The organism is Roseomonas haemaphysalidis (genome assembly GCF_017355405.1).
In the GTDB taxonomy this organism is placed as follows: Bacteria; Pseudomonadota; Alphaproteobacteria; order Acetobacterales; family Acetobacteraceae; genus Pseudoroseomonas; species Pseudoroseomonas haemaphysalidis.
On record NZ_CP061177.1, the window covers coordinates 897368 to 952936 of the forward strand.

Here is a 55569-nt window from a genome sequence, read left to right on the forward strand (position 1 = left end):
GACTGCGCGCGGTCGATCTCCTCGGCCTTCCATCCGATCGTCCGCTTGCCGAGGCTGTAGACGATGGCGCGCGAGATCTTGCGCGAGATGGCCCATTCCGCCAGCTCCCGCGCCAGCCGCGGCTTCAGCTCGCCGCCCGGCGCGGCCTCGAACGCGTGCTCCAGCTCCATCGCCATGCTGACAAAGGCGGAATAGGTCAGGTTCACGAAGATCTGGTGCGCCTGCGGGTAGAAGCGCGCGGCGCGGCCCTGCAGGCCCTTCTCGTCGATCTGCGCGGGCTCGCGCAGCTGCACGATCTCGGGCGGCACCTCGAAGCGCGGCGGGCGCGGTGCCGGGGGCGTGGCGGGCTCGGCGGCCGGGCGCGGCGCGGCCACGGGCCGGGGGCCGCGCGGCTGCGCGGTGATGCCGAGCTGCACCAGCAGATCCTGCAGCTCGCCTTCCAGCTCGCTCATGTAGTCGGCCTGCGGCGGGCCGTAGGAGGCGATGATGTCGCGCAGCCAGGCGGGAATGGCGGCGCGCACCACGGCCGCGAAGTCGGACAGCATCACCTGCCGCTGCCCGCCATGCTGAAAGCGCAGGAACTGGCGGTACAGGTCGGGCCGCAGGGGGTAGTCGTCCGGCAGCTCCACCAGCACCGTGAAGTGCTTGGCGCCGAAGGGCATGCCGAAGCTCGGCGCGTCCATCACCCAGTCCTGGCCGCGCCGCGCGGCATAGACCTCGCCCCGGTGCACGATGGCCGCCTGGCCGGACAGCACGGTGCCGTCCGGCTCCGCGGCGGTGCCGGCATCCTCCCGCGCGTCGTAGGCGAAGTGGATGCGGATGCCCTCCATCGCCGCCACGCTGTCGCGCCGCGTCAGCGCGTCCAGGCGCGGCGCCAGGCCGGTGAAGAGGTGTTCCTCCGCACCCGCCACGCCGGGCAGCAGGCGCAGCGTCAGGCCGTCCGGCAAAGTGTGGAAGCGGTGGTGCAGGTAGTTCAGCACCCAGTGCGGCTCCACCACGGGGTCGCGGTCATAGGGGTCGCGCAGCGTGTCCTGTTCGGCGCGGTTGCCGCACAGCAGCACCTCCGTCCAGTCCGCCGACAGGTCGTAGCCGCCTTCGGCGCGGCACTGCTCGGTGACGTCGGCGACTTCCGACTCCACCGGCGTTCCGGCAACGCGGTAGGGGATGCGGCCGTAGATGCCGCCGCGCTGACCCATGGTCACCTCGCTCACCACGCCGTCGCGGCAGGAGCGGTAGCGCAGGCCATGCTTGTTGGACGGCAGCGAGGCGACCTTGGCGCCCATCCCGAAGTTGCGGTCCAGCGCGTTCTGCTTGTGCAGCGAGGAAGCGAGGTCGCAGATGCGGTGGAGCTCGGCGGCGGACATGCCGGGGCCGGTGTTCCAGATGCGCAGCTTGCGCGCGCCCTCCACCGGCAGCGCGCCGATCTCGACGCGCCGGTGGCCTTCCGGCGCGGCGGCGGCGGATTCCAGGGCGTTTGTGACAAGTTCGCGCAGCATCATGGTCTTTGGACAGCGCTCGATGGTGCTGTTGACCAGGAACGCCTCGTTGGCGACGCGGAGGGCGGTGATGGGAAGCGGGCTCAACACGATCGCACGGACCTCCTGCTGTCTGCATCGCCTAGCATGCGGCGCGGCCCGTGGGAAAGGGTGATGCCGGCTGCTCCCGCTTGCGCGTCCGCCCGATAAGGCTAGGCTGCCGGCAGACAGGCGCGAACGGACCACGAGCACCATGCAGACCCAGATGAAGATCCAGTTCAAGCCACGCCAGTCGCCGCGCGTGTTGATGACGCTGCTGGCACCGCCTGGCGGCATTCCAGGCGGCACCGGCGCGGTGACCGAGGCGCTGGCCGAGCAGGATTGGCTGATCCTGCGCGCGGTGAGCCAATCCTTTCAACGGGCGGGGTTGCTGGATCTGGCGCTGGAATGGGCGCAGGCCGCGGCCGACGCGGCGGCGCGCAACCTGCCGGCGCAGCTGCATCTCGGCACCCTGTACCTGGGGCGCGGCGACTGGGCGGCGGCGCGCGAGCTGGCGGCGCAGCTGGTCGAGGCGCTGCCCGCGGCGGCGATGCCGAAGCGGCTGATGAGCCAGGCGCTGCGCGAGCAGGGCGACATGGCCGGGGCGCTGGATTGGGCGCGGCGCGCGGTGCAGGACGCACCGGCCGATGCCGGCACGGTGACGCATCTGGGCACGCTGCAGCAGCAGGCGGGCGATCTGGAAGCCGCGCTGGCCACGGCGCGGCGCGGGCTGGAAGCGCTGCCCGATGCCCCAGGCCTGCTGCGGCTGATGGCGCGGATCCATGAGGCGCGGGGCGAAACCGACACCGCGCTGGAATGGGCGCGCCGCGTCGTGCAGGCGTCCCCGGGCGATGCCGGCGCGTTGGCGCAGCTGGCCGGCATGCAGCTGCAGGCGGGTGCCACGGCGGAGGTGGAAGACATGGTGCGCGCCGCGCTGGCGCAGCAGCCGCGCGCGGTGCCGCTGCTGCGGCTCATGATCCGCCTGGCGCAGAGCCGTGGCGCCTTGGACGAGGCGCTGGACTGGGCCCGCCAGGCACGCGCCGCGGCGCCCGATGCCAATGCCGCCAACCAGATCGCCAACCTGCTGATGCAGCAAGGCGAGTCCGGCAAGGCGATGGCCGAGGTGCAGGACGGGTTGGCCCGCACGCCCGGGTCGGCGCCGCTGATGCGCACGCGCAGCATGCTGCTGCAGCGGGCGGGCGACCTGGACGGGGCGTTGGACTGGGCGCGGTGCGCCGTCGCGGCGGCACCCTCGGACGGCGGCATGATCGCGCATCTCAGTGGCCTGCACCTGGAGCGCAAGGAGCCGGCGGAAGCCCGCCGGGTGGCGCTGGACGCGCTGGACGGCACCACCGGGCGCGGCGCGGTGCTGCTCGCCCTCAGCCGCGCCGCCACGGCGGCCGGCGCGTTGCAGGACGCGCACGACTGGGCGCTGAAGGCGGTGCAGGAGCGCCCGGGCGATGCCAATGCCCGCCGGGCCCTGGAGCGGTGCACGGCCGCATTGGGATGACCGTTTGCAACATAAAACGCAATGGATGCAACTTCTGATTAATTTATTTTCGCCGCCGTCTTGTCCGGACGGCGGCGGTGCTGCTATTATTGCATTGCACAAAAAATGCCTTCGCTTTCGGGCCAGGAAACTGCGGATTCCTAGTCAAGGATCGTCATCCGGTCATGCGCAATGTCTCTCTTGATGTAAAACGCAAGACCTACGACGCGCTGCAGGCCATTGGTGATCCCAAGCGGGTCAACGAATTCTATGCGGAACTGATCGGCCGCACCGTTTCGTCCCATGTGGCGGGCGGCGACATTGTTGTGGATGCCGGCGCCTTTCATGGCCGGCAAACCCTGGCGCTCGCCGCCGCCGTTGGCCCTGGTGGCCGGGTTTTCGCCTTCGAGCCGTTGCAGCCCGCCTTCGTGGTGCTGTCGACCCAGTTGCGGCGGCATGGCTTCGAGGATGCCGTGCAGGCGCACCAGCTGGCGGTGTCGGACCACGAGGGCGACATGCCCTTCCATCACATTCACCAGGCGCCCGGGCGATCCGGCAGGATCTGGGAAGGCAGCCCGACGGAGCGGGCTGGTGGTTTCACCGCCACCGAGCTGCGCGTGCCGGTGGCGCGGCTGGACACGGTGGTGGGCGGCAGCGGCCCGGTGCGGCTGATGCACCTGGACCTGGAAGGCGGCGAGCTGGCGGCGCTGCGCGGTGCCGTGGGCCTGCTGGCGCGCGACCGGCCGCTGCTGCTGTTCCGCAATTCGCGCGGCGTCGCCGCCTCGATGTTCGGCTATGATGCCGGCGCCTTCTGCGGATTTTTCGATGCCGCCGGCTACGAACTCTTCAACGTGCTGGGCTTTCGCTTTCAGCAGCGGGACTGGACCACCGGGCGGCAGCCCGGCTGGTATCTGGGCGTGCCGGCGGAGGACGAGGTGGCCAAGGGCACGCTGCACGGCATGATCGACGATGTCGCCGCGCAGCACGGCCTGGCCGCCATCTTCGCGTGAACGGCAGAAAGCAGCGAACAGCAGCATGAGCGCGATCCGGATGCCGACCGAGCACATCGCCACGCCTGTGCCACAGGCCGCCACCAGCACAGCGCTGCGCATCGAGGAAGCCTCGGTCAGCGCGCGCGGCGTGCTGCTGGTGCGCGCCGCCTGGCAGGGCCCCGCCGCGCCCGCGGCGCTGGAGCTCGCGCTGGACGGCCACCTCCTCGGCACCGTGCCGGCCGGCCAGGCCGGGCGCTACGAGGGCTGGTTCGTGCTGGAAGCCGCCGCCGCCGCGGGCGCGCGCCAGGTTTCGCTCCGCGGCGGCCCGGGCGAAGCCACGGCCGCCATCGCCGGGCGGCTGGGCCCGACGCAGGGCTGGTTCGCTGATCGCAGCTGGACCGCCTCGTCCGACCTCGCCGCCGCGCTGGCGCCGGGCGCCCCTGGCGTGTTGCTGGTCAGCGACGTGCTGCCGCGGGACGGCGTGGCGCGCTGGTTGCCGGTGGCGCAGCTGGCCGCCGCCCTGCGCCAATCGGGCCACCGGCCGCTGCTGCTGCATTTCGGCGCGCTGGAAGACTGCCAAAGCGACCTCGCCACCCTGCTGCAGCAGTTCGACGTGGTGCACCACCATGCCACCGGCGCGGCGCCGCAGGGCTGGGACCCTGCGTCCCCCGGTGCGCTGCCGCCGGTCGACCGGGGGTTGCCGCAGGCCGTCGCGGCCATCGCCGCCGCCGCGGGCTGCGGCATGGCGATGGCGGTTTCGCCCGCGGGGCTCAGCGTGCTGGGCAAGCTGCCGCCGGAGCTGCCGCGCGGCGCGCTGCTGTCGCGCGGCTTCGTGCTGGCGCCGCGCATGATCTTCTCGCCCGTGCCGCGGGAAAAGGCGGCGGCGACGTTGCGCGGCATCCTGGCCGGCACCACCCTGGTGCTGGAAGATGAAGGCCTGCGGCTGGAACTCGGCAAATGGTTGCCGGCGACCCGGGCGGCGGTGCTGCCGCCGCTGGTGGCGCTGCCGGCGCCACCCGCCACCACCGCCGGCGCGGCGCCGCTGGTGCTGGCCGTCGGCGCCACGGCGGCGCGCGCGGTGGCCGGCCGGCTGCCGCCGGGCACCGCCGTGGCCTTGCTCGACGACACGACGCCGCTGCCCGTGCTGGCCGATGCCGTGGCCCGGGCCACGCGCGTGGTGCTGTGGACGGATGCCGGCGTGGGCGGCGAGGTGGCGCGACACCTGGCCGGGCTGCGCGGCGTGCCGGTGGTGGGGCAGGCGCCTTCGCCCCTGCCGCAGGACGGTGGCGGGGAAGCCGCCGTCGCGGCGCTGGAAGCCCTGCTGACGGAAGGCGCGGAACTGCCGCCGGCGCCGCTGCCGGCCTGGACAGCCGCCGGCTTCGCCGCCGAGCTGGGGCTGCCGCCCGCGGACGCTGCGGCGCCGGCGGATGGCGGCGGCCTGCTGGCGCGGCTGCTGGCCATGCGCCTGCACGGCCAGCCGGACCCGCGCCGCGTCGGCCTGCTGGTGGAGCCGCAGCGGCCCGATGCGATGTTGCTGGCCGCTGCCTTCGCGCGGGTGGCGGGGCCGGGCCGGGTGTTTGCCCTGAATCCGCCGCCGGGTGCCGCGTTGCTGCCGCTCGGCACCGCGCTGCAGGCCGGCGTGGACAGCGTGCTGCTGGACCTGGGCGAGGACGCGGCCGCCGGCCGGGCGGCCATGCAGCGGGTGCTGGATTGCGGGCTGCTGCCGGTGCCCCTGGTGCCGCGCGCGGGCTGGACCGATGCGGCCGGGCTGGCGCGGCTGCGTGGCATGGCGGCCGGGAAGGTGGCCTATGTCGGGCCGGGCCCGGTGCCGCCGGGCGCCGCGCTGGTGCTGGCCACCGGCGGTGCCGCCCTGCCCGGGGCCGATGCCGTGGAGCTGCAGGGCCCCGCCGACCCGCGCCGCGGCCGGCTGGCAACCATCTTCGCCGCGAATGACGATGCGTTCTGGCGGCGCCCGCCGGCACCCGCGCTGGGCTACGACCGCGACCCCGCCGCGCCGGGGCTGGCGATCACGCAGTCCCTGGCGGTGCCGCACGAGGCGGTGCCGATGCTGGCGCTGGCCCTGCTGCTGGGCTGCAGCCGCGTCCTGCTGCCGGCGGCGTGGCGCCGCCTGCCGGCGCTGGCCGCCGCGCTGGCGGCATTGGGCCAGGCAGGCATCGCCGTGGATGCGGCGCCGGACGTGTTGTTGGAGATGCGGGCGTGAGCGAGGTTGTGTCTCCCCCTGGCGGTGCTGCCGCGCTGCGTGTGGCGATTTTTGTGACGAATGCGGCGGGGACGTACGGGGGAGGGCGCCTGGCGGCGTTTCTGCTGGCGCATTGCCTGGCGCGGGCGGGGGCGGCGGTGAGCTTCGTGACCAACGCCAAGCCGGTGTTCTTCGAGGAGCTGCGGGCCTTCGGCGCGCCGGGGCGGGTGGCGCTGCATCTGACGCGCGACTTCCATGCCGGCCTGCCGGAAGGTGGCTTCGACGCGGTGGTGATCATCCCCGGCCAGTCGCAGGAGCGGCAGTTCTACATGGGCGCGCGCGGCTTCGCGCGGCGCCGCGGCGCCCGGCTGGTGCTGTTCAACTTCGAAACGCCCAACTGGTTCAACAGCCATTCGCCCGCGGCCCGCAGCGAGGATTTGTGGCTGGAATGGCGCCGCTGCATCGAGGACGGCTGCCTGGTGCTGAGCAACTCGGCGCAGTCCATGCGCTTTGCCGAGCGCTACTACGTGTCGCACCCGGCCACCACGCGCTTTGGCTTCTGGCACCAGCCGGTGAACGTGCAGGCGCTGGCGGGCGTGGCGGCGCAATACCGCGAGGACCGGGTGGTGTGCTTTGTGCGGGCGCGCGACCCGCACAAGGGCGGGCAGGACCTGATCGACCTGCTGTCGGAGGACCTGCGGGGCTGGACGCTGTCGCTGATCGTGGGCAGCGCCAAGCTGGACGAGGAATACCGCGAGGCGATCGTGTCGCAGGCGCGGCGGTTCGGCATCGGGGTGGAGGTCAAGCCGCTCCTGACGGACACGGAAAAGTTCGTCGAGCTGAAGCGGGCGCGGATGCTGGTGTATCCGTCGCTGTTCGAGGGCTACGGCATTCCGCCGATCGAGGCCTTGTCGGCGGGGACGCCGTGCGTGTGCTACGACCTGCCGGTGTTTCGCGAGGTGTGCGGGGACGCGCTGATCGTGGCGGCGCCGGGGGACGTGGAAGGGCTGCGGGCGGGGGTGCGGCGGGTGATCGCCAGCCGCCCGGAGGACTGGGCTCACCTGCCCCAGGCCGTCGCCGCCGTCCGCTCCATCGAACACTGCGGACAGCAGGCCCTCAACACCATCCACGACTATGTGCAGAACGCGCCGGGCATCGAAGCCCCCGGCGCCGTGCCGGAGCCGCGCGCGCAGCGGCCCGTGCCGGAACTGCTGCAGATCGACGACGTTCGCCTGGATTCCGGCGGCTTTCTGGAACTGCGCGGCTGGACTGCGCTGCGCGACCGCGCCCGGCTGGTGGTGTCCGTCGGCGGGCAGCGGCTGGGCGAGGTGACGCGCGGCCTGCCGCGGCCGGAGGTGCGGCAGCAGCACCCCTGGGTGGGCGGCGGCGATTGCGGCTTCGCGGCCTGCCTGCCGTTCCGCACCGATGCCAGGGAGATTGCCGTCACCGTCACCGCGCTGGGGCCGGATGGCACGCAGTTCGACAGCGCCACCCGCAGCTTCGCGGTGCCGGCCATCCGCAAGCCCACCCCCAAGCCGGACCCGGCGCTGTACCAGCGCGGCGGCATCAAGTGGATGCGCGAGGCCGAAACCGGCTTCGTGCATGGCTGGATCGCGACCGCGGCGCCGGTGCTGTCCATGGCGGCCTATGCCGGCGGCCAGCCGCTGTGGCTGCAGCGCGGCCGCTCGCGCCCGGACGTGATGGCCAAGCTGGATGGGATGCCGCCGCAGGCACCGGGCTTCGGCCTGTACCTGGATGCCGCGGCAACGGCGCTGCTCGACGCCGCGCCGGAGCTCGCGCTGGTCACCACCACCGCCGACGGGGTGTTCCTGGAACGCCTCAAGCTGAAGCCCGAGGCGGTGCCCGCCGGCGTGCCCGAGCTGTCGCCCGCCGAGGCGCCGCCCGGCCTGCCGCTGCAGGCCCGCATCCGCAGCGTCACCTATGACGAGTACGGCGTGGTGGAGTTCGAGGGCTGGGTGCTCGCGCAGCCGCGCATCGACGTCATGAAGTTCTGGCTGGGCGACGTGTTCCTGGGCGAGGCGGTGCCCGACCGCCTGTACCTCAACATCTTTGAAAAGAACCGCGCCTACGCCGATGCCTTCTGCGGCGTGCAGTTCACCGGCCGCGCCCAGGACCAGCCGCGCGACGCGGCGCATTGGCGCGTGGAGCTCTGCTACGGCGACGACCCCGCCCTGGTGCTGGAAGGCACCGCCACCCCCACCGCGCGCGCCAGCGCCGTTCTAGGCACGGATGCGGCGCTGCTGCCGGCGGACTTTCTGGCATCCGCCACCCTGCCGCCGGTCGTGGCGGTGGTGGTGGAGGACGCTTCGCCGCTGCGCGCCCCTTGCGGCGCCGTGTTGCGCGCGTTGCTGGCGCATCTGCGGCGGCGCGGCTTCGGCCTGCTGCTGTTGCTGCATGGCAATCCGCACCGCTTCAGCGACGACCTGCCGCAATGGCAGGCGCTGGCCGATGGCGTGCTGCTGGTCAACCCGCTGAGCCCGAGGCCGGGTGCCGCCCCGCTGCCGCATGCCGCGTGGAACCGCTCCTCCCCTGCGCTGCAAGGCGTGCTGGCGGAGCTGGCGGCCCAGATGCCACGGCTGGCGGCGGTGCTGGTGCAGGGCCAGGCCCTGGCCCCCGCGCTGGCGGCGGTGCCCGGCGCCGCCACGCTGGTGATGGACGACGCACCGCCCGTGCCGCTGCCCTGGCGGGACGCGGCGCCCCCCGGCACCCGGCTGCTTGGCACCGCCTTGCCGCCCGTGCCCGGCATTCTGCCGCTGGCGCTGGATGCCGTGGCGATCGCCGCCGGGGTGGCGCCGCTGCCGGCGCCGGACGCGCCGGGCTGGCTGGTGCTGAACGGCTGTGGCGCGGACCCCGGGCTGCTGGCGCGTGCCTGCGCCGCCGCCGCCAATGCCGCTGCCGAGGCGGGGCTGCGGCTCGGCGTGGTGGTCGACGCGCCGCCGCTGGAGCCCTCGCAGCGCCTGCGCGCCCGCCTTGGGCTGCCCGACGCCGCCGAGCCGTTGTGGCCGGCGCAGCTGGCGGCGCTGCCGGCCGCGCGGGTGCGCGCGGTGGTGGACCTCGGCGCGGCCGCCCCCGGGATGGTGGATGCCATCGCCATCGCGCGCGGCATGCCGCTGGCGCTGTGGCGGCTGTTCGCGCCAGCCGGGTTGCAGCGCCCCTGGCCCGCGATGGGCATGGCCGAGATCCTGGCCGGCCCCGCGCCCACGCCCCCCGCGGCCGACCCCTATGCCCCGCTGGATGCCTTGCTGGGCGCCGCCGCGGCCGGACGCGAATGCCCCATGGCCGCGGAATGAGCATGACCGAAACCCTGGCCTCCGCAGCGCCGGGCCGCCCCTGGCCCGACCGCTTCCCCGGGCCCGCGCCGCAGCCGCACGCCCCCGGCACCCGGCTGGACCTGCGCGAAGGCATCCGCGCCACGGGCTTCGGCCCGGTGGAGCGGCCGGGCGGCCTCAGCGGCCGCCGCATCGGGCCGGAGCCGGAAGCGCTGCTGCTGCTCGGCGCCATCGACCCCGCCGTCGGGTCGCTGCTGCTGCTGTTCCTGCCGGAGCCGGGCGCCGAGCCGCTGGACGTGCTGTTCGAGGGCCAGCCGCTGGCCACCGCCCCGGCCGGGCCGGTGGCGCCGCTGCACGACCGCCCCGGCGCCTGGGCCCTGCGTGCCACCCTGCCGCCGGCCGAGGCCCTGGCGCGCCCCGCCTGGGGGCGGCTGGAGCTCCGCCGCGTTCTCGTGCCGGGGCCGCTGCGCCACCCTGCGCCAGCGCTGCACGCCGTGGTGTTCGAGTGACAATGCGGATGCCCCCGACCAGGACCGGAACACGCCCATGCTGACCATCGCCTATGTCGCGGCCAGCGACCTCGACCTCGCGGCCGCGTGGCTGGCGCGGGCCCTGGCGGATGGCCGCGCGCCGGTGCTGGTGGCCGATGCCGCCGACCTGCCGGTGCTGCGCGCGCTGGCGCTGCGCTTCGGGCTGGAACACCACCTGTTGCCCGGCGGTCCCGACTGGCCCGAGGCCCTGGCGCTGCGGCCGCTGATGGCGCGCGTGGCGGAAGGCCCGGCGGAAGCGGTGCTGCTGTGCGACGCCGTGCCCTTCAACATGGTGTTCCGCAACAACGAGGTGGTGAATTCCTGGGCGGACCGCTTTCCGGCCGTGCGGGTGCTGCACCAGCTGGGCGTGCAGGACTTCCGCTTTGTCGGCCGCGACGGCGAGTTCAAGGTGCGCATTCCCTGGCTGCTGGACAGCCTGGTGGGGCGGCACAAGGGGCAACGGGCCTTTGTCATCGGCAACGGGCCCTCGCTGCGAAACACCGACATGTCGCGCATGAAGGACGAGATCACCTTCGGCTCCAACCGGTCCTTCCTGGGCTACGAGGACTGGGGCTTCGCCTTCAAGTACTGGGGCATCTCCGACCGCCTGCAGCTGGAGATGTACCGGGAGGAGTACGAGGACAACATCGACCGCGACTCGATCAAGTTCTTTCCCTTCGAGTACCTGCCCTTCTTCCGGGTGGAGAACGCCTGCCCGATCCCGGTGGCATCCGAGATCTTCTTCGGCCAGCCGGCGCCGCTGCGCTTTCCCTACTTCGCGGAAAAGCCCAGCATGGTGTTCATGGCCTTCACCGTCACCATCACGCTGATCCAGATCGCGGCGATGATGGGCTGCAACCCGATCGTGCTGGTGGGGATCGACCACAGCTACCCCATCGCGCGCGTGAAGCGGCGCGGGCAGGGGGAGGGCGCGGCGATGAACCCCACCGCGCTCGCCCCGCCGGAGGAGCTGGCGCGCAAAAGCAAGCTGGGCTGGGACTTCTGGGAAGGCAACGCCGCCACCGGCGCCACGCATTTCACGGACAAGTACACCAGCAACAAGGTGTTCGTGCCGCCGCGCACCGCCTGGTCCGAGGCCGCCTACGACTATTGTCGGCTGTGGGGCGAGCGCAACGGCGTCGAGATCATCAATGCGACGGTGGGCACGCATCTGCAGAGCTTCCCGAAGGTTGACTACAAGACACTATTCTAAAGAAAAGGTGCTGACCTTGTGATGAACGTAACGGGCGATACCGGGCAGAACATGGTGATCGGTGAATTTGCCGAAGGAAGCGCTGCCCAGGTCGTATTCCGGGGCAAGGGAGGCGTCCTGGAAATTGGGCCGAACGTTATCTTCCGATCCGGCACCATCAACTTTCGCGGTGATGGGCAACGGGTCGTGCTGGGTGGCGACAACGTGTTGCTAGGCGAGATTCATCTCTCGGGAAACAGCAGCCAAGTCGAAATTGGCCGAGGAACTAAGATGAATTCCGCCGTATGGATGAATCTCGGTGAAGCCAATGACCGCGTGACCATTGGGCAGGATTGCCTCTTTGCCAATGTGCGATTTCGTACGTCGGATTCTCATCCGATCTATGACGATACAAATGGCGAGCGGATCAATCCATCCAAGCCAATCACTGTCGGCAACAAAGTCTGGATTGCCGAGGATGTGCTGATCCTTAAGGGTGCCATTATCGAGGACGGCAGTGCGATCGGCGCTCGATCTCTGGTTGCTGGCCGTATCCCGAGCAAGTGTATTGCGGTGGGGTCGCCGGCCAAGGTGGTGCGGCAAAACATCCGGTGGGAAGAGAAATTTCCCCGCTAGTCCACCCACTGCATTCCGGCGCACCTCAGCCCTGCGCCGCTGGCCCCTGCAGCCCGGGCGGCGGCGTCGCCTCCTCCGCATCCGGGTCGCGCCCCTGCTGGCGGTCCAGCATGCGCATGATCGGCGTCACGGTCAGGCCATGCAGCAGGATCGAGAACAGCACCACCAGCCCGACCAGCCCCCACAGCCGCTCCGCCCCCGGCTGCTGCATGTGGTTCAGCCCGTAAGCCAGGTAGTACAGCGAGCCGACGCCGCGGATGCCGAAGAAGGCCAGCGTCAGCTTCTCGCCCCGCGCGGCGGGAAAGCCCAGCAGCCCAACCAGCCCCGTCAGCGGCCGCACCACCAGCAGGATGACCAGCGCCAGGCCCACCTCCATCCAGGTCACGGTGGCCAGCAAACCGCTGACCAGCGCGCCACCGAACAGCAGCAGCAGCACCATCATCGCCAGCCGCTCGATCTGCTCGGTCACCTCATGCATGCTGGCGTGGAAGTCGTGCTGCCGGTGGGCGTGGCGGAAGGTGGCGGCGGTGACGAAGACGGCCAGAAAGCCGTAGCAATGGATCACTTCCGTCAGCCCATAGGATACCAGCGTGGCGGACAGGCCGATCAACCCGTCCCCGGTGCGGGCCAGCTTGGTTTCCGCCGAGACATGGAAGGTCAGCCAGCCGAAGATCCGGCCGATCAGCCAGCCCGCGCCCACCCCGGCGCCGATCTCCCACACCACGCGGTAGGTCAGCCATTCGGTGAACCAGGGCTCGCCGCTGCCCGCCACGGCGGCCAGCGCGATGGCCAGGTGCACGAAGGGAAAGGCGAAGCCGTCGTTCAGCCCGGCCTCCGAGGTCAGGCCGAAGCGCACCTCGTCCTCATCGCCGGTCTTGGGCGGGCCGACCTGCACGTCGGCCGCCAGCACCGGGTCGGTCGGCGCCAAGCTGGCCGCCACCAGCAGCGCCACCGCCCAGGGCACCCCCATGCCCCAGCCCACCAGCAGCGTGATGGCCAGGATGCCCAGCGGCATGGTCACCCCCAGCAGCCGCCAGGTGACGGCCCAGCCGCGCCAGCTGAACACCCGGTCCAGCTTCAGCCCCGCGCCCATCAGCGCGATGATGACGACGAACTCGGTGAAGCGCTCGGTGATCTCGGGGAACTGCATCGGCAGGGGCTTGAGCGTCACCTGCGGCAGCGCGAACAGCGCGGCGCCAAGCGCGATGCAGACGATGGGCAGGGACAGCGGCAGGCGCTTCAGCACCATCGGCAGCCAGGCCACCAGCGCGATCAGCAGGCCGGCGCCGGTCAGGAACAGGATGTAGGGGTCGGGCAGCCAGTCGCGGAAGATCATGGCATCACAACGTGGCGGCGGCGGCGAAAGGCGGGCCGGGGCGGCGATTTCCTGCCCGGCTTCCGTCTTTTTCATGCGGCGGGCGGCGGGACCGCCCCGGTCGTCAGCCGATCAGCGCGTCGACCGCGTAACCAATGGCGGTCCAAAACACTGCGGACATCGCCACGGCGGCCATGATGCCGGTGGCGGCCGACAGGTCCGGGCGGGAGGGAGCCTCCTGCGGCGCGGACACGAGAACAAGGGCGGTGGTGGCGGAAGCGGTGGGGGTCATGGCGCGGCCTGTTGCGGGACTGCGGCCATGATGCCGGCAAATCCCTAACGCCCCGTGAACGCCCATGATCTTTTTTGAGACGCGTCGTCCGGACACGCCAACAGGGCCGCCAAAGCAGCATCAGGTCCGGTCAGGGTCGGGAAAATCCGGCGGGCGATGGTGGAGCCGAGGGGAATCGAACCCCTGACCTCCTCATTGCGAACGAGGCGCTCTACCAACTGAGCTACGGCCCCAAAGCCACGCGAGGCCCGGCTTATCCACGACGGCACAAGGACTGTCAAGCGGTGCTTGCCCCGCCGCGCCCGCCTCCGTAGATGATCCCCCGGGCCGGGTTGCCGGGCCTTCATCTTTGAAGGAATGACGATGTACGCACTGTTCTGGCTGATCGATCAGCTCATCGGCCTTTATGTCTGGGCGTTGATCATCGCCGCGGTGTTCAGCCTGCTGGTGTCCTTCAACGTGCTCGACACCCGCAACCGCTTTGTCTGGACCATCGGGGACTTCCTGTACAAGGTGACCGAGCCGGCGTTGCGCCCGCTGCGGCGCTTTCTGCCCAACATGGGCGGCATCGACATCTCGCCCATGATCCTGATCCTGCTGCTCTACGCGGCGCGGATCTTCCTGTGGCAAACGCTGTTCCCGCTGGTGGCCGGCTGAGCCGCCATCCCGCCTGGCGGGTGGTGGCGGAGGGGGTGGAGCTGCGGGTCAAGGCGCAGCCCCGCGCCCGCCGCCCCGGCCTGCAGGGCATGATGGAAGGCGCGGACGGCCCCCGCCTGCGGCTCGCGGTCAGCGAGGTGCCGGAGGACGGGCGCGCCAACCGCGCCATCTGCGCCCTGCTGGCCGCCGCCCTGCATGTCCCCCCTTCGCGCATCGCGGTGGTGCAGGGGCTGGCGTCGCGCGAAAAGACCTGCCGCATCGCCGGCGACCCCGGCACCCTCGCCCCCCTGCTGGCCCGCCTGGGCTTCGGAGAGCTCGCATGACCGCACGCATCATCGACGGCAAGGCCGTGGCCGCCGCGCTGCGCGCCACCCTGGCCCAGCGCATCGGCGGCCTCGGCTATGCGCCCGGCCTGCGCGTGGTGCGGGTGGGGGACGACCCGGCCAGCGGCGTCTACGTGCGCAACAAGGACCGCGCGGCGCAGCAGGCGGGCTTCAACAGCGCCACCATCCAGCTGCCCGAGGATACCTCGGAGGCCGCGCTGCTGGCCGTGGTGGCCGAACTGAACGCCGACCCGGCGGTGGACGGCATCCTGGTGCAGCTGCCCCTGCCGCCGCAGATCCGCGCCGATGCCGTGATCCAGGCGATCGACCCCGCCAAGGACGTGGACGGCTTTCACGCCACCAATGCCGGGCGCCTGGCGATCGGCCAGCCCGGCCTGGTGCCCTGCACGCCCAAGGGCGTGATGCACCTGCTGGCCGCCGCCGGCGCCAGCCCGCGCGGCGCCCGCGCGGTGGTGCTGGGCCGCTCCAACATTGTCGGCAAGCCGATGGCGGCCCTGCTGCTGGCCGCCGACGCCACGGTCACGGTGGTGCATTCGCGCACCCAGAACCTCGCCGCCGAATGCCGCAGGGCGGAGATCCTGGTGGCCGCCGTCGGCCGGCCCGAGATGGTGCGCGGCGACTGGGTGGCGGAAGGCGCCACCGTGATCGATGTGGGCATCAACCGCCTGCCCGACGGCCGGCTGGTGGGCGATGTCGCCTTTGCCGAGGCCGCGCGTCACGCCGGGGCCATCACCCCCGTGCCCGGCGGCGTCGGCCCGATGACCATTGCCTGCCTGCTGGAGAATACGCTGGACGCGGCGGTCGCGCGCCGGGGCTAAGGCTCGGCTCCGGCAAAGGGCCGCCGCGCGATCGCGTGGCCGTTCCCGCTGGCCTTCCTCAGCTTCCGGCCGGCAGGCGCAGCGTGCAGCGTTCGGCATCCGCTTCCACGACCGTGATCCCCGCGTCCAGCAGCGGCCCGTGGCATTCCGGGGCCACCGCCCAGTTCATGCGCAGCACCAGCCCGTCCAGCACCAGCGTGGCAGGCGTGCCGCGCGGCAGGGCGCGGGCGCCCTGGGCCGCCCGCAGCAGCGCCAGGTCCACCGCCGGGCGTGCCACCACGGTGGTGGCGGTGGCGGGAACCTCGACAGTCAGCGGGCGGCCGATGCCGGTGGCCAGCAGCGGGCGCACGGTGTCGAGAAAGCGGCCGGAGTCGAGCGTCGGCGTTTCGTCCGGGCGCCCGAGGCGCAGAAAGGCGCGCAGCAGGGCATCCAGGTCGCTGGTGGCCTGGGCGGCGCGGGACAGCCGGATGCTGGCGCGGTCGTCCGGCGGCAGGCTGGCCAGGACGCTGTCCATGTTGGCCTGCATCACCATGATCAGGTTGTTCAGCGCGTGCTGCATCGGCCGGGCCAGCCCCGCCATCGCCTCGCCTGCATCCTTCACCGGATCGTATCCTCCATGACGTCGTGGAACAGCCGCGCCGGCAGGGTGCCGCCGCTGACATCCTCCATCGGCCGGGCGTCGTCGTTGCCCAGCCAGATGCCCGCCACCAGCCCGCCGGCGATGCCGACAAACCAGGCGTCGCGGAAATCCTGCGTCGTGCCTGTCTTGCCTGCAACCATGCGGCCCGGCAACGCGGCGGCGCGGCCGGTGCCGCGGGACACCACCGCGGCCAGCATCCGCCGCATCTCGGCCGCGTGCTCGGCGCTGACGGCGCGGACCGGCGCCGGGTTGGGCACGGCCAGCGACCGCCCGCCGCCATGCGCGACCGCGATGCCATAGGGGGTGACCCGCATGCCGCCATTGGCAAAGGGCGCGTAGCCGGCGACGAGGTCGATCAGCGTCACCTCGGCGGTGCCCAGCGCCAGCGAGGCGTTGTTCGGAAACCGGCCCTGCACGCCGAGTCGCTCCGCCACCGCCGCCACCGCCCTGGCGCCGCCGGCGGCCAGCAGCACGCGCACGGCGGCGGTGTTGATGCTGTGCGCCAGCGCTTCCTCCAGGGAAACCTCGCCCCGCGCGCGCCAGCGGCCGTTGCCGGGGGACCAGCCGCCCAGCGTCAACGGCTGGTCGGACACCGTGCTGGACGGGTCCATCCCCTGCTCCAGCGCCGCCAGCCACACAAAAGGCTTGAAGGCGGAGCCGGGCTGGCGGCGGGCCAGCGTCGCGCGGTTGAAGGGGCTGGCGCGGTAGTCACGGCCGCCCACCATGGCGCGCACCGCGCCGTCGCTGGCCTGCAGCACCACCACGGCGCCCTGCGTCACCCCCGCCGCCGCCCCGGGGCCGGCCAGCAGCGCGCCGAGCCGTGCCTCCACCACCGCCTGCAGCCTGAGGTCCAGCGTGGTGCGCAGCGCCAGGTCGCCGCTGCCGGGAAAGCTGTCCGCCAGGTCGTCCTGCACCCAGTCGGAAAACCAGCCGGCATCGCCCGACGGGCGCGGCGGCAGCACCATCTTGGCGGCTTCCTCCGTGGCGCGTGCGGCGGTGATCAGCCCGGCATCGACCATGGCGCCCAGCACCTCCGTGCCACGGCGGATGGCGGCTTCCGGCGAACTGCGCGGATTGTAGCGCGATGGCGCCTTGGGCAGCCCCGCCAGAATGGCCGCCTGCCACAAGGCCAGCCGCCGCGCGGGCACCCCGAAATACAGCCGTGCCGCCGCGTCCACCCCATAGGCACCGGCGCCCAGGTACACGCGGTTCAGGTAGATCTCGATCAGCTGGTCCTTGCTGAAGCGGCTTTCCAGCCACAGCGCCAGCATCGCCTCCTGCACCTTGCGGCGCATGTGGCGCTCGGGCGTCAGGAACAGGTTCTTGGCCAGCTGCTGCGTCAGGGTGGAGCCGCCCTGCACCACGCGGCCGGCCCGCCAGTTGGCCACGGCGGCGCGCAGCAGCCCCAGCGGGTCCAGGCCGAAATGGCTGCGAAAGCGCCGGTCCTCCACCGCCATCAACGCGCCGGGCACGAAAGCCGGCAGGTCGGCCAGCCGCACCCGCTCGCCATACAGGTCGCCGCTGGTGGCCAGCAGGCGGCCGTCGGCGGCTTCCAGAGTCACCGCCGGGCGGCGGCTGGCCACCAGCGCCGTTTCCGGCCGCGGCAGGTCCCAGGCGAAGAACAGCACCCCGGCGGCCAGCGCCAGCCCGCCCCAGACGGTCACCAGCACCAGGACGCGCAGCAGGCGCCCCAGCCCCGAGCGGCGGCGGGCCGGTGGGGCGACGGTGGCGTGAGCGGCGGGCGCCTTGCCCCGCGGGGCATGCGCCTGGGGGCGGGGCATGGCTTCTTCTAGGCCATCAGCCGGCCCGGCAGAAGGGGAAGACGCTGATTTGCAAGGAAACATAAGCGTCGGAATTTTGCGCTTGGCCGCCGCCGCCGCCGCATGGCACCACCGCTCCATGTTGGGCGGGAAAACGACCATGCGACAGTCGGGAGCCCTGCTGCTGCTTGGCCTGCTGGTCCTGCCGTCGCCGCTGCGGGCGCAGGCGGGCGGGCCACAGGACAGCGCCCGTTGCCAGCAGCAATGCGGTGCCGTGCTGCCCCGCCGCATCGACAACACCCGCGAGGTGCAGACCTGCCTGCTCCGTTGCGAGGCCCTGAGCCGCCTGCAGCCCGCCCCGGCCAGCCGCAACGCGGCGCCGCGCGGCCCGCAGGGGAGAAGAAGGCTAGGGGGATAAATCCTGCCATGCTTCTGTCGGCTTCCAGGTGAAAGCTTTGGCGGCGCCGTGCCTTGCCCGGTCCGCGGGCGGGCGGAATGCCTTCGCCACTTTCCCCCTTTCCCGAACAGGCAGAGAAGCATCGGTCCGGGGAAGGCGTTGTGCCCCGGCCCGCCGCCGAACGCGTCCGAAAGAACCTTGCCGATGCCCCGCCCCACCCTGTCCAGCCTCGGCGCCCTGCGGCTGCTGCTGCCTTATCTGCGGCCTTATCGCGGGCGGGTGCTGCTGGCCGGCGTGGCGCTGCTGGCGGCGGCGGGGCTGACGCTGGGGCTGGGCCAGGGGCTGCGGCACCTGATCGATTCGGGCTTCGGCGAGGCCGGGGGCCAGTCGGCGGCGCTGGACCGCGCGGCGCTGGCCATGGGCGGCGTGGTCGCCGCACTGGCGGTGGCGACGGCCGCGCGATACCTCGCCGTCGCCTGGCTGGGGGAGCGCGTGGCGGCCGACCTCCGGCGCGACGTCTACGGCCACGTGCTGACCCTGTCCCCCGCCTATTTCGAGACGGCGCGCACCGGCGACATCCTGTCCCGCCTGACCGCCGACATCGCCGTGCTGCAGGCGCTGATCGGCGGCGCGGTGTCGCAGGGGCTGCGCTCGGCGCTGACGGTGGCGGGTGCCTTCGCCATGCTGCTGGCCACCAGCCTGAAGCTGGCCGGCATCGTCGCCGTGGTGGTGCCGCTGGTGGTGGCGCCGCTGATCCTGTTCGGGCGGCGCGAGCGTGCCCTGTCCCGCGTGGCGCAGGAACGGGTGGCCGACCTCGCCGCCACGGCGGAGGAAACCATCAACGGCCTGCGCACCGTGCAGGCCTTCACGCATGAGCCGCTGGAGCGTGCCCGCTTTGGCGCGGAGGTGGAGCGCTCGGTCGCCGCAGCACTCCGGCGCATCTCCACGCGCGCCATCCAGATCCTGGTGGTGATCCTGCTGGGCGTCGGCGCCATCGCCTTCAGCCTGTGGGTCGGCGGGCGGGACGTGGTGGCCGGGCGGATGAGCGGCGGCGAGCTGTCGGCCTTTGTGTTCTACGCCGTGCTGCTGGCGTCCTCCGGCGCCGCGCTCAGCGAGCTGTGGGGCGAGGTGCAGCGCGCCGCCGGCGCCGCCGTGCGGCTGGCCGAGGTCCTGCAGGTGGTTCCCACCGTCGCCGCCCCCGCCCGCCCGCTGCCGCTGCCCGAGCCCGCGCGGGGGCGCATCGTCTTCGAGGGCGTGTCCTTCCGCTACCCCACCCGCCCGCAGCACGCCGCGCTGCACGGCCTCAACCTGGTGGTGGAGCCGGGCGAGACGGTGGCCCTCGTCGGACCCTCCGGCGCGGGCAAGACCACGGTGCTGCAACTGCTGCTGCGCTTCTACGACCCGCAGGCCGGCCGCATCCTGCTGGACGGCGTGGACATCCGGGAACTGGACCCGGCCGCGCTGCGCGCCCGCCTCGGGCTGGTGCCGCAGGACCCGGTGATCTTTTCCACCGATGCCGCCGCCAACATCGCCTATGGCCGCCCCGGCGCCAGCCCGGACGAGATCCGCGCCGCCGCCGGGGCGGCCGCCGCGCTGGGCTTCCTCGATGCCCTGCCGCAAGGGCTGGCCACGCCGCTGGGCGCCCGGGGTGTCACGCTGTCCGGCGGGCAGCGGCAGCGCATCGCCATCGCCCGCGCCATCTTGCGCGACCCCGCCGTGCTGCTGCTGGATGAAGCCACCAGCGCGCTGGACGCGGAATCCGAGCAGGCGGTGCAGCAGGCGCTGGCCACCCTGTCCCGCGGCCGCACCACCCTGGTGGTGGCGCACCGCCTGGCCACCATCCGCCGCGCCGACCGCATCGTGGTGCTGGAAGGCGGGCAGGTGGTCGCGAGCGGGCCGCACGAGGCGCTGATCCGCGAGGGCGGGCTCTACGCGCGGCTGGCGGCGTTGCAGTTCACGGGCGAGGAGGCAGCAAGGCCGGGGGAATGAATTCCCCCAAACCCCCATCTTTTTTCTGTCAGTCTGGCCGGGCGCCGCGAGGCCGCGGGGCAGCGTTGAATGAATCATCGGGCCGCGCGGGCTGAACCGTCGGTCGCCGGAGGTCGATGACCTCCGGCGCACCCGGTCGGAGTGCCACGCGGAAACGGCCGCTCCCGAAAAACAGGCAGAAAAAAAGGGGGTTCGGGGGGAATTCGTTCCCCCGGCCTTCGGCCGTTCAGAACACCGCCGCGAAGGGCAGCACCGCCACGCTGTCCCCCGGCTTCACCTCCACCACATCCTCGCGCAGTTCCGCGAAGGCGTCCGACCGCGTCAGGGAGGTCAGCAGCCCGGCGCCCTCGCGCGGGTATTTCCGCGCCACGGGCAGCGGCCCCTCGCCGGACAGCGAGACGCGGACGTATTCGCGGCGCCCGGCCTTCTTGCGGTAGCTGAAGTCGGCCGTCGCGGCGAAGCGCGGCAACGGCGCGGCGGTGGCGCCGGCCAGACGCAGCGCCAGCGGGCGGGCGAGGTGCAGAAAAGTGACGATGGCGGCCACCGGGTTGCCGGGCAGGCCCAGCACGGGAGTGCCGGCGACGACGCCCATGGCCGCCGGACGGCCGGGCTTGAGGGCGAGTTTCCAGAACACCAGCCGGCCGCCGGCCTCGATGGCGGTGCGGACGTGGTCTTCCTCGCCGGTGGACACGCCGCCGGAGGTGAGCAGCAGGTCGTGCGTGGCGGCGGCCTCGCGGAGCGCGCCGGCGGTGGCTTCGGCGCGGTCGGGCAGGATGCCGAGGTCGTGGGCTTCCACCGGCAGGCCGGCCAGCAGCGCCAGCAGGGAAAAGCGGTTGCTGTCGTAGGTCTGCGCCGGGCCGAGCGGCGTGCCGGGCGCGGCCAGCTCGTTGCCGGTGCTGAACACGCCGACGCGCGGGCGGCGGGTGACGGGCAGGGTGGCGAAGCCCAGCGCCGCCAGCAGCCCGATCTCGGCGGGGCCCAGGCGGGCGCCGGCTGGCAGCGCGCATTCGCCCTGTGCCACGTCCTCGCCGGCGGGGCGACAGTTGGCGCCGTGCTTCAGCCCGGGGGGCAGGCGCAGGCGGGGGCCGTCCAGCACCGCGTCCTCCTGCATCATCACCGTGTCGGCGCCGGGGGGCATCGGCGCACCGGTCAGGATGCGCAGCGCGGTGCCGGGGGGGATGGGCCCGGCGGCGGCCTGCCCGGCGGCGAGGCGGCCGTGCAGCGCCAGCACGCTCTCGGCGTCCGGCACGAGGTCGGCATGGCGGAAGGCATAGCCGTCCACCGCGCTGTTGAAGAAGGGCGGCAGCGGCTGGGGGGCGTGCAGGTCTTCGGCGAGCACGCGGCCGCGGGCGGCGGCGAGCGGCACGGTCTCGGTGCCGGCCAGGGGCGGCACACGCGCCACCACCAGCGCGGCCGCGGCTTCCACCGACAGCAGCGCGCCGCCATGGGCGAAGCAGTCGTCGCTCAGCTGGGCCATGGCGCGGCGTGGGCGAGGATCAGGTCGGCGATCGCCTCCACCTCGCCCAGCGCGGCGAAGGGCAGGGCGCCGGGGGGCGGGGTGTCGGTGGCGGCGGCGCGGATGGCGGGGTCGTCCGGGTGCAGCCAGGGCTTGTTGTTGGCGGCGCGGTGCACCTCCACCTTGGGGTGGGCATCGCGCTTGAAGCCTTCCACGATCACCAGGTCCACCGGGTCCAGGCGGGCCAGCAGCTCGGACAGCGCCGGCTCCGGGGCACCGCGCAGCTCGCTCATGAGCGCCCAGCGCTGGGAAGAGGCGACCATCACCTGCCGCGCGCCGGCCTGACGGTGGGTGTGGCTGTCCTTGCCGGGGGTGTCGATGTCGAAGGCGTGGTGCGCGTGCTTGACGGTCGAGACCGCGATGCCGCGCGCGTTGAGCGTGGGGATCAGCCGGGCCAGGAGCGTGGTCTTGCCGGCGCCACTCCAGCCGGCCAATCCGATGACGCGCATGACGGCGGGCTTAGCGGGGGCGTTGGGGGCGTGCAAGGCGCAGGGGGTGGAGGAAGGTCGGGGGAAAGAATTCCCCCGAGCCCCCATCTTCTTTCTGTCGGTTTGGGGAGCGCCGTGGGGCGGGGTAGCGGCATGAAAATATGCAAGGCCGCGTGGGCTGAGCTCTCAGTCGCCGGAGGTTGATGACTTCTGGCGCATCCGGCCGCCACGAAGCAGGCCGGTGCCGGGGATACGACCGAAAACATCCCGGAAAAGGATGGGGGTCCGGGGGAATTCATTCCCCCGGCTTGCTTAATCCGCCCCGACCGCGCGCTGCGACGTGCTGCCCGGCCGCACCGTCTCATGCGCCTTGACCACCTCGTCCTCGACCCAAAGGCTGTGGTGCTCGCGCGCCCAGTTGTAGTCCACCTGGCCGCTGCCCATGGCGGAGAACGAGCCCTCGATGCCCAGCGTGCCGATGTAGATATGCGCCAGCATGGTGGCCATCATCAGCATGGACAGCACGCCATGCACCATGTGCCCCCACTGCTGCCCAGTCACGTCCGTGACCGTGAAGGGAAAGACCAGCAGATAGCCGGAGGCGGCCACCAGCGCGCCGCCGCCCACCGTCACCCAGAAGATCGCCTTCTGCCCGGCGTTGAAGCGGTGCGCGGCCGGGTGGCCGTGGCCCACCATGCCGCCGAACTGCTTGATCCAGACCCAGTCCTGCTTGTTGGGGATGTTGCCCTTCACCCACAGCAGGAACATCAGCACGACGCCCAGCGTGAAGGGAAAGGCCAGGAAGTTGTGCGCCAGCTTGCCGTAGTGCGACAGGGCGGTGAAGGCCTCGGGCCCGATCAGCGGGCGGATCAGGTAGCGCCCGAAGGTCAGGTTCAGGCCGGAGAACATCAGCACCAGAAAGGTGCTGGCGGTCATCCAGTGCACCGTGCGCTCCAGGAAGTTGAAGCGCAGCATCATGCGGCCCGAAAAGCCGCTGGCCACGCGGATGCGGCCGCGCAGCAGAAAGAACAGCGCCAGCAGCGCGATCATCCCCCCCACCGCGATGCCGCCGGTCCAGTTCAGGGTGCGGTTGTGGAACACCCGCCAGTCCCGCCCCGCCGGCTGCACCAGGTTGCTGGCCGTCTGGTTGGGGATGGAGATGCGGCCCTGGATGCGCTGGCCCTTGAGGGCGGCTTCCAGTTCCCGCTCCTCGGCGCTGGGCTGCCCCTGGTCGCCCAGCGGCGGCGGGGCCGGGATCGGCGCCACGGGCGTGGGGGCCACGCTGGGCTGCGGCGCGGCGGGCGTGCCGGTGGGCTGCTGCGGGGCGGTGGAATTGGGCGCCTGGCGCTGCTGGTTCTCGCCCGCGCTCTGGGTTTCCGGTACCGGGGCCTGCAGCTCCGGCGCGCCCTTGTCGGGGCCGGCGCCGTTGTCCTGGCCCTGCCGCTGGGTGGTGGGCGAGTTCTGCGGCACGGCCTGCTGCGTTTCGCCGGATTGCGGCGCGGGCGCCTGGGCCAGCGCCGGGCCGGCGGGCAGCCCCGCCGCCATCAGCGGCAGGGCGACCGAAAGGGAAAGAAGCGCGCGGCGCATCAGGCGCCCACCGTCTCGCGGTAGGCGGTGCGCCAGCCCCAGGCGCCGGCGCCATAGCCGCGCGTCTGCACCCGTTCCTTGTAGATGGAGGCGATGATGTCGCCGTCGCCCGCCAGCAGCGCCTTGGTGGAGCACATCTCGGCGCACAGCGGCAGCTTGCCCTCGGCGATGCGGTTGGCGCCGTACTGCGCCTGCTCGGCGGCCGAGTTGTCGGCCTGCGGGCCACCGGCGCAGTAGGTGCACTTGTCCATCTTGCCGCGGCCGCCGAAGTTGCCGACCTTGGGGTACTGCGGCGCGCCGAAGGGGCAGGCGTAGAAGCAGTAGCCGCAGCCGATGCACAGGTCCTTGTCGTGCAGCACGATGTGGTCGGCCGTGGTGTAGAAGCAGTCCACCGGGCAGACCGCCTGGCAGGGCGCGTCCGTGCAATGCATGCAGGCCATGGAGATGCTGCGCTCGCCGGGCTTGCCGTCGTTGATGGTCACCACCCGGCGGCGGTTGATGCCCCAGGGCACCTCGTTCTCGTTCTTGCAGGCTGTGACGCAGGCGTTGCACTCGATGCAGCGGTCGCTGTCGCAGAGGAATTTCATGCGGGCCATGATGGAGGTCCTTCCCGTCAGCTAGCGCGGATCTGGCACAGCGTGACCTTGGTTTCCTGCATCGCGGTCACCGGGTCGTAGCCATAGGTGGTCAGGGTGTTGGCGCTTTCGCCCAGCACGATCGGGTCGGCGCCCGGCGGGTAGTGGCCGCGCCGGTCCTCGCCCTGGTACCAGCCGCCGAAGTGGTAGGGCATGAAGGCGACGCCCTTGCCCACGCGGTCGGTCACCAGCGCCTTGACGCGCACCTTGGCGCCGTTCTCCGCGCCGTCCACCCAGACGTACTCGCCTTCGCGGATGCCGCGGGCGGCGGCGTCCTGGGTGTTGATCTCGACGAACATGTCCTGCTGCAGCTCGGCCAGCCAGCGGTTGGAGCGGGTTTCCTCGCCGCCGCCCTCGTATTCGACCAGGCGGCCGGAGGTCAGCACGATCGGGAAGTCACGCGCCACCTGATAGGAGCGCTGCTGCACCGTCCGCCCGATGTTGGGCATGCGGAAGCTGCGGCGGTCCTCCAGCGTCGGGTAGTCGGCGATCAGGTCGGTGCGCGGGGTATAGATCGGCTCGCGGTGCACCGGCACGGGGTCGGGCAGGTTCCAGGCGTTGCCGCGCGCCTTGGCATTGCCGTAGGGCACGCAGCCATGCTCCATCGCCACGCGGATGATGCCGAAGGACAGGTCGGTGGACCAGGATACGCGGTCGGGATTGTCGCCGCCGATGCGGGCGATGATCTCCTTTTCCCGCGCCGTCAGCTCGTCGAACCAGCCCAGGCGCTTGAGCACGGCCACCGTGAACTCGGGATAGCCGTCGGTGATCTCCGAGCCCTTGGAATAGGAGCCCTCGGCCAGCAGCGTCTGGCCGTTGCGCTCCACGCCGAAGCGGGCGCGGAAGGTGCCGCCGCCTTCCTTCACGTGCAGGTTGGTGTTGTACAGGATGTGGCTGCCCGGGTGCTTCATCTCCGGCGTGCCCCAGCAGGGCCAGGGCAGGCCGTATGTCTCGCCCGCCACGGGCGTGCCGGCGCGGCCACGCAGCGTCACCAGGTCGAAGTCCGCCTGGTGCTGCATGTGCAGCTTCAGCCGCTCCGGCGACTGGCCGGAATAGCCGGTCGAGATGGCGCCGCGGTTGATCTCGCGCAGGATGCTCTCGGCCACGGGTTCCTTGCCCCGCACCTCGATGGTCTTGAACATCTCGGCCGCGAAGCCGAGCTTCTCGGCCATGCGATACAGCAGCTCGTAATCGGTCTTGCTTTCGAAGATCGGCTTGACCACCGGGTCGTACCACTGCAGCGAGCGGTTGGAGGCGGTGCGGCTGCCGGCGCATTCGAACTGCGTGGACATCGGCAGCAGGTAGGTGCCGTTCCGGCGGTTGGACATGCTGGACAGGTTGGTGGGGTGCGGGTCGGCCACCACCAGCAGCTCCAGCTTCTCCATGCCCTTGATCGCCTCGGGCATGCGGCTGACGGTGTTGCCACCGTGGCCCACCGCGAACATCGCCTTCAACAGGTCGGGCTGGTCCACCTGGTCCTTCGGCAGCAGCACGGCGTCGAACCAGCGCGTGGTCGGGATGCCCGGCGTTTCCATCAGCGCCTTGGAGGCGAAGCGCTTGACCATGTCTTCGTAAGGCACGTCCCACACCCGGCACCAGTGGCGCCAGGCGCTTTCGTCGATGCCGTAGTAGGCGGGCAGGGTGGTGACATCGAGCCCGAGGTCGGTCGCGCCCTGCACGTTGGTGTGGCCGCGGAAGATGTTGGCGCCGGTGCCGGGCGCGCCGATGTTGCCGGTGGCCATCAGGATGATGGAGAAGGCGCGCACGTTGGCGGTGCCCACGGTCTTCTGCGTGGCGCCCATGCACCAGATCAGCGTCGCCGGCTTCTGCGTCGCGAAGATCTGCGCCACGCGCTTCATCTGCTCTTCCGGCACGCCGGTGACGCGCAGCACCTCCGCCGGGTGCCACTTGGCCACCTCGCGCCGCACGTCGTCCATGCCGTACACGCGCTGCTTGATGAAGTCCTTGTCTTCCCAGCCGTTCTCGAAGATGTGCCAGAGCAGGCCCCAGATGATGGGGATGTCGGTGCCCGGGCGGATCCGCATGTATTCGGTGGCATGCGCCGCCGTGCGGGTGAAGCGCGGGTCGATGACGATCATGTTGGCGCGGTTCTGCTCCTTGCCGGCCAGCACGTGCTGCATGGCGACAGGATGCGCCTCCGCGGGGTTGCCGCCCATCACGATGATGGTGCGGGCATTGCGGATGTCGTTGTAGCTGTTGGTCTGCGCGCCGTAGCCGAAGACGTTGGCGACGCCGGCCACCGTGGTGGAGTGGCAGATGCGCGCCTGGTGGTCGATGGTGTTCGTGCCCCAGAAGGCCGCGAACTTGCGCATCAGGTAGGCGCCCTCGTTGCTGAACTTGGCGCTGCCAAGCCAGAACACGGAATCGGGGCCGGACTTCTGCCGGATTTCCAGCAGCTTGTTGCCGATCTCCTCGATCGCCTGGTCCCAGGACAGGCGCTCCCACTTTCCGTCCACCAGCTTCAGCGGGTACTTCAGCCGCCGGTCGCCATGCACCAGCTCGCGCACCGAGGCGCCCTTGGCGCAATGGGTGCCGCGGTTGATCGGGCTGTCGAAGGCGGGCTCCTGGCCCACCCAGACGCCGTTCTGCACCTCGGCCACCACCGTGCAGCCGACGGAGCAGTGGGTGCAGATGTTCTTCACCCGCTGCACCGGCTGCGCGAAGTCCATGGGCCCGGCATGGGCGCGGCGGGCCGTGGTCAGCGGCAGGGCGCCGAGTGCGGCCAGCCCGGTGGCGCCGAGCCCCGCCTGGCGCAGGAAGGAGCGGCGGTCCAGCCCGCCGGAGGACAGGCCCTGGTAGGCGGCGGACAGGCGCTGCTTGGTGGCCTGCCGCTCGGAACGCTTGATCAGCATGCGCGGCGCCTCAGTATCGGTTGGTGCGGTAGAAGGCCTTCACGTGCTCGCTTTCGCGATAGCGCGCGGCGAGCTTCTCGTCGGCGGTTTCCTTGGCCGGCTTGGCGCCGTTCAGCCCGCCCTCGATGTTGAAGGCTGCGGCCGGCGCCGCCGTGGCCACGGCGGCGCCGCCGGCTAGGCCCAGGGCTTTCAGGAAGCCGCGCCGCTGGGGCTTGTCGTGCTCGCTCATCGCCGCATCCTTTCCGCTCATGCCGGCAGGCCCAGGGCCGCCAGCTCGATATCCATCAACGCCACGCCGATCGCCCCCACCGGGCGGTAAAGCTCGGCCGCCGCCGCTTTCTCCAGGTCCGCGAAGGCGCGGCCGGCCCAGGGTTGCAGGTGCCTTTGAAAGAACGCCGCAACCGCCTCCGGGGTGGCAAGGAACTCGCCGCCCAGCAGCCCGGCCATCGCCTCGCACAGAAAGCCCAGGTGGTCCTCGGGCTCCGCCACGCCGTCCGCCCGCTCGATCCCCAGGCGCCGCAGGTCGTCCCGCAGCAGCGCCAGCGGCCGCTCGTGCAGAAAGCCGGTCAGGTAGTAGGAGGCGAAGGGCAGCAGCTCGCCACGGCCGACGCCGATGAACAGCGCCGCGTATTCCCCGGCGGCACCGGCCGGGCTGGCCGTGGCGGCGGCCTGCGACAGCGCGGCGACGGCCCGGCCCAGCGGCGTGTCCTGTTGCGGCCCCAGCGCCGCCAGGCCGTGCAACAGCGCGGCATCCGGCGCCGCCAGCAGCAGCCGCCCGAGCAGCGCGAAAAGCCGCGCCCGCTGCAGGTCCACTGCGTCGGGCGGGGCGGCGGCGATGGTGGCGGTCGTCATCCCGGCGTGGCGTCCGTCCATGGTCTTGGTGGCCAGGGCACGCCGAAAAGGCCGCCCCGGGCCCGCCAATGTGGCCCAGATGGCCCCCCCGTCGCAAGCATCGGGCGCCGGAAGCCATTGTAACTTCTAAATAAATGCGAACCGTTCGCAAATGGCCGGGCGTCCCGCGCGCTGGCCCTTCCACCGGGGCCGGCATCTGCTGTAGGAACCGCCCCCATGCGCGCAGATGCCGAGGCCCTTCAGGGGCAGATCCAGGATTCCATCGCCCTGCTGCGGCGCCACCTCGACTGGGACGTGGCGCTGCGCCGGCTGGACGAGGTCAACGCCCGCGCCGAGGACCCGACGCTGTGGGACAAGCCCGACCTGGCGCAGGAGGTGATGCGCGAGCGCGGCCGCCTGGCCGACCAGATCGAGGGCGTGCAGAAGCTGGAGCAGGACGTCCGTGACGCGCTGGAACTGATCGAGCTGGCGGAAGCCGAGGGCGATGCCGGCACGGCGGATGCGGCCGTGGCCGACCTCAAGGCTTTTGCCACCGAGGCCAAGCGCCGCGAGATCGAGAGCCTGCTTTCGGGCGAGGCCGATATGCGCGACGCCTTTCTGGAAGTGAACGCCGGCGCCGGCGGCACCGAGGCGCAGGACTGGGCGCAGATGCTGCTGCGCATGTACACCCGCTGGGCCGAGAAGCGTGGCCTCAAGGTGCAGATGACCGAGGAGTCGGAAGGCGAGCAGGCCGGCATCAAGTCCGCCACCATTCAGGTGACCGGCCCCAACGCCTATGGCTGGCTGAAGACCGAAAGCGGCGTGCACCGGCTGGTACGCATCAGCCCCTTTGACGCCGCTGCCCGGCGGCAAACGAGCTTCGCCTCCGTCTACGTGTTTCCCGTGATCGACGACAAGATCGAGATCGAGGTCAACCCGGCGGACCTGAAGACCGACACCTTCCGCGCTTCCGGCGCCGGCGGGCAGCACGTCAACAAGACCGAATCCGGCGTGCGCTTCACCCACATCCCGACCGGCATCGTCGCCGCCTCCACCCAGGACCGCTCGCAGCACCGCAACCGCGTGATCGCGATGGATATGCTGAAGGCCCGCCTGTACGAGCTTGAGCTGCGCAAGCGCGAGGAGATCACGGCGGGGATCGAGGCCGGCAAGACCGACATCGGCTGGGGCCACCAGATCCGCTCCTACGTGCTGGCGCCCTACCAGCTCGTGAAGGACCTCCGCACCAACGTCGAGAAGGGCAACCCCGACGCGGTGCTGGACGGCGAGCTGGACGACTTCATGGCCGCGGCGCTGGCCAGCCGCGTCGGCACCACCCGCTCCGAGGCCAGCGCGAACGCCCGCTGATGCATCCGGCCTGGAGCGCGGCCCTCGCCACCCTGCCATCCTGCTGGCGGCAGGCCATCGGCGACGAGTTCGAGCAGCCCTACATGGCCGCGCTGGCGGAGTTCCTGGCCGCCGAGCGCGCCGCCGGCAAGACCATCTTCCCGCCCGAGCCCCTGACCTTCGCCGCCCTGGCCCGCACGCCGCTGCGGGCGGTCAAGGCGGTGATCCTGGGCCAGGACCCCTACCACCAGCCCGGGCAGGCCATGGGGCTGTCTTTTTCCGTGCCCCCCGGCATCCGCGTGCCCCCCTCGCTCCGCAACATCCACCGGGAGCTGCAGGCCGATTGCGGCATCGCGCCCCCTGAGCACGGCTGCCTGACCGCCTGGGCCGACCACGGCGTGCTGCTGCTCAACACCGCGCTGACGGTGGAGCAGGGCCGCGCCGGCAGCCACGCCCGCGCCGGCTGGCACCGCTTCACCGACCGGGTGATCCAGGCAGTCAATGACGGGCCGGAGCCTGTCGCCTTTATCCTTTGGGGGGGGCACGCGCGGAAAAAGGCCGAGATGCTGGATGCCACCCGCCACCTGGTGGTGGAATCCGACCATCCCTCGCCCCTGGCGGCGGCCCGGGCGGCCACCAGCCCGTCGCCCTTCGCCGGCGCCCGGCCCTTCAGCCGCACCAACGACTTCCTGCGCGAGCGGGGGCGGGAAGCGGTGGACTGGCGGCTGGATTAGACGAAAGGCTGGGGGAAGGAATTCCCCCAGGCCCCCATCTTCTTTTTGACTTCCCCAGGTTTCGCCAGCGGGAGCGGGACGCGCCCAAGGCCCCCTGAAACAGATAAAAATAAAGAAGGGGTTTCAGGGGAATTCATTCCCCTGATCTTGCTTCCCGCCCCACCCCCCGCCACACCGCCCCGCATGACCGACGACACCCTCCGCCCGTCCGGCCGCGCGCCCGATGCCCTCCGCACCGTCCTGATCGAGCCTGGTGTCGCCCGCCATGCCGAAGGGTCCTGCCGCATCCGCATGGGGCTGACGGAAGTGCTGTGCACCGCCAGCGTCGAGGGCCGGGTGCCCGGCTTCCTGCGCGGCAAGGGGGAGGGCTGGGTGACGGCCGAATACGGCATGCTGCCCCGTGCCACGCATAAGCGGGGCGAGCGGGAGGCCGCCAAGGGCAAGCAATCCGGCCGCACGCAGGAGATCCAGCGCCTGATCGGCCGCAGCCTGCGCGCCGTGACCGACCGCAAGGCCATGGGTGAGATGACCGTGACGCTGGATTGCGACGTGCTCACCGCCGACGGCGGCACGCGCTGCGCCGCCATCACCGGCGCCTGGGTGGCGCTGCACCTGGCCTTCGAGCATTGCATGGCCAAGCGGGTGCTGTCGCGCAATCCGCTGCTCGGCCAGGTCGCCGCCGTGTCCTGCGGGCTGTGGCGCGGCGTGCCGGTGCTGGACCTGGACTATGCCGAGGACAGCGCCGCGCAGGCGGACGCCAACTTCGTGCTGACCGGCGCAGGCGGCATCGTGGAAATCCAGGCGACCGCCGAGGCGGAGCCGTTCTCCGAACACCATATGCTGGGGCTGCTGGCCCTGGCGAAGCAGGGCACCGCGGCGCTGTTCGCCGCGCAGCAGGAGGCCATCGGCGCATGAGCACCCATCGCAGGCTGGAAGCGGACCGCATCCTGCTCGCCACCCACAATGCCGGCAAGCTGAAGGAGGTCTCGGCGATGCTGGCCGAGTACGGCATCGCCGTGAGCAGCGCCGCCGAGCTGGGCCTGCCGGTGCCCGACGAAACCGAGACCACCTTCCTGGGCAACGCCACGCTGAAGGCCCTGGCCGCCGCCCGCGCCGCCAACATGGTGGCGCTGGCCGATGACAGCGGCTTCGCCGTGTCCGCGCTGGATGGCGCTCCCGGCGTCTACACCGCCGACTGGGCCGAGCAGCCGGACGGCACCCGCGACTACGCCGGCGCCATGGCCAAGGTGGAAAAGCTGGCGCGCCATTCGCCCGACCGCACCGCCGCCTTCGTCTGCACCCTGGTGCTGGCCTGGCCGGACGGCCACACGGAAGCCTTCGAGGGCCGCTGCCCCGGCCAGTGGGTCTGGCCGCCGCGCGGCCCGGGCGGCTTCGGCTACGACCCGATGTTCGTGCCGGACGGCCAGGGGCTGACCTTCGCCGAGATGGACACGGCGGCGAAGAAGGCCATCGGGCATCGCGGGCGGGCCTTCGCGCTGCTGGCGGAAGGGTGCTTGGCGCGGGGGTGACGGGCGGGGGCCAAAGAGGGCTCCGCCCTCTCTGGACTCTCCCGCTGGGGTAGCAGTGCTACCCCAGACCCCGCCGTCAGGAAGCATTCGGGCGATACGGACGGCGCTTGCCCGGCGGGGCGGGGGCACAGGATTCTGACAAGGCCACGCGGGCCGCACCCGCAGACTCAGGAACTGGCCCCATCACCCGCGGCTGATGCCGGGGTCTGGGGTGGCTCAGCCACCCCAGCGGGGAAGTCCAGAAGGGGCGGAGCCCCTTTTGGCCCTCATCCCACCATCCGCGCCGCATCCAGCCGTTCCGCCAGCCGCTCCGCGAATTTCGCCGCCGCCACGGGCAGGGTACGGCCTTTGAGCTGCCCCAGCACCAGCGGCCCATGCGCGAGGTCCCGGTCGTCGATCGGCCGCACCGCCAGCCCGGGGTCGTCCGTTGGCGCGCCGATGGCGATCTGGAAGGTGATGGCCTCGCCGTGGCGCACGAACTGGCGCAGCAGCTCGAAGGAATTGGCTTCCAGCGCCACGCGCAGCTTGGCGGAATGGCCGGCCATGCGGGCGTCCAGGATCTGCCGGGCGCCGAAGCTGCGATCGGGCAGGGCGGCGGGAAAGGCCGCGCAGTCGCGCAGCCGCAACACGGGGCGGGCGGCCAGCGGGTGGCCGGCGGCCATGATGGCGACCAGCCGCTGGCCGAGCTGCAGCAGCGGCTGCCAATCGGCATTGGGCGGCGGGTTGAAGATCAGCGCGAGATCGGCCTCGAATTCCGCCAGCGCGCTGAGGGCGCCGTCGTGGTCGCGCACCGTCACGGCGAAATCGACCAGCGGTGCGCGGGCCTGGAAGGCGGCCATCTCGGCCGGCAGGAAGGACATCGCCAGGGCCTGGGAACAGGCGATGCGCACCCGGCCGCGCCGCAGGCCGGAGAGGTCCTCGATGCGGGAGCGCACCTGCTCCAGCTCCGCGCCCTGGCCGCGGATCCAGCCGATGAACAGCTCGCCCGCCACGGTGGGGCGCATGCCGGTGGGCGCGCGCTCGAACAGCGGGGTGCCGAGGTCGGCCTCGATGTCGGCGATGCGGCGCAGCAGGGCGGAGGCGGTGACGTTCAGCCGCGCCGCCGCCAGCCGCAGCGAGCCGGTGCGCGCCACCTCGTCCACGTAGCGCCAGACGCGCATGTGCCGCAGCGGATGCATGGGATGTCCCGTGTCGGTTCCGGCAACAGGCTTGCGCCAAAACGGCAATGGAAGGCAACACTTCGCGCCGCCTAGCCTCTGCCCCGGACAGACCGAGGGACACGACGCATGGATCGCCGGGCCTTTCTTCTCGCGGGCGCGCTGCTGGCCGCGCCCCATATCGCCGCCGCGCAGGCGCCCACGCGCATCCGCATGGTGCTGAACTGGAAGTACCAGGGGCCGCAGGGCTGGTTCTTCCTGGCCAAGGCGCGTGGCTTCGACCGGGAGGAAGGTATCGACCTGGTGCTGGACCAGGGCGAGGGCTCGGCCGCGCCCGTCACCCAGGTCGCCGCCGGCGCCTATGACGCCGGCTTCGGGGACATGAACGCGCTGATCCGCTTCGCCGCCCGCCAGCCGCAGGCGGCGCCGGTGGCGGTGATGATGCTCTACAACGTGCCGCCCTTCTGCATCGCCGTGAAACAGGACAGCCCGATCCGCGCGCCGAAGGACCTGGAGGGCCGCACCCTGGGCGGCCCCGCCAATGACGGCGCGCTGATGCTGTTCCCCGCCTTCGCCCAGGCCGCCGGCATCGACGCGGCCAAGGTGGCCATCAGCACCATGCAGCCCAGCCTGCGCGAGCAGATGCTGTTCCGCGGCCAGATGGACGGCGCCTTCGGCTACATCAACACCATCCGCTTCAGCGCCATGGGCGCGGGGCTGGACGCCAACGCCCTGCGCTACATCCGCTATGCCGACCACGGCATCGACCTCTACTCCAACACCATCCTCGTTTCCCGCACCCTGGCGACGCAGAACCCGGAGGCCGTGCGCGCCCTGCTGCGCACCATCAACCGCGGCCTGAAGGCAGCCCTGGCCGAGCGCGACGCGGCGGTGGCCGCCGTCCTGGCCCGTGAATCCCTGCTGGACGCCCGCGTGGAACGCGCCCGCTTCGACGCCACGGTGGCCGACGAGATGAGCGGCGCCGAGATCGCCCGCATCGGCCTGGGCGATATCGACGAGGCCCGCATGCAGCGCGCCATCGCGACCCTGGTGCAGGCGGATGCGCTGCCCCGCGCGCCAGGGGTTGGCGAGGTGTTCGACCGGAGTTTCCTGCCACCCCTGGCCGAGCGGCTGACGCGGCTTTGAGAACAGAAAGGCTGGGGGAAAGAATTCCCCCAGACCCCCATCTTTTTTCTCTCAGTTGGCGCCGGGTTGAACCCTCAGTCGCCGGAGGTCGATGACCTCCGGCGCGCCCAGCCGTCCTGAAGCGTCGACCCCACCACAGCCACCACCGAAAACTCGCAAAAAGAAGATGGGGGTTTGGGGGAATTCATTCCCCCAACCTTCTCCACCCCCGAGGGAAGCACCCGCTATGGACCTGAAGCTCCGAAACAAATCCGTGCTCATCACCGGCCCCGCCAAGGGCATGGGCGCCGCCATCACCCTGGCTTTCGCGCGGGAGGGATGCCGCCTGGTGCTGGTCGGCCGCGATGTCGCTGCCATCGAGCCCGTGGCGGAGCAGGCGCGGGCGCTGGGGGTGGAGGCCGCGGTGCTGCGCTGTGACCTGACGGACACGGCGGCGGTGGAGGCCACCGTGGCCCAGGCCGGCACCGTGGACGTGCTGGTCAACGTGGCTGGCGGTTCGGGGCCGATCGGCAAGACCGGGTGGGAGACGACGCGGGACGAGTTCGACGAGATCGTCACGCTGAACATGGCGGGCTGCTTCAACACCATGCGCGCCGTGCTGCCGGGGATGATCGCGCGGGGTGGCGGCAAGGTGGTGAATGTGGGGGGGACGTTCGGCATGCGCGGGCGGGCGGGGCGGATGGCCTATTCCGCCAGCAAGTGGGGGCTGCGCGGCATCACCAAGTCCTTCGCGCTGGAGGCGGGGCCGCACAACGTCAACGTCAACTGCGTGGCGCCCGGCATGGTGGACGGGCCACGCTTCCGCACCAAGGTGGTGCCGGAGATGGCGGCGCGGCTCGGCATCTCGGAGGAGGCCGCGGCTGAGAGGCACGCGGCGGACTACGCGCTGCGGCGCATCACGGTGGACGAGGACGTGGCGAATGCCTGCCTGTTCCTCGCCTCCGACGTGTCCCGCCAGATCACCGGCACGGATTTGCCGGTGGATGGCGGCTGGGCGATGCTGTGAGGGAGAAGACGATGCAAGCCGACCTGTTGATTGCCGGTGGCACTCTGGCCACCGAGGATGCCGTGTTTCCCGCTGATATCGCCATCAACGATGGCAAGGTGCTGGCCGTCGGCGCGCCCGGCTCGCTGGGCGCTGCGCGGGAGGTGCTGGATGCCACGGGGTTGCATGTGCTGCCCGGCGCGATCGACGCGCATGTGCATTTCCGCGAGCCCGGCTACACTCACAAGGAGGACTGGGACACCGGCACCGCCGCCGCCGCCATGGGCGGCGTGACCACGGTGTTCGAGATGCCCAACACCATCCCGCCCACCTCGACGCCCGAGGGGCTGCGCGCCAAGCTGGAGGCGGCGTCCAAGGCACGCGTCGACTTCGGCATCTATGGCCTGCTGGCCGAGGACAACCTGCAGCACATCGCCGCCCTGGTGGAAGGCGGCGTCGCGGCCTTCAAGCTGTATATGGGCAATACCTTCGGCAACATCCCCTCGCCGTCGACGGGCGGGATGCTGGAAGGCTTCGAGGTGGTGGCCAAGCACGGGCTGCGCATCTCGCTGCATGCCGAGACCGCCTCGATCATGGCGCTGCGGCAGCAGCGGCTGGAGGCGGCGGGGCGGCGTGACCCGCTGGCGCATCTCGCCTCCCGCCCCGCCATCGTGGCCAGCGAGGCGGTGTCCCGCGCCGCGCTGCTGGCGGAATGGACCGGCGCGCGCATCCACATCCTGCACATCTCCTCCGGCGACGAGCTGCGGCCGCTGCGCGAGGCCAAGGCGCGCGGCGTCGACATTACCGGCGAAACCTGCCCGCATTACCTCTTGTTCGACGAGCACGCCTATTCCGAGGTCGGCCCCGTCATCCGCGTCAACCCGCCGGTGCGCGAGAAGCATCACCAGGAGGCGCTCTGGGCCGGGCTGGCGGACGGCACCATCGACATGATCGCCACCGACCACGCGCCGCACGACCCGGAGGAGAAGACCCGCGCCAACATCTGGCAGGTCGATTGCGGCTTCCCCGGCGTCGAGACGCAGATGCCGCTGATGCTGACCCAGGTGGCGCAGGGCCGGCTGTCGCTGACCGACTACGTGCGGCTCTCGGCCGGCGCCCCCGCCCGCGCCTTCGGCCTGTTCCCGCGCAAGGGCGCGCTGGTGCCGGGGGCGGATGCCGACATCGCCGTGGTGGATCTGGCGGCGCGCGACAGCATCCGCGCTGCTGGCCTGCATTCCCGCGCCAAGGTCACGCCCTTCGAGGGCATGGCGGTCCAGGGCATCCCCCGCCACACCCTGGTGCGCGGCCGCTTCGTGATGCGCGACCGCAGGCTGGTGGAGGGCACCGGGGGCTGGGGCCAGTCCGTCCGCCGCGTCCAGGCCATGCCGGCGCCCGCGCCGCGCAACCTGGACCAGACGACGGAAACCATCACGGCGCGGTGACAAAGAAAGGCCGGGGGGAATTCTTTCCCCGGCCTTGCCGCCTTTTTGGGGCAGCCAACCCACCGCGTCGCCCCACATAATGGCTTCCCCGGGAAGGAGAGGCGGCATGCAGCGCTACAACGGCTTGGCACAGGCCCTGCACTGGATCACCGCCGCGGCACTGTGCTTTCTGCTGCCCTTTGTCTGGGTGGCGGAGAATTTCCCGCCCGGCGAGGTGCGGACCTTCTGGTACCTGCTGCACGAATCCATGGGCATCTCGGTCTTCCTGCTGGTGCTGCTGCGCCTGACCTGGCGCTGGCGCCATGCCGCGCCGCCACACCACCCCGGCGTCAGCCGCGTGCAGAACGCCTTCGCCAGCGTGAACCACGCATTGCTTTACGCCGTGCTGCTGGTCATGCCCGTGACCGGCTACCTGATGGCCGGCAACGGCCAGGGCGTGCCGTTCTTCCGGGTTGTCACGCTGCCGGGCTTCGCCCGGAACGACGCCCTGGGCGTGGCGGCGAACACCATCCATGTGTGGGGGCAGTTCGCGGTTTATACGCTGATCATCCTGCACGTGGCGGCCACGGTCTGGCACGTCGCGGTGCGGCGGGACGGGCTGCTGGACCGCATGCTGCCGGAACAGCGCATCCAGGGCACGCGCGGCCAGGGGGCGCTGCCCCCTGGACCCCCGCTGGGGGGATAGGATCCCCCCAGGCCCCGCCATCGGTTTGGCGCTTCCTGCTCCGCAGCGCCGCGCTGCGGAAAGCGGAGATATTTTTATCAAGGTTCGTGCCGGCACCACGCCGCGGCCATCAGCCCTGCATTCTTTCTGATGCCGGGGCCTGGGGTGGTTCAACCACCCCAGCGGGGGTCCAGGGGGCGGCGCCCCCTGGCGGCGCCACCCATCAGCCCCGTGCCGCTTCCCGCAGCTTGGCCTTCTGCAGCTTGCCGGTGGAGGTCTTGGGCACTTCCCCGAAGACCACGCGCTTGGGCACCTTGAACCGCGCCAGGCGGCCGCGCACGAAGTCCAGCAGCTCGGCCTCCGTGGCGTCCGCGTCGGGGCGCAGTTCCACGAATGCGCAGGGCACCTCGCCCCACTTGTCGTCCGGCACCGCGATCACGGCGGCCACCGCCACGGCGGGGTGGCGGTACAGCGCGTCCTCCACCTCGATGGAGCTGATGTTCTCGCCGCCCGAGATGATGATGTCCTTGGCGCGGTCGCGCACCTGCATGGAGCCGTCCGGGTGCTTCACGCCCAGGTCGCCGGTGCGGAACCAGCCGCCGGAAAAGGCCTTGGCGGTGGCGGGCAGGTCCTTCAGGTAGCCCTTGGCGACCATGTTGCCGCGCATCACCACCTCGCCCATCGTGGTGCCGTCGGCTGGCACGGGGGTGTCGCCGGGGCCGAACACGTCCAGTGCTTCCAGCGTCACGTAGCGCTGGCCCTGGCGGGCCATCAGCGCGGCGCGGGCGGGGCCGTCCAGGGCGTCGTCCTCGGGCTTCCATTCATTGACCACGGCGGGGCCGTAGCATTCGGTCAGCCCGTAGATGTGCACCACCTGCACGCCGGCCTCGGCCGCCTTGGCCAGCACCGCCTCGGGCGGCGGGGCGCCGGCCACCATGAAGCGCAGCGGGGCGGCCAGCGCCGGGCGGCCTGGCATGTCCAGCAGGGTGGCGAGCACGATGGGCGCGCCGCACATGTGGGTCACGCGGTGGGCGGCGATGGCTTCCCACATGGCGGGGCCGCGCACCGCCCGCAGGCAGACATGCGTGCCCGACAGCGCGGCCACCACCCAGGGAAAGCACCAGCCGTTGCAATGGAACATCGGCAGCGTCCACAGGTAGGTCGGCGGGCCGGCCATCTGGCAGGCCAGGATGTCGCCGATCGCCGAGAGATGCGCGCCGCGGTGGTGGTACACCACGCCCTTGGGCCGCCCGGTGGTGCCGGAAGTGTAGTTCAGCGCGATGGCGTCCCACTCGTCCGCCGGCAGCGGCCAGGCGAAGTCGGCGTCGCCGGACGCCAGCAGCGCCTCGTAGTCCTCGCCGCCCAGCGTGTGGGGGAAGGGCGCCTCGGGGTCGTCCACCTCGATCACCGGCGGCCTGACGGTGCAAAGCGCGAGGGCCGCGCCCAGCAGCGGCGCCAGCTCGCGGTCCACGATCACCAGCTTGGCTTCGCCGTGGTCGAGGATGTAGGCGATGGTCTCGGCATCCAGCCGCGTGTTGATGGCGCCGAGCACCGCGCCCGACATCGGCACGCCGGTGTGGCATTCCACCATGGCCGGCGTGTTGGGCAGCAGCACCGCCACCGTGTCCCCCCGCCCGATGCCGCGCCGGGCCAGCGCCGAGGCCAGCCGCACGCAGCGGTCCCGGTGCTCGCGCCAGGTGAAGCGCTGCGCGCCGTGGATCACCGCCACGCGGTCCGGAAAGGCCGCCGCGCTGCGCTCGGTGAACAGGGTGGGGGTCAGCGGCACGTGGTTGGCCGGCATGCGGGGCAAGGCGTCGAAGTCCCGGGCGGCCATCAGCGCTGCCCTTGGTCAGGATGCGGCATGCTTGTCGTTCTCCCTTGTGGTCCCGCCGCGGGGCGGCGCGCTTTAGGGAAACTGTGTCACGCCTGCGCGCCGGTGCGCCAGCCCTCCAGGCCGCGGCGCCGGTTCAAAGGCCGGCCGCCTCCTCCTCCAGCACCAGACGGTGCAGGGTGGCGAACAATGCGTCGCCGGCCATGCGGGACGGATCAAAGCCGCTGTCCCGCGCGATGCCGCCGAAGCGCCCGGCATCCGCCCGGTCACCGCCCACAAAGGCCATGGACCATGTCTCAAAGGCCCGGCCCTCCACCGCGCCGAAGCCGAGCAGGGACACGTCGCCATGCCGCTCGTCCTGCTGGATGCGCTCGAAGGTGTGCTCCACGGCGGCGCGGGGGCCTTCCAGCACCTGGGCGAAGCAGCCGGCGTTGAACATCAGCGCGCCGGACACGCCGGCATGGGCGTTGTTGCGCCGGCTGGCGGCCAGGATGTCGCGCAGCGCGTCGTCCAGCGACCCCCGCACGTGGTTGCGGCTGTAGTAGACGAGGCGGTGGACCGGGTGGCTCATGCGATGCTTTCTGCGGGTTCGAGGGGGTGGGACGCCTGCCGGGCCAGGGCCCCCGCGTCTGCCGCGGGCATCGGCCGGCCGGTGAGGTAGCCCTGCACGGCATCGCAGCCCGCGCCCTGGATGCGCGACAGCTGCTGCGGCGTTTCCACCCCCTCCGCCACCGTGCGCATGCCCAGGCTGGCGCCCAGTGCCGCGACGGCGCGGATGATGGCGCCCGCCTCGGCATCGGCATCGGCGCCGCGCACAAAGGACTGGTCGATCTTGATCTTGTCGAAGGGAAACTTGCGCAGGTAGCTGAGCGAGGAATAGCCGGTGCCGAAATCGTCCATCGAGATGCGCACGCCCATGCCGCGCAGCGCGTGCAGCGCTTCCAGCACCGGGGCGCTGCTGTCCATCAACGCGCCTTCCGTGATCTCCAGCTCCAGCCGCGACGGCTCCAGCCCGGACGCCGCGAGCGCCGCGCCGACCACGGCCACCAGCCGATTGCCGCGGAACTGCACCGGGGAGATGTTCACCGCGATGGACAGTGGCGCCGGCCAGCCCGCCGCCTGCAGGCAGGCCGTCCGCAGCACCCATTCGCCGATCGGCGCGATCAGGCCGATCTCCTCCGCCAGCGGAATGAACTCGGCCGGGGACACGGGGCCCCGCACCGGGTCGCGCCAGCGCAGCAGCGCCTCGAACCCCAGCAACCGGCTGGACGGCAGGTCCACCTGCGGCTGGTAGGCGAGGTCGAACTGCTTGAGCGCGACCGCCCGCCGCAGGTCGATCTCCAGCTGCCGGCGCGCCTGCATGGCGACGTCCATGCTGTCCTGAAAGAACCGGAAGGTGCCGCGCCCCTCGGCCTTGGCGCGGTACAGGGCCATGTCGGCGCGCTGCAGCAGGATGTCCGGCTCCGCCGCGTCGTCCGGCGCGCGCGCGATGCCGATGCTGGCGCCGATGTTGACGGCATGGCCGAGCACCACGTAGGTGCGGCCCAGCAGGTCCACCAGCCGGGTGGCCAGCGCCTCGGCCGCCCCGGGCTGGCCGGGGCGGGACTGCAGCACCACGAACTCGTCGCCGCCCAGCCGCGCCACCAGGTCGGTGCCGCGCGTGGCGTTGCGCAGCCGCTCGGCCACCTTCACCAGCAGCGCGTCCCCCACCGCGTGGCCCAGCGTGTCGTTCACTTCCTTGAAGCGGTCGAGGTCCAGGCTGATGACGGACAGCGGCACCGCGCCCGCCATGCCGGGGCCGAGCTGGCGGGACAACTCCGCCTGCAGGCCGCGGCGGTTGGTCAGCCCGGTGAGCGGGTCGCGCGCCGCCAGCTCCGCGTCGTGTACGTAGCCGGTGACATCGAACAGGGTGATCACGGCGCCGCCGCAGGGCAGCGGCTGGCAGCGGCTGTCCAGCACCTGCCCGCCCGGCAGGCCCAGGCGGCTTGGCGCCCCGGGCGTGCCCGCGCCGGCCGCCGCGGCGACGGCGCTGCCGCCGGAAGCCCCGCTCAGGCCGAACAAGCTGCGCAGGTCGAGCCCGACCGGCTGGATCGGCGCGAAGAACGCCACCGCCTGCGGGTTGGCGAGCGCGACCCGCCCGCCGCCGTCCAGCACCAGCACCCCGGCGCCCAGCCCGTCCAGCGCGTCGGCCAAGCCGGGCCGGTGGGGTGGCGGCGGGTCGTTGTCGCGGGGGTGCATCGTGCTGCCTGTCGGAATGCTGGACGCCATTCTCGGCCGGCAATGGTGAAGATTCCGTGGATGCCGGGCTCAGCCGGCATCCGGCCCGGCGGGCGCGAACACGCTGACGCAGCCTGGCAACAGCCGGAACATCGCCGGCGTCATGGTGGTCAGCTCGCCATCGGTGTTCACCGGCATGGGCCGCTTGGTCGCCACCGCGCAGGACTGGGCGGGAAAGGCGCGCACGTCCTTCCAGTGCCGGTGCGTGCCGCGTCGCAGCGCCGGCAGCAGCGCCAGCAGCCGCCACCAGTGGTCCACCTCCAGGCTGTAGACGTCGAGCTTGCCGTCATCCGGCGAGGCATGGTCGGCCACCGTCATGCCGCCGCCATAGTGACGGCCGTTGCCGACCGAGAGCTGGATGCTGCGGATCTTGCGCACCCGCCCCTCCTGCGTGATCCAGGCGGTGAAGGGCCGCAGGCGCCGCAGCAGGCGGAAGGCGGCGATGGCGTATCCCAGCCGGCCCCAGCGCCGCTTGGCCTCGGCCGTCAGCTCCTGCGCCAGCTCGGCGCTGAAGCCGATGCTGGCGACGTTGAAGAACGGAATGCCATTGACGGTGCCGAGGTCGATCCGCCGCGTATGCCCGGCCGCGATCACCCGCGCCGCCGCCGCCAGGTCCGGCCCGATGCCCAGGCTGCGCGCTAGGTCGTTGGCGGTGCCGAGCGGCAGGATGCCGAAGGGCAGGCCGGTGCGCAGCAGGGCGGGTGCCGCGGCGTTCAGCGTGCCGTCGCCGCCGCCCAGCACCACGGCCGAGAAGCGCTCGGCCGCGCGCGACAGAATGGCGTCGGCCGGCATCTGGCCGGGCGGGCCGGCATGCTCCACCACCTCGGCGCCGCTGGCGCGCAGGATCTCGATGGCCGGGGCCAGCGCGGCGGTGCCGTTGCGCGCGCGGGGGTTGGCCAGCAGCAGGAACCTTTGGGCGGGGGCGGTGGGCAGGGGCATGTCTCCGGCGGCCACGCGGCAACGCGCCAAAGCCCCCGGGGATGCGGCAACCCGATGCGGCAACCACGGGCGTGGCTCTTGCGCTAGAAACGGATCGGGCGGGAGACAGGGTCATGGCATCCATTGGCGCGCGGTTGCGGGAGCTGGCGCCGGCCGGCCACCGCCGCTGGCGGGAATTCAACTGGTCGCAGTTCGTGGTGCTGGCGGCGGTCTGCGTCTGCGCCGGCGGCCTGTTCGCCTTTGCGCGCATCATGGACGAGGTGGCGGAAGGCGAGACGCACGGCTTCGACCAGGCCATCCTGCTGGCGCTGCGCAACCCGGCCGACCGCGCCGACCCGATCGGGCCGCTGTGGCTGGAGATCATGATGCGGGACTACACCTCGCTCGGCAGCCACGCGGTGCTGGGGCTGATGGGGGTGCTGGCCTTCGGCTACCTGATGCTGGTGCGCAAGCACCTGTCCGCCGGCATGCTGGTCGTGTCCTTTGCCGGCGGCATGGCGTTGAACAGCCTGCTGAAGTTCGGCTTCGCCCGGCCGCGGCCGGACCTGGTGGCCCATCTGGTGGAAGTGCACACCGCCAGCTTTCCCAGCGGCCACGCCATGCTGTCCGCGGTCTGCTACCTGACGCTGGGGGCGCTGCTGGCGGGCGTCGCGCCCGCCCGGCGGTACAAGACCTACATCCTGGCCACCGCCATTGGCCTGACGCTGCTGGTGGGGGCGAGCCGCATCTACCTCGGCGTGCACTGGCCGACGGACGTGCTGGCGGGCTGGTGCCTGGGCGCGGCCTGGGCGATGGCCTGCTGGCTGGTGGTGCGGGGCGGGGTGCTGTGGATGCAGCGGCGGGCGGACCGGGCGGGGGCAGGCCAGGGGGTGCCGCCCCCTGGACCCCCGCCGGGGTGACAGCGCCACCCCCGCCATCCACCTTCGCGCCCCACCCCGAGGGTCGATGCCCCCGGGGACAGAGGGTCGAGCGTGGGTGAATTTTTACAAAAAGGACCCGCTGCAATCAGACGTCCGCCTCGGCCGGAAAGCCCGCATGCTTCCCCATGGCGGGGTCTGGGGGGACACTGTCCCCCCAGCGGGGAAGTCCAGAAGGGGCAGAGCCCCTTCTGGCCCCCTCAACCGTCGAGAAACTCCAGCAGCGCCTCCGCCACCTCCCCCGGCACCACCACATGCGCGTTGTGCCCGCCATAGGGCAGCACCCGCAGCGCCGCCTCCGGGATGGCGCCCGCCAGTTCCTCCGAGCATTCCAGCGGCGTGCTCATGTCGTCCGCGACGCCCAGCACCAGGGTGGGGGCGGCGATGCGGCCCAGGCTGTTGCGCCGGTCGTGCCGCAGGCAGGCTTCCATCCGGGCGACCATGGTTTCCGTGCCCGGAAAGGCGGCGATGGCGGCGGGCAGGCCGGCGGCCAGGGCGGCGTCGTGTTGCACGATCCAGCGCGGCGGGTAAATGCCGATGGGGCCGGTGCGCAGGAATTCCTCGACGCCAAGGCCCAGTAGCATCTGCCGCCGCATGGTCATGACGCGGGCGAAATAGGCGTCGGGCCCGGCCCAACTCGCGTAAAGCACCAGCCGGTCCACGCGGGCCGGATGATCGGCCGCCAGCGCCTGCGCCACGGCGCCGCCCAGCGAATGGCCGACGACGTGGGCACGCTCCAGGCCCAGGTGGTCCATCAGCCCCAGCACGTCCCGGGCGATCTGGTCGACCGAGAAGGCGCCGTCCCAGCGGCTGCTGCCGCCGAGGCCGCGATGGTCGTGGGTGATGACGCGGAACCGCCGCGCGAGGGCCGGCACCACCGCCTGCCAGGGCTGCGCCAGCCCGTTGAGGCCGGACACCAGCAGCAGCGGCGGCCCGGCACCGGCCTCCTGGTAGTGCAGGTCGCCCCAGTCCAGGGGTGCGGCGGGCATGCGTCAGCGCGCCTGGATCAGCGCGGCGGCGGAGTTCCGCTCCAGCCCGAACTTCGCCAGCGCGGTGGCGTAGCTGCCGTCGGCCACCGCCGCCTGCAGCGCCTGGGTCACCGCCTGGCGCAGCACGGTGGCGGATTTCGGAAAGGAGATGACGATGAGCTGCTCTGTCAGCGGCGCGCCGATCATGGCGTAGACGCCGGGCTCCTGGCTCATGGTGTAGGGCACGGATTCGCTGCTTTGCACGGTGGCGTCCACGCGGCCCTGGCGCAGCTGCAGCCGGGCGGCGGGGGTGCCGTCGGCTTCCTGCACCTCGATCGCGGGGCGGCCGGCGGGCAGGCAGTGCTCGGTGCTCCAGCGGCGCATGGCGGCGTCAAAGCGGTTGCGGCGATTGGCGCTGACCTTCAGGCCGCACAGGTCCAGCGGCGTGGCGATGGGGGCGTGGCTGCTCAGCGTATAGGGCTGCATGCCGGTGGTCAGGTAGGGCAGGTAGTCCAGCCGGTCGGCGGCTTCCGGCGCGTCCAGCATGCTGAAGGCGAGGTCGACGCGGCCGGTCGCCAGCGAGTTCACCGCGGATTCATAGGAGGTATCCTGCCAGGCGAGGCCGAGGCCGAGGCGGCGCGCGATGTCGGTGGCGAGGTCGACGTCGACACCGGTGAGCGTGTTGGTTTCGGGCACCTTGTAGGCCATCGGCGGAAAGGCGGCAAACAGCGCGATGGTCAGCGTCTTGCGGGCCGCGATCTCGGGCGGCAACGGCGGGGACCCGGTTTGCGCGGCGGCGGGCAGGGCGGCGAGACAGCAAAGCAGGCCGGCGGCGAGGAAGCAGCGGGGTGTCATGGCGGTGGTCCTGGGCTGGCGGTGACGGACCAAGCAAGCGTGGCGCAACAGCTTGCCCCGCCGCTACGCCTGCCGGTCACTGCTGCCGGCAGAAAACGACCAAGTTTCAGGCAAGGCATAACGGCAGCCTCTTGTTGCCCACGATTTCTGATAACAGAACGGCCTGAGTGCCTCATCGCTGAGCGAGACGCCCCACGCTTGGCAGGGCCGGTCATCAGCGGTATGGTAGTATCCCAACAGGCCGGAACCACCCGCCAGCTGCCCGGGAGCCCAAGCCCATGACCCCCTTGCAGGACATCCTGGCGCCGCTCGACGCCGGGGAACAGAATGGCCCCGTCGGGCTCGCCATCGCGCTGCTGCTGCGCGAGCACATCATCACCAACCGCCTGTCGCCCGGGCAGGCCCTGCCGGAAAGCGAGGTCGCCAGCCTGCTCGGCGTCAGCCGCCAGCCAGTGCGCGAGGCGCTGATCCGCCTGTCGGAAGGCGGGCTGGTGCGCATCCTGCCGCAGCGGGGCACGCTGGTCACGCGCATCTCGCGCCAGGCGGTGGAAGGCGGGCGCTTTGTGCGCGACGCGGTGGAGCGCGCGGTGGTGCGCGAAGCCGCGAAACGCGCCCCGCCCGGCGCCACCGACGCCATGCACCGGCTGATCGACGCGCAGCAGGCCGCCCTGGTCGCCGAGGACCACGCCGGCTTTCTGCGGCTGGACGACGCGCTGCACGCCGCCTTCGCCGCCGCCATGGGCCGGCCCGGCGCCTGGGCGGCGCTGGGCGACGTCAAGCTGCAGATGGACCGCGTGCGCTACCTCAGCATTCCCGACGCGACGCCCGCGGCGCTGCTGGTGGCGCAGCACCGCGCCATCGTGGATGCCATCGCCGCCGGCGATGCCGACGGGGCGGAGGCGGCCATGCGCACGCACCTGTCCGAGGTGCTGTCCGCCCTGCCGAAGCTGACGGAACGCTTTCCCGACCATTTCGAAAAGGCCGCGCCATGTTCACCGCCCCCCGCCTGAGCGCGGCGCTGCTGCCGGCATTGCCCGGCGCCGTCCGCCGCCCCGGCTATGACCGCGCGGCGCTGCGGACCGGCATCGTGCATCTCGGCCTCGGCGCCTTTCACCGCGCGCACCAGGCCGTCTACACCGAGGACCGGCTGGAGGCGGGGGAGCGTGACTGGGCCATCAGCGGGCTCAGCCTTCGCTCGCCCGCGGTGCGAAACGCGCTGGCGCCGCAGGATGGGCTCTACACCGTGCTGACCCGCGCGCCGGGCGGCGACGAGGCGCGCATCGTCGGCAGCGTGACGGAAGCGCTGACGGTGCCGGAGCAGCCGGAGCTGGCGCTGCGCCGGATGGCCGCGCCCGCCACGCGCATCATCGGCCTGACGGTGACGGAAAAGGCCTATTGCCGCGACGCGGGCGGCGCGCTGGACGAGGCGCACCCCGACATCCGCGCCGATCTCACGGGCGAAGGCTTTCCGCGCAGCGTGCCGGGCCTGCTGGCCGCGGCGCTTCGCGCACGGGCCGACAGCGGCGCCGGCGCGGTGACGCTGATGACCTGCGACAACCTGCCGGACAACGGCGGCACGCTGGCCCGCGTGCTGGCGCGCTTCGTGGCGCTGCGCGACCCGGGGCTGGCGGGCTGGATGGCCGACCACGTCCGCTGTCCCGCCACCATGGTGGACCGCATCGTGCCCGCCACCACGGAGGCCGAGCGCGAGGCCGTCGTAGCGCTGGGCTACGCCGACGCCTGGCCGGTGGTGGCCGAGCCGTTTTCCCAATGGGTGGTGGAGGACCGCTTCGCCGCCGGCCGGCCGCGCTGGGAGGAAGCGGGCGCGCTGCTGGTGGCGGAGGTGCAGGCCTTTGAGCTGATGAAGCTGCGCTGCCTGAACGGCGCGCATTCCTCGCTGGCCTATCTCGGTGCCCTCGCCGGCATTGCCACGGTGAGCGAGGCGATGGCCGAGCCGCTGCTGGCCGCCTTTCTGCAACGCCTTTGGACGCGGGACATCCTGCCCACCCTGCCGCCGGTGCCGGGCATCGACCTGCCGGGCTACACCGCAGAGCTGGAAGAGCGCTTCCGCAATCCCGCCATCCGGCACCGGCTGCTGCAGATCGCCATGGACGGCTCGCAGAAGCTGCCGCAGCGCCTGCTGCGCCCGGCCGCCGAGCGGCTGGCGCAGGGCGCGGTGCCGCGCGCCATCGCCGTCGCCGTCGCCGCCTGGATGGGTTTTCTGCTGGGCGGGGACGAGGCGGGCGGCAGCCACGTGATCGACGACCCGATGGGCGCGAGGCTGGCCGACGTGGCCCGCGCCGCCGGGCGGGATGCCGATGCGCTGTCCGCCGCGCTGTTCGCGCTGCCGGAGATCTTCGAGCCCGCGCTGGCCACGCATGCGGGCTTCCGCGCCGCCGTGCGCGACAGCCTGGCGCTGCTGCTGCGCGACGGGGTGCGCCCCGCGCTGCGCGCCGCGCTCGCCTGAACCACAACACCTGAGGAGACGCACAAGATGGAACAGACCTGGCGCTGGTTCGGCCCCGATGACAGCGTGACGCTGGCGCATGTGAAGCAGGCCGGCGCGACCGGCGTGGTGTCCGCGCTGCACCACATGAACCAGGGCCGCGCCTGGCCCGAGGACGAGGTGCTGAAGCGCAAGAAGCTCATCGAGGATGCCGGGCTGCGCTGGTCCGTGGTCGAAAGCATCGCGGTGCACGAGGACCTCAAGACCCGCACGGGCGACTTCAAGAACCTGATCGAGCAGTACAAGGGCTCCATCCGCGCCGTGGCCCGCGCCGGTGTGAAGACCATCTGCTACAACTTCATGGCGATCACCGACTGGACGCGCACCGACCTGCACTACAAGCTGCCCTCCGGCGGCCTGGCGCTGCGCTTCGACTGGACCGACGTCGCCACCTACGACCTGCACATCCTCAAGCGCCCCGGCGCCGAGGCCGACCACCCCGAGGCGCGGCGCCGCGCCGCCGCGGCGCGCTTCGCCGCCATGTCGGAAAGCGACCAGTCCAACCTCGAGAAGCTGATGATCGACTGGCTGCCGGCGCGCGAGTTCGTCTACGACCGCGCCGGCTTCCAGAAGCTGCTCGACGTTTACAAGGACATCGGCGAGGACGGTCTGCGCGCCAACATGATCGCCTTTGTCCGCGAGGTGTCCGAGACGGCGGCGGAGGAAGGCGCGCGGCTGTGCATCCACCCCGACGACCCGTCCTTCCCGATCTTCGGCATGCCGCGCGTCATGTCCACCGCCGCCGACGCCCGCGCGCTGATGGAGGCGGTGCCCGAGCCCGCCAGCGGCCTGACCTATTGCACCGGCGCCTTCGGCAGCAACCGCGCCAACGACATGGTGGCGATGGCCCGCGAGTTCGGCCCGCGCATCCACTTCGCGCACCTGCGCAACGTGACGATCGAGGAGGACGGCTCCTTCTTCGAGGCCGACCACCTGGACGGCAGCACCGACATGGTCGGCTGCGTCGCCGCCCTGATGGCCGAGGAGGACCGCCGCCGCGCCGAAGGCCGCGCGGATGCCGAGATCCCGATGCGCCCCGACCACGGCCACCTGCTGGTGGACGACATCGAGAGCGTGAAGAACGGCGTGAAGGTGAACCCCGGCTATTCCTGCATCGGCAGGCTGAAGGGGCTGGCGGAGCTGCGCGGCGTGATGCGCACGGTGGAAGCCTTCCGCGGCGGCCGCCTGGACTGAAGCCCCGGGCCTGGCGGCGGCGTTAAGCCGCCATGGCCCCCTTCCGCATCGGCACCGCCGGCTGGAGCATCCCCGCGCAGCACGCGGCGGCGTTCCCCGCCGGCGGCAGCCACCTCGCCCGCTACGGCGCGCGGCTGCCGGTGGTGGAGATCAATTCCTCCTTCTACCGCCCGCACCGGCCCGCCACCTATGCGCGCTGGGCGGCGACGGTGCCGGAGGAGTTCCGCTTCGCCGTGAAGCTGCCCAAGGAGATCACCCACGTCCTGCGCCTGGCGGGCGCGGAAGCGCCTTTGGCGCGCTTCCTGGACGAGGTCGCCCTGCTGGGCCCGAAGCTCGGCCCGCTGCTGCTGCAACTGCCGCCGGGCCTGGGCTTCGATGCCGCGCTGATCGGCGATTTCCTTGACCTCCTGCGCGCCCGTTTCAGCGGCCCGCTGGTTTGCGAGCCGCGTCACGCAAGCTGGTTCGACGGCGCCGCCGACGCGCTGCTGGCCGGGCGCGGCATCCCGCGTGTCGCGGCCGATCCGCCGCCCGCGCCAGGGGCCGCGCGGCCCGGCGGCTGGCCGGGGCTGCGCTACTGGCGATTGCATGGCTCGCCGCGGATGTATTATTCGCCCTATGCGGCGGAGCGGCTGCAGCGCCTCGCCGCCTTGCTGCGTGACGACCCCGCCGAGCACTGGGTGATCTTCGACAACACCGCCGAGGGCGCCGCCTGGGCGGATGCGCTGGCGCTGCTGTTTCTCACGCGCTGACCATCCGCCGCTCCAGCAGGTCCAGCAACGCCCGCGCCGCCGGCCCCGGCTCGGCGCCGCGCTTCAGCACCACGCCGGTCGCGCGGTCGATGCGCGGCTCGCCGAGCGGGCGGGCCACCAGCACCGGGTGCGGCCCGCGCGGCAGCGCCAGGCGCGGCACCACGGCGACGCCGAGCCCCGCCTCCACCAGCCCGAGGCTGGTGGACAGGTGCTCCGCCTCGTAGCGCCAGTTGGGCTGGATGCCGCGCGGCAGCAGCGCGCGGTCCAGGATCAGCCGGTTGCCGGAGCGGCGGGACACGCCGACCAGCACCTCGTCCGCCAGATCCTCCCAGCGCAGCCCGCGCTTGCGCGCCAGCGGGTGGTCCCGCCGGCAGGCCAGCACGAAGGGGTCGCGGCGCAGCGCGCGGAACTCCACCTCCGGGTGCACCGCGCCTTCCATGCCGATGCCGAACTCGACGCCGCCGCCGGCCACCGCATCCGTCACGCCGTCGGCCGAAAGGTCCATCACCCGCACCCGCACATGCGGAAAGCGGCGGGCGAAATCGGCCAGCGTGGCGGGCAGGAAGTAGTAGGCGGCGGTGGGGATGCAGGCGATCGTCACCAGCCCGCGCCTGCGCGCGGCCGTTTCGCGGATGCCGAGCAGGCTTTCCTCCAGCTCGTCCAGCAGGCGGCGCGCGCGGGGCAGGAACTCGCGCCCCGTCTGCGTCAGCGTCACGCGCCGGGTGGTGCGCGTCAGCAGCGCGATGCCCAGTTCCTCCTCCAGCGAGGACAGGCGGCGGGAGATGGCGGGCAGCGACAGGTGCAGCACCTCCATCGCGCGCGTCAGGCTTTGCGCCTCGGCGACGGCGACGAAGGCGCGGAGCTGGTCAAGGTCGATCGCCATGTGGGTCTTCTGCCAAACGCAAGAATACTGCCGATCTTTGCACTTAATGTATGGGTGGTTCCAGCGCACAAGGGCCGCAACGGTTCGAGAACCCTGGAAACGCCCATGCAAACCCGTATTCCCTGCGTGCTGATGCGCGGCGGCACCAGCCGTGGCCCGTATTTCCTGGCCGCCCACCTGCCGGCCGAGCCGGCGGCGCGCGACGCCGTGCTGCTGGCCGCCATGGGTTCCCCGCACCCGTTGCAGATCGACGGCATCGGCGGCGGCAGCACGCTGACCAGCAAGGTGGCCATTGTCGGCCCCTCGGCCGAGGCCGGGGTGGACGTGGAATACCTGTTCGCCCAGGTCTCGGTGGATGCCGGCGTGGTCGACACCAAGCCCAACTGCGGCAACATGCTGGCCGGCGTCGGCCCCTTCGCCATCGAGGCCGGGCTGGTGACGCCGACCCACCCCGAAACGCTGGTGCGCATCCGCAACCGCAACACCGGCGCGCTGGTCGAGGCCGTGGTGCAGACGCCCGGCGGCCAGGTGACCTACGAGGGCGATGCCAGCATCCCCGGCGTGCCCGGCACCGCCGCCCCCATCGCGCTGCGCTTCCGCGATGTCGCCGGCAGCAAGACCGGCGCGCTGTTCCCCACCGGGCAGCGGACCGAGTGGATCGACGGCACCGAGGTCACGCTGATCGACGGCGCCATGCCGATGATGCTGATCGCGGCGGCCAGCCTCGGCACCGATGCCAACCTGCCGCCGGCGGCCATCGAGGCGGATCTCGCGCTGCTGGCGCGGATCGAGGCGCTGCGCCTGGAAGCCGGCCGCCGCATGGGGCTCGGCGACGTGTCCGCCAGCGTCATTCCCAAGCCGGCGCTGGTCGGCCCGGGCACGGATGGCGCCACGCTGACCGCGCGCTACCTGACGCCCCACGTGGTGCACCGCGCCATGGCGGTGACCGGCGGCATCACGCTGGCCGTCGCCGCGCGGCTGCCGGGCACCGTGGCCTCGCCCCTGGCCAGCGGCACCGGCGATGCGCGCATCGCCCACCCCGCCGGGCAGCTGGAGATCGGCCTTTCCCTGGACGGCGAGACGGTGCGCTGGGCCAGCGTGCTGCGCACCGCCCGCCGCATCTTCGAAGGGCATCTGCTGGTGCGGGCGGATACCGGCATGGCGCTGCCGCTCGCCGCCGAATAGCCTTCCGACAAGAATCAACGAGGAAATGCCGTCATGAACCGTCGTCACCTGCTGCAGATGCTGGCTGCCGCGCCGCTCGCCACGCTGCCCGCCATCGCCCGCGCGCAGGACAGCTGGCCGCAGCGGCCCCTGCGCCTGCTGGTCGCCTACGCTCCGGGCGGCGGCACCGACAACGTCGCCCGCGTGCTGGCCGCCCGCCTGCAGGCGGTGCTGGGGCAGCCGGTGGTGGTGGAAAACAAGCCCGGCGCCGGCGGCAACCTGGCCACGGAGGCCGCCGCCTCGGCCCGCCCCGACGGCTACACGCTGCTGATGGGCAATCAGGGGCCGATGACGGTCAACCAGTCGCTGTTTCCCAACATGCGGGTGGACCCGCTGAAGGCGCTGGAGCCGGTGGCGCTGGTGGCGGACGCGCCGCTGGTGGCCGTGGTCGGCCCCGGCAGCAAGGCCCCCGACCTGAAGGCCCTGCTGGACGAGGCCCGCGCCGCCAAGGGCAACTTCAGCTATGCCTCGGCTTCCAACGGCTCGGCCAGCCACCTGGCGGCGGCGCTGATGTTCCAGACCGCCGGCATCGAGGCGACGCACCTGCCGTTCCGCGGCGCGGGCCCGGCGCTGAACGACGTGGTGGCCGGCCACATCCCCTTCATGATCACGACGCTGCCCTCTGTCGCGGGCCTGATCTCGGGCGATCTGGTGCGGGCGCTGGCCGTGACCGGCAACAGCCGCATCGCGGCCCTGCCGGAGGTGCCGACCGTCGCCGAGGCGGCGCTGCCCGGCTACAACGCTTCCGCCTGGTACGGCATCCTGACGCCCAAGGGCACGCCCGCCGCCATCCGCGACCGGCTGCAGGTCGCCATCTCCGACAGCCTGACGACGCCGGACGTGGAAAAGCGCCTGAGCGAGGAAGGCGCCGTGCCGTCCAAGATGGGCGGCGCCGCCTTTGGCGAGTTCATGAACACCGAGCGCGCCCGCTGGGCCAAGCTGGTGAAGGACGCCGGGATCACGGTGGACTGAGCACCGCCAGGGCGGGGGGGAGCGCAGGACCGCCCCCCCCCTGCCGCAGGCCTTAGAAGGCGATCACCACCTTCAGGTGCTTTTCCCGATCTCGCGCCGCCGCGAAGGCCTCGCTCGCCTGCTCGATCGGAAAGCGGCCGGTCAGCAGGGGCCGGATGTCGATCAGGCGCTTTTCCAGGCAGGTCACCGCGTCGCCGAACACGTCGCCGAAGCGGAAGGCGCCGCGCAGGTCGATCTCGCGCGCCATGATGCGGTTGGCCATCACCGGCGTTTCGCCGCCGGGCAGCGAGCCGACCTGCACGACGATGCCGCCCGCCCGCACCGCCATCAGCGCCGCGTTCAGCCCGGCGGACGCGCCGGACGCCTCGAACACCACGTCATAGCCGCCCATCGCCCCGGCGGCGTCGAGCAGCGCGCCGGTGCCGGCGCCGACGTTGAAGGTCTCGTCCGCGCCCATGCGGCGGGCGGCGGCGAGGGGGGCGTCCATCATGTCCGTCATCGCGAGAAAGGCGGCGCCGCCGCGGCGGGCGGCCAGCATGACCAGCTGGCCGATCGGGCCGGCGCCGGTGACCAGCACGCGGCGGCCCATCAGGTTGCCGGCGCGGGCGGCGGCATGCAGCGCCACGGACAACGGCTCGGCGAAGGCCATCTCCTCGAAGGGCAGGCTGTCGGACACGGGGAAGCACTGGGTGTCGCGCACGGTGGCATGCTCGGCGAAGCCGCCCTGCATGTGCGGGAACTTGCTGGCCGAGCCCATGAAGAAGACGTTCTCGCAAAGGTTCGGCCGGCCTTCGCGGCAGCGCGGACAATGGCCGCAGTTGCGCCCGGGGTTGACGCAAACGCGCTGGCCCGGGCGCACGCGGGATACCTCGGCGCCGGTTTCGGCCACTTCGCCGGAGAACTCATGGCCGGGCACCAGCGGCTCGCGGATCACGAAGTCGCCGATGCGGCCGTGGAAGAAGTAATGCAGGTCCGACCCGCAGATGCCGCCGGCGCGCACGCGCAGGCGCACGTCGTGCGGGCCGAGAGGGGCTTCCGGGCGGTCCTCGATCCGCAGATCCCGGGCCGCGTGCAGGACACAGGCGCGCATGGTGGGTTTCTCCTCCGCAGTCATTGACATGCTACCATGGTAGAATGCACCTTGGCTTCCAACAAAGGAACCCCGGGGCACCGGCGGGCCGCTCACTGGAAGGAACCGCCGCCCGAGGGCGGCTGCCGTCCGGCGACCGCACCCCCGCGCCCCGTGGCGGGGAGCAGGGCGGCATGTTCAGCAAACGACGGCGACTGGTGATCTTCCTGCTGTTTCTGGCAGGCATCATCAACTACATGGACCGCAGCGCGCTTTCCATCGCGGCGCCCGCGGTTTCAGCCGACCTGGGGCTGACGCCCGCGCAGATGGGGCTGGTCTTCAGCAGCTTCTTCTTCGGCTACGCCATCTTCAACTTCATCGGCGGCTACATGGCGGACCGCGCCGGGCCGCACCGCATCTTCTCGCTGTCCATGGCGGTGTGGTCGGCCTTCTGCGCCTTCACCGGCATGGCGGCGGGCTTCGTGTCCATGCTGCTGATCCGCATCGGCTTCGGCGTGGGCGAGGGGCCGTTCTCCTCCACCGCCAACAAGATGGTCAGCAACTGGTTTCCGCGCCGCGAGGCGGGTTCCGCCATCGGCGTGGCCAATGCCGGCACGCCGCTCGGCGGCGCCATCGCCGGCCCGCTGGTCGGCTACTGCGTGGTGCAGTTCGGCTGGCGCGTGTCCTTCTTCGTGGTCGCGGCCATCGGCTTCGTGTGGCTGGTCTTCTGGTTCTTTCTGGCCAGCAACGACCCCCAAACCGACCCGCGCGTGACGCCCGCCGAGCGCGCCGAGATCGCGGGCGACCGCCCGGCCCCCGTGGTGCGCGGCAGCGACGGCGCGGGCCTCGGCACCTACCTGAAGAACCCGGTGGTGCTGGCCACCGCCTTCGCCTTCTTCGGCTACAACTACATCCTGTTCTTCTTTCTGACCTGGTTCCCTTCCTACCTGACCAATGCCCGCGGTCTCAGCCTGCATGACATGAGCCTGGTCACGGTGATCCCCTGGATCCTGGGCTGCGTCGGCCTGCTGTGTAGCGGCTTTCTGACCGACCTCATCTACCGCCGCACCGGCAACGCCCTGTTTTCCCGCAAGATCGTGCTGACCACGAGCCTTGGCGTCGCCGCCGTCGCCATCATCCTGGCCGGCTTCATGACCACCGCCACCAGCGCCGTCGCCCTGGTCGCCATCACGGTCTTCGCGCTGTACCTGACGGGCGCCATCTACTGGGCCATCGTGCAGGATGTGGTGCCAAGCCACTACGTGGGCGGCGTCGGCGGCTTCGTGCACGGGCTCGCCAACACCGCCGGCATCATCGGTCCGGCGGTCACGGGCTTCATCGTGCAGGGCACCGGGTCCTTTACCTCGGCCTTTATCCTGGCGGGCGGCATCGCCGTGCTGGGGGTGGTCGCGGTGCTGGTCTTCGTGCGCGCGCCGCGCGAGGCGCACTGAGGGGGGCGGTCCAGGGGGCGCTGCCCCCTGGGCCGCCGTCGGGGTGGTTGAACCACCCCAGGCCCCGACATTTGTTTTTGCTCGCCGCCCCGGGAGCGTGGGTTCCCGGCGAGTGAGAACTCCGCGTGGACAGCTCTACTTTTTTGTAGAACCCTCGGCGCATCGCTCAGGCTTTGATGCCCCAGATGCGGGGTTCGGGGCGGCTCAGCCACCCCTTCTGGCTTGCTTCACCGCAGCCGAAACGCCGCCTCCGCGTTCAGCGCCCCTTCCGGCATCCGCCCGGCCGCCAGGGCTTCCACCTGCCGCACCGTGTCCATCGCCTGGTGCTCCGTCGCTTCCACCGTCAGCCCGCCCACATGCGGCGTGGCGATCACGTCCGCGCGCCGGGCCAGGCGGGGGCTCGGCATCTGGTCCGGGGCGGAGCCGACATCCAGCGCGGCGCCGGAAAGGTGGCGGGCGTCCAGCGCCGCTTCCAGCGCCGCCTCGTCCACCAGCTCGCCGCGCGACAGATTGAGAAAGAAGCCGCCGGGCCGCATGGCGGCAAAGGCCGCCGCGTCCATCATGCCCGCCGTGCCGGGCGTGGACAGCGCGAGCAGGACCACGAAATCCGCGCGCGCCAGCAGCCCGGGCAGCGAAACGGGCTCGGCCTCGGGGCCGGGGGCGGCGTGGGGGTCGTGGGCCAGCACGGTCATGCCCAGCGCGCCGGCCAGCACGGCCAGCCGTCGGGCGATGCGGCCATAGCCCACCAGCCCCAGCACGGCGCCGCGCAGCTGGCGGCCCTGGCGCGGGGTCGCGGCCTCGCCCC

The 55569-nt window shown here is 71.9% G+C and carries 50 protein-coding genes and 1 tRNA gene (2 of these 51 only partly in view); 28 read left to right on the forward strand and 23 right to left on the reverse strand.

Annotated elements, in window-relative coordinates:
• Nucleotides 1-1586, reverse strand: the 5' portion of a protein-coding gene (locus IAI59_RS04110; protein WP_207418465.1) for an ATP-binding protein. It extends 904 nt beyond the left edge of the window; the window shows 1586 of its 2490 coding nt (coding positions 1-1586); the start codon lies at nt 1584-1586; its stop codon lies off the left edge, out of view.
• Between the two features lie 142 nt (nt 1587-1728).
• On the opposite strand from IAI59_RS04110, the gene IAI59_RS04115 reads away from it, so the two are divergent.
• From IAI59_RS04115 to IAI59_RS04145, 7 genes are all read left to right on the forward strand, one after another.
• A complete protein-coding gene (locus IAI59_RS04115) occupies nt 1729-3024 on the forward strand; it encodes a tetratricopeptide repeat protein (protein ID WP_207418464.1) in 1296 nt (431 codons plus the stop codon).
• 164 nt (nt 3025-3188) lie between these two features.
• Nucleotides 3189-4013 carry an FkbM family methyltransferase gene (locus IAI59_RS04120; protein ID WP_207418462.1) on the forward strand — a complete coding sequence of 275 codons (825 nt, stop codon included), beginning with the start codon at nt 3189-3191 and terminating at the stop codon, nt 4011-4013.
• 25 nt (nt 4014-4038) lie between these two features.
• Nucleotides 4039-6216, forward strand: a complete 2178-nt coding sequence (locus IAI59_RS04125; protein ID WP_207418460.1) for a hypothetical protein — start codon at nt 4039-4041, stop codon at nt 6214-6216.
• Nucleotides 6213-9506, forward strand: a complete 3294-nt coding sequence (locus tag IAI59_RS04130; protein ID WP_207443835.1) for a glycosyltransferase — start codon at nt 6213-6215, stop codon at nt 9504-9506. Before IAI59_RS04125 ends, IAI59_RS04130 begins: the two co-directional genes overlap by 4 nt.
• Nucleotides 9507-9508: 2 nt before the next feature.
• Nucleotides 9509-9994, forward strand: a complete 486-nt coding sequence (locus tag IAI59_RS04135) for a hypothetical protein (RefSeq protein WP_207419777.1) — start codon at nt 9509-9511, stop codon at nt 9992-9994.
• Between the two features lie 37 nt (nt 9995-10031).
• Complete coding sequence (locus IAI59_RS04140; protein WP_207419776.1) at nt 10032-11228, forward strand: motility associated factor glycosyltransferase family protein; 1197 nt, start codon at nt 10032-10034, stop codon at nt 11226-11228.
• Between the two features lie 21 nt (nt 11229-11249).
• Nucleotides 11250-11843, forward strand: a complete 594-nt coding sequence (locus tag IAI59_RS04145) for an acyltransferase (protein ID WP_207419775.1) — start codon at nt 11250-11252, stop codon at nt 11841-11843.
• A 25-nt stretch (nt 11844-11868) separates the two neighbouring features.
• Here IAI59_RS04145 and IAI59_RS04150 read toward each other — a convergent pair whose 3' ends face one another.
• The 3 genes from IAI59_RS04150 to IAI59_RS04160 all read right to left on the reverse strand — a co-directional run bounded on the left by IAI59_RS04150 (nt 11869) and on the right by IAI59_RS04160 (nt 13683).
• Complete coding sequence (locus IAI59_RS04150) at nt 11869-13179, reverse strand: cation:proton antiporter (RefSeq protein WP_207419774.1); 1311 nt, start codon at nt 13177-13179, stop codon at nt 11869-11871.
• A gap of 103 nt (nt 13180-13282) precedes the next feature.
• Nucleotides 13283-13450 carry a hypothetical protein gene (locus IAI59_RS04155; protein WP_207419773.1) on the reverse strand — a complete coding sequence of 56 codons (168 nt, stop codon included), beginning with the start codon at nt 13448-13450 and terminating at the stop codon, nt 13283-13285.
• Nucleotides 13451-13607: 157 nt separating this feature from the next.
• Nucleotides 13608-13683 (reverse strand) — tRNA-Ala (locus IAI59_RS04160).
• Between the two features lie 130 nt (nt 13684-13813).
• Between IAI59_RS04160 and IAI59_RS04165 the strand changes: the two genes are divergently transcribed.
• From IAI59_RS04165 to folD, 3 genes are read left to right on the forward strand one after another with little or no spacing between them, the layout of a single operon-like run.
• The gene (locus tag IAI59_RS04165; protein ID WP_207419772.1) at nt 13814-14107 is read left to right on the forward strand and encodes a YggT family protein; all 294 of its coding nucleotides are present in this window, start codon (nt 13814-13816) and stop codon (nt 14105-14107) included.
• Complete coding sequence (locus IAI59_RS04170) at nt 14074-14430, forward strand: DUF167 domain-containing protein (protein WP_207419771.1); 357 nt, start codon at nt 14074-14076, stop codon at nt 14428-14430. Before IAI59_RS04165 ends, IAI59_RS04170 begins: the two co-directional genes overlap by 34 nt.
• A complete protein-coding gene (folD, locus tag IAI59_RS04175; protein WP_207419770.1) occupies nt 14427-15269 on the forward strand; it encodes a bifunctional methylenetetrahydrofolate dehydrogenase/methenyltetrahydrofolate cyclohydrolase FolD in 843 nt (280 codons plus the stop codon). The genes IAI59_RS04170 and folD overlap by 4 nt, the downstream gene beginning before the upstream one ends.
• Nucleotides 15270-15327: 58 nt before the next feature.
• Here folD and IAI59_RS04180 read toward each other — a convergent pair whose 3' ends face one another.
• Nucleotides 15328-15870, reverse strand: coding sequence for a hypothetical protein (locus IAI59_RS04180; protein WP_207419769.1), 543 nt, complete (start codon nt 15868-15870; stop codon nt 15328-15330).
• Nucleotides 15867-17690, reverse strand: a complete 1824-nt coding sequence (locus IAI59_RS04185; protein ID WP_237181048.1) for a transglycosylase domain-containing protein — start codon at nt 17688-17690, stop codon at nt 15867-15869. Before IAI59_RS04185 ends, IAI59_RS04180 begins: the two co-directional genes overlap by 4 nt.
• A 139-nt stretch (nt 17691-17829) precedes the next feature.
• On the opposite strand from IAI59_RS04185, the gene IAI59_RS04190 reads away from it, so the two are divergent.
• Both IAI59_RS04190 and IAI59_RS04195 read left to right on the forward strand, forming a co-directional pair.
• Nucleotides 17830-18087, forward strand: coding sequence for a hypothetical protein (locus IAI59_RS04190; protein ID WP_207419768.1), 258 nt, complete (start codon nt 17830-17832; stop codon nt 18085-18087).
• A gap of 183 nt (nt 18088-18270) precedes the next feature.
• Nucleotides 18271-20055, forward strand: a complete 1785-nt coding sequence (locus tag IAI59_RS04195; protein ID WP_207419767.1) for an ABC transporter transmembrane domain-containing protein — start codon at nt 18271-18273, stop codon at nt 20053-20055.
• Between the two features lie 226 nt (nt 20056-20281).
• On the opposite strand, the gene IAI59_RS04200 is transcribed toward IAI59_RS04195, so the two are convergent.
• From IAI59_RS04200 to IAI59_RS04230, 7 genes are all read right to left on the reverse strand, one after another.
• Nucleotides 20282-21532, reverse strand: coding sequence for a molybdopterin molybdotransferase MoeA (locus IAI59_RS04200; RefSeq protein WP_207419766.1), 1251 nt, complete (start codon nt 21530-21532; stop codon nt 20282-20284).
• The gene (gene mobB, locus IAI59_RS04205; protein ID WP_207419765.1) at nt 21520-22020 is read right to left on the reverse strand and encodes a molybdopterin-guanine dinucleotide biosynthesis protein B; all 501 of its coding nucleotides are present in this window, start codon (nt 22018-22020) and stop codon (nt 21520-21522) included. The genes IAI59_RS04200 and mobB overlap by 13 nt, the downstream gene beginning before the upstream one ends.
• 291 nt (nt 22021-22311) lie before the next feature.
• A complete protein-coding gene (locus IAI59_RS04210) occupies nt 22312-23586 on the reverse strand; it encodes a formate dehydrogenase subunit gamma (RefSeq protein WP_207419764.1) in 1275 nt (424 codons plus the stop codon).
• Complete coding sequence (gene fdh3B / locus IAI59_RS04215) at nt 23586-24182, reverse strand: formate dehydrogenase FDH3 subunit beta (RefSeq protein WP_207419763.1); 597 nt, start codon at nt 24180-24182, stop codon at nt 23586-23588. Before fdh3B ends, IAI59_RS04210 begins: the two co-directional genes overlap by 1 nt.
• A 17-nt stretch (nt 24183-24199) precedes the next feature.
• A complete protein-coding gene (locus tag IAI59_RS04220) occupies nt 24200-27094 on the reverse strand; it encodes a formate dehydrogenase subunit alpha (protein WP_207419762.1) in 2895 nt (964 codons plus the stop codon).
• 10 nt (nt 27095-27104) lie between these two features.
• Nucleotides 27105-27323, reverse strand: coding sequence for a twin-arginine translocation signal domain-containing protein (locus tag IAI59_RS04225; protein WP_207419761.1), 219 nt, complete (start codon nt 27321-27323; stop codon nt 27105-27107).
• 17 nt (nt 27324-27340) lie between these two features.
• Nucleotides 27341-27946 carry a TorD/DmsD family molecular chaperone gene (locus IAI59_RS04230; protein ID WP_207419760.1) on the reverse strand — a complete coding sequence of 202 codons (606 nt, stop codon included), beginning with the start codon at nt 27944-27946 and terminating at the stop codon, nt 27341-27343.
• Nucleotides 27947-28162: 216 nt separating this feature from the next.
• Here IAI59_RS04230 and prfB point away from each other — a divergent pair, with 216 nt between their 5' ends.
• From prfB to rdgB, 4 genes are all read left to right on the forward strand, one after another.
• Nucleotides 28163-29293: a peptide chain release factor 2 gene (prfB, locus tag IAI59_RS04235; protein ID WP_207419759.1), complete on the forward strand. Its 1131-nt coding sequence runs from the start codon at nt 28163-28165 to the stop codon at nt 29291-29293.
• Nucleotides 29293-30006 (forward strand): uracil-DNA glycosylase, encoded by a 714-nt coding sequence (gene ung, locus IAI59_RS04240; protein WP_207419758.1) that lies wholly within the window; start codon nt 29293-29295, stop codon nt 30004-30006. Before prfB ends, ung begins: the two co-directional genes overlap by 1 nt.
• Nucleotides 30007-30189: 183 nt before the next feature.
• Nucleotides 30190-30921, forward strand: coding sequence for a ribonuclease PH (gene rph, locus IAI59_RS04245; protein ID WP_207419757.1), 732 nt, complete (start codon nt 30190-30192; stop codon nt 30919-30921).
• Nucleotides 30918-31535, forward strand: coding sequence for an RdgB/HAM1 family non-canonical purine NTP pyrophosphatase (rdgB, locus tag IAI59_RS04250; RefSeq protein WP_207419756.1), 618 nt, complete (start codon nt 30918-30920; stop codon nt 31533-31535). The genes rph and rdgB overlap by 4 nt, the downstream gene beginning before the upstream one ends.
• Nucleotides 31536-31801: 266 nt before the next feature.
• Here the strand turns inward: rdgB and IAI59_RS04255 are convergent, their stop codons facing one another.
• Nucleotides 31802-32713, reverse strand: a complete 912-nt coding sequence (locus IAI59_RS04255) for a LysR family transcriptional regulator (protein ID WP_207419755.1) — start codon at nt 32711-32713, stop codon at nt 31802-31804.
• Between the two features lie 108 nt (nt 32714-32821).
• Here IAI59_RS04255 and IAI59_RS04260 point away from each other — a divergent pair, with 108 nt between their 5' ends.
• The 4 genes from IAI59_RS04260 to IAI59_RS04275 all read left to right on the forward strand — a co-directional run bounded on the left by IAI59_RS04260 (nt 32822) and on the right by IAI59_RS04275 (nt 36950).
• Nucleotides 32822-33838 (forward strand): ABC transporter substrate-binding protein, encoded by a 1017-nt coding sequence (locus tag IAI59_RS04260; RefSeq protein ID WP_207419754.1) that lies wholly within the window; start codon nt 32822-32824, stop codon nt 33836-33838.
• Nucleotides 33839-34064: 226 nt separating this feature from the next.
• Nucleotides 34065-34844: an SDR family NAD(P)-dependent oxidoreductase gene (locus IAI59_RS04265; RefSeq protein ID WP_207419753.1), complete on the forward strand. Its 780-nt coding sequence runs from the start codon at nt 34065-34067 to the stop codon at nt 34842-34844.
• An 11-nt stretch (nt 34845-34855) separates the two neighbouring features.
• Nucleotides 34856-36265, forward strand: coding sequence for an allantoinase AllB (gene allB, locus IAI59_RS04270; RefSeq protein WP_207419752.1), 1410 nt, complete (start codon nt 34856-34858; stop codon nt 36263-36265).
• Nucleotides 36266-36371: 106 nt separating this feature from the next.
• Nucleotides 36372-36950, forward strand: coding sequence for a cytochrome b (locus tag IAI59_RS04275; protein ID WP_207419751.1), 579 nt, complete (start codon nt 36372-36374; stop codon nt 36948-36950).
• Between the two features lie 202 nt (nt 36951-37152).
• On the opposite strand, the gene IAI59_RS04280 is transcribed toward IAI59_RS04275, so the two are convergent.
• The 4 genes from IAI59_RS04280 to IAI59_RS04295 form a co-directional block, all read right to left on the reverse strand.
• Nucleotides 37153-38763, reverse strand: a complete 1611-nt coding sequence (locus tag IAI59_RS04280) for an AMP-binding protein (RefSeq protein WP_207419750.1) — start codon at nt 38761-38763, stop codon at nt 37153-37155.
• A gap of 133 nt (nt 38764-38896) precedes the next feature.
• Nucleotides 38897-39331, reverse strand: coding sequence for a BLUF domain-containing protein (locus IAI59_RS04285; RefSeq protein WP_207419749.1), 435 nt, complete (start codon nt 39329-39331; stop codon nt 38897-38899).
• On the reverse strand, nt 39328-40998 hold the full coding sequence (locus IAI59_RS04290) for an EAL domain-containing protein (protein ID WP_207419748.1): 1671 nt from the start codon (nt 40996-40998) through the stop codon (nt 39328-39330). The genes IAI59_RS04285 and IAI59_RS04290 overlap by 4 nt, the downstream gene beginning before the upstream one ends.
• Before the next feature lie 69 nt (nt 40999-41067).
• The gene (locus IAI59_RS04295; RefSeq protein WP_207419747.1) at nt 41068-41976 is read right to left on the reverse strand and encodes a lipid kinase; all 909 of its coding nucleotides are present in this window, start codon (nt 41974-41976) and stop codon (nt 41068-41070) included.
• A 113-nt stretch (nt 41977-42089) separates the two neighbouring features.
• On the opposite strand from IAI59_RS04295, the gene IAI59_RS04300 reads away from it, so the two are divergent.
• A complete protein-coding gene (locus IAI59_RS04300) occupies nt 42090-42875 on the forward strand; it encodes a phosphatase PAP2 family protein (protein ID WP_207419746.1) in 786 nt (261 codons plus the stop codon).
• A 218-nt stretch (nt 42876-43093) separates the two neighbouring features.
• On the opposite strand, the gene IAI59_RS04305 is transcribed toward IAI59_RS04300, so the two are convergent.
• Both IAI59_RS04305 and IAI59_RS04310 read right to left on the reverse strand, forming a co-directional pair.
• A complete protein-coding gene (locus tag IAI59_RS04305) occupies nt 43094-43882 on the reverse strand; it encodes an alpha/beta fold hydrolase (protein ID WP_207419745.1) in 789 nt (262 codons plus the stop codon).
• Nucleotides 43883-43885: 3 nt separating this feature from the next.
• Nucleotides 43886-44716, reverse strand: a complete 831-nt coding sequence (locus tag IAI59_RS04310; RefSeq protein WP_207419744.1) for a transporter substrate-binding domain-containing protein — start codon at nt 44714-44716, stop codon at nt 43886-43888.
• Between the two features lie 278 nt (nt 44717-44994).
• Here IAI59_RS04310 and IAI59_RS04315 point away from each other — a divergent pair, with 278 nt between their 5' ends.
• Genes IAI59_RS04315 through IAI59_RS04330 form a run of 4 tightly spaced genes read left to right on the forward strand, consistent with a single transcriptional unit; the run spans nt 44995 to nt 49165 of the window.
• Nucleotides 44995-45726: a GntR family transcriptional regulator gene (locus IAI59_RS04315; RefSeq protein ID WP_207419743.1), complete on the forward strand. Its 732-nt coding sequence runs from the start codon at nt 44995-44997 to the stop codon at nt 45724-45726.
• Entirely contained in the window at nt 45705-47183 is a 1479-nt protein-coding gene (locus tag IAI59_RS04320; protein WP_207419742.1) for a mannitol dehydrogenase family protein, read from the forward strand. The genes IAI59_RS04315 and IAI59_RS04320 overlap by 22 nt, the downstream gene beginning before the upstream one ends.
• Before the next feature lie 27 nt (nt 47184-47210).
• A complete protein-coding gene (gene uxuA / locus IAI59_RS04325) occupies nt 47211-48416 on the forward strand; it encodes a mannonate dehydratase (protein ID WP_207419741.1) in 1206 nt (401 codons plus the stop codon).
• Nucleotides 48417-48448: 32 nt separating this feature from the next.
• Entirely contained in the window at nt 48449-49165 is a 717-nt protein-coding gene (locus tag IAI59_RS04330) for a DUF72 domain-containing protein (RefSeq protein WP_207419740.1), read from the forward strand.
• Here the strand turns inward: IAI59_RS04330 and IAI59_RS04335 are convergent.
• Nucleotides 49155-50048 carry a LysR family transcriptional regulator gene (locus IAI59_RS04335; RefSeq protein ID WP_207419739.1) on the reverse strand — a complete coding sequence of 298 codons (894 nt, stop codon included), beginning with the start codon at nt 50046-50048 and terminating at the stop codon, nt 49155-49157. The two genes, IAI59_RS04330 and IAI59_RS04335, sit on opposite strands and share 11 nt — an antisense overlap.
• Before the next feature lie 105 nt (nt 50049-50153).
• Here IAI59_RS04335 and IAI59_RS04340 point away from each other — a divergent pair, with 105 nt between their 5' ends.
• Entirely contained in the window at nt 50154-51233 is a 1080-nt protein-coding gene (locus IAI59_RS04340; protein ID WP_207419738.1) for a 4-oxalomesaconate tautomerase, read from the forward strand.
• Nucleotides 51234-51266: 33 nt separating this feature from the next.
• Nucleotides 51267-52244, forward strand: coding sequence for a Bug family tripartite tricarboxylate transporter substrate binding protein (locus IAI59_RS04345; protein WP_207419737.1), 978 nt, complete (start codon nt 51267-51269; stop codon nt 52242-52244).
• Between the two features lie 52 nt (nt 52245-52296).
• Here IAI59_RS04345 and IAI59_RS04350 read toward each other — a convergent pair whose 3' ends face one another.
• Entirely contained in the window at nt 52297-53334 is a 1038-nt protein-coding gene (locus tag IAI59_RS04350; protein ID WP_207419736.1) for an L-idonate 5-dehydrogenase, read from the reverse strand.
• Nucleotides 53335-53507: 173 nt separating this feature from the next.
• On the opposite strand from IAI59_RS04350, the gene IAI59_RS04355 reads away from it, so the two are divergent.
• Nucleotides 53508-54764 carry an MFS transporter gene (locus tag IAI59_RS04355; protein ID WP_207419735.1) on the forward strand — a complete coding sequence of 419 codons (1257 nt, stop codon included), beginning with the start codon at nt 53508-53510 and terminating at the stop codon, nt 54762-54764.
• A 227-nt stretch (nt 54765-54991) separates the two neighbouring features.
• On the opposite strand, the gene IAI59_RS04360 is transcribed toward IAI59_RS04355, so the two are convergent.
• On the reverse strand, nt 54992-55569 hold the 3' portion of the coding sequence (locus IAI59_RS04360) for an NAD(P)-dependent oxidoreductase (protein WP_207419734.1). It continues 397 nt past the right edge of the window; 578 of the gene's 975 nt are visible here — the last part of the coding sequence; its start codon lies beyond the right edge, outside the window — the gene reads right to left on this strand; the stop codon is at nt 54992-54994.

What these genes read in the sequence shown, in the direction of transcription:
- IAI59_RS04115 (WP_207418464.1), top strand. Translation starts at nt 1,729, where the DNA reads ATGCAGACCCAGATGAAGATCCAGTTCAAGCCACGCCAGTCGCCGCGC.
- IAI59_RS04120 (WP_207418462.1), top strand. Translation starts at nt 3,189, where the DNA reads ATGCGCAATGTCTCTCTTGATGTAAAACGCAAGACCTACGACGCGCTG.
- IAI59_RS04125 (WP_207418460.1), top strand. Translation starts at nt 4,039, where the DNA reads ATGAGCGCGATCCGGATGCCGACCGAGCACATCGCCACGCCTGTGCCA.
- IAI59_RS04135 (WP_207419777.1), top strand. Translation starts at nt 9,509, where the DNA reads ATGACCGAAACCCTGGCCTCCGCAGCGCCGGGCCGCCCCTGGCCCGAC.
- IAI59_RS04140 (WP_207419776.1), top strand. Translation starts at nt 10,032, where the DNA reads ATGCTGACCATCGCCTATGTCGCGGCCAGCGACCTCGACCTCGCGGCC.
- IAI59_RS04145 (WP_207419775.1), top strand. Translation starts at nt 11,250, where the DNA reads ATGAACGTAACGGGCGATACCGGGCAGAACATGGTGATCGGTGAATTT.
- IAI59_RS04150 (WP_207419774.1), bottom strand. Translation starts at nt 13,179, where the DNA reads ATGATCTTCCGCGACTGGCTGCCCGACCCCTACATCCTGTTCCTGACC.
- IAI59_RS04155 (WP_207419773.1), bottom strand. Translation starts at nt 13,450, where the DNA reads ATGACCCCCACCGCTTCCGCCACCACCGCCCTTGTTCTCGTGTCCGCG.
- IAI59_RS04165 (WP_207419772.1), top strand. Translation starts at nt 13,814, where the DNA reads ATGTACGCACTGTTCTGGCTGATCGATCAGCTCATCGGCCTTTATGTC.
- folD (WP_207419770.1), top strand. Translation starts at nt 14,427, where the DNA reads ATGACCGCACGCATCATCGACGGCAAGGCCGTGGCCGCCGCGCTGCGC.
- IAI59_RS04185 (WP_237181048.1), bottom strand. Translation starts at nt 17,690, where the DNA reads ATGCCCCGCCCCCAGGCGCATGCCCCGCGGGGCAAGGCGCCCGCCGCT.
- IAI59_RS04190 (WP_207419768.1), top strand. Translation starts at nt 17,830, where the DNA reads ATGCGACAGTCGGGAGCCCTGCTGCTGCTTGGCCTGCTGGTCCTGCCG.
- IAI59_RS04195 (WP_207419767.1), top strand. Translation starts at nt 18,271, where the DNA reads ATGCCCCGCCCCACCCTGTCCAGCCTCGGCGCCCTGCGGCTGCTGCTG.
- IAI59_RS04200 (WP_207419766.1), bottom strand. Translation starts at nt 21,532, where the DNA reads ATGGCCCAGCTGAGCGACGACTGCTTCGCCCATGGCGGCGCGCTGCTG.
- mobB (WP_207419765.1), bottom strand. Translation starts at nt 22,020, where the DNA reads ATGCGCGTCATCGGATTGGCCGGCTGGAGTGGCGCCGGCAAGACCACG.
- IAI59_RS04210 (WP_207419764.1), bottom strand. Translation starts at nt 23,586, where the DNA reads ATGCGCCGCGCGCTTCTTTCCCTTTCGGTCGCCCTGCCGCTGATGGCG.
- fdh3B (WP_207419763.1), bottom strand. Translation starts at nt 24,182, where the DNA reads ATGGCCCGCATGAAATTCCTCTGCGACAGCGACCGCTGCATCGAGTGC.
- IAI59_RS04220 (WP_207419762.1), bottom strand. Translation starts at nt 27,094, where the DNA reads ATGCTGATCAAGCGTTCCGAGCGGCAGGCCACCAAGCAGCGCCTGTCC.
- IAI59_RS04225 (WP_207419761.1), bottom strand. Translation starts at nt 27,323, where the DNA reads ATGAGCGAGCACGACAAGCCCCAGCGGCGCGGCTTCCTGAAAGCCCTG.
- IAI59_RS04230 (WP_207419760.1), bottom strand. Translation starts at nt 27,946, where the DNA reads ATGACGACCGCCACCATCGCCGCCGCCCCGCCCGACGCAGTGGACCTG.
- prfB (WP_207419759.1), top strand. Translation starts at nt 28,163, where the DNA reads ATGCGCGCAGATGCCGAGGCCCTTCAGGGGCAGATCCAGGATTCCATC.
- ung (WP_207419758.1), top strand. Translation starts at nt 29,293, where the DNA reads ATGCATCCGGCCTGGAGCGCGGCCCTCGCCACCCTGCCATCCTGCTGG.
- rph (WP_207419757.1), top strand. Translation starts at nt 30,190, where the DNA reads ATGACCGACGACACCCTCCGCCCGTCCGGCCGCGCGCCCGATGCCCTC.
- rdgB (WP_207419756.1), top strand. Translation starts at nt 30,918, where the DNA reads ATGAGCACCCATCGCAGGCTGGAAGCGGACCGCATCCTGCTCGCCACC.
- IAI59_RS04255 (WP_207419755.1), bottom strand. Translation starts at nt 32,713, where the DNA reads ATGCATCCGCTGCGGCACATGCGCGTCTGGCGCTACGTGGACGAGGTG.
- IAI59_RS04260 (WP_207419754.1), top strand. Translation starts at nt 32,822, where the DNA reads ATGGATCGCCGGGCCTTTCTTCTCGCGGGCGCGCTGCTGGCCGCGCCC.
- IAI59_RS04265 (WP_207419753.1), top strand. Translation starts at nt 34,065, where the DNA reads ATGGACCTGAAGCTCCGAAACAAATCCGTGCTCATCACCGGCCCCGCC.
- allB (WP_207419752.1), top strand. Translation starts at nt 34,856, where the DNA reads ATGCAAGCCGACCTGTTGATTGCCGGTGGCACTCTGGCCACCGAGGAT.
- IAI59_RS04275 (WP_207419751.1), top strand. Translation starts at nt 36,372, where the DNA reads ATGCAGCGCTACAACGGCTTGGCACAGGCCCTGCACTGGATCACCGCC.
- IAI59_RS04280 (WP_207419750.1), bottom strand. Translation starts at nt 38,763, where the DNA reads ATGGCCGCCCGGGACTTCGACGCCTTGCCCCGCATGCCGGCCAACCAC.
- IAI59_RS04285 (WP_207419749.1), bottom strand. Translation starts at nt 39,331, where the DNA reads ATGAGCCACCCGGTCCACCGCCTCGTCTACTACAGCCGCAACCACGTG.
- IAI59_RS04290 (WP_207419748.1), bottom strand. Translation starts at nt 40,998, where the DNA reads ATGCACCCCCGCGACAACGACCCGCCGCCACCCCACCGGCCCGGCTTG.
- IAI59_RS04295 (WP_207419747.1), bottom strand. Translation starts at nt 41,976, where the DNA reads ATGCCCCTGCCCACCGCCCCCGCCCAAAGGTTCCTGCTGCTGGCCAAC.
- IAI59_RS04300 (WP_207419746.1), top strand. Translation starts at nt 42,090, where the DNA reads ATGGCATCCATTGGCGCGCGGTTGCGGGAGCTGGCGCCGGCCGGCCAC.
- IAI59_RS04305 (WP_207419745.1), bottom strand. Translation starts at nt 43,882, where the DNA reads ATGCCCGCCGCACCCCTGGACTGGGGCGACCTGCACTACCAGGAGGCC.
- IAI59_RS04310 (WP_207419744.1), bottom strand. Translation starts at nt 44,716, where the DNA reads ATGACACCCCGCTGCTTCCTCGCCGCCGGCCTGCTTTGCTGTCTCGCC.
- IAI59_RS04315 (WP_207419743.1), top strand. Translation starts at nt 44,995, where the DNA reads ATGACCCCCTTGCAGGACATCCTGGCGCCGCTCGACGCCGGGGAACAG.
- IAI59_RS04320 (WP_207419742.1), top strand. Translation starts at nt 45,705, where the DNA reads ATGTTCACCGCCCCCCGCCTGAGCGCGGCGCTGCTGCCGGCATTGCCC.
- uxuA (WP_207419741.1), top strand. Translation starts at nt 47,211, where the DNA reads ATGGAACAGACCTGGCGCTGGTTCGGCCCCGATGACAGCGTGACGCTG.
- IAI59_RS04330 (WP_207419740.1), top strand. Translation starts at nt 48,449, where the DNA reads ATGGCCCCCTTCCGCATCGGCACCGCCGGCTGGAGCATCCCCGCGCAG.
- IAI59_RS04335 (WP_207419739.1), bottom strand. Translation starts at nt 50,048, where the DNA reads ATGGCGATCGACCTTGACCAGCTCCGCGCCTTCGTCGCCGTCGCCGAG.
- IAI59_RS04340 (WP_207419738.1), top strand. Translation starts at nt 50,154, where the DNA reads ATGCAAACCCGTATTCCCTGCGTGCTGATGCGCGGCGGCACCAGCCGT.
- IAI59_RS04345 (WP_207419737.1), top strand. Translation starts at nt 51,267, where the DNA reads ATGAACCGTCGTCACCTGCTGCAGATGCTGGCTGCCGCGCCGCTCGCC.
- IAI59_RS04350 (WP_207419736.1), bottom strand. Translation starts at nt 53,334, where the DNA reads ATGCGCGCCTGTGTCCTGCACGCGGCCCGGGATCTGCGGATCGAGGAC.
- IAI59_RS04355 (WP_207419735.1), top strand. Translation starts at nt 53,508, where the DNA reads ATGTTCAGCAAACGACGGCGACTGGTGATCTTCCTGCTGTTTCTGGCA.